The 46,941-nt window shown below is 40.9% G+C and carries 37 protein-coding genes; 16 read left to right on the forward strand and 21 right to left on the reverse strand.

Annotation, left to right across the window (positions count from 1 at the left end):
* A partial coding sequence (leuS, locus tag G4P69_RS23825; RefSeq protein ID WP_208351640.1) for a leucine--tRNA ligase occupies positions 1–1,721 on the forward strand: 1,721 nt, incomplete at its 5' end.
* Between the two features lie 8 nt (positions 1,722–1,729).
* Here the strand turns inward: leuS and G4P69_RS23830 are convergent.
* Positions 1,730–2,161: a response regulator gene (locus G4P69_RS23830; RefSeq protein WP_243903036.1), complete on the reverse strand. Its 432-nt coding sequence runs from the start codon at positions 2,159–2,161 to the stop codon at positions 1,730–1,732.
* A gap of 640 nt (positions 2,162–2,801) precedes the next feature.
* Positions 2,802–2,927 carry a hypothetical protein gene (locus tag G4P69_RS40020; protein WP_279606312.1) on the reverse strand — a complete coding sequence of 42 codons (126 nt, stop codon included), beginning with the start codon at positions 2,925–2,927 and terminating at the stop codon, positions 2,802–2,804.
* Here G4P69_RS40020 and G4P69_RS23835 point away from each other — a divergent pair.
* From G4P69_RS23835 to G4P69_RS23845, 3 genes are all read left to right on the forward strand, one after another.
* A complete protein-coding gene (locus G4P69_RS23835; protein ID WP_208351641.1) occupies positions 2,917–3,690 on the forward strand; it encodes a metallophosphoesterase in 774 nt (257 codons plus the stop codon). The two genes, G4P69_RS40020 and G4P69_RS23835, sit on opposite strands and share 11 nt — an antisense overlap.
* Positions 3,691–4,497: 807 nt before the next feature.
* Positions 4,498–5,118 (forward strand): ISAs1 family transposase, encoded by a 621-nt coding sequence (locus tag G4P69_RS23840; protein WP_208351702.1) that lies wholly within the window; start codon positions 4,498–4,500, stop codon positions 5,116–5,118.
* Between the two features lie 466 nt (positions 5,119–5,584).
* Positions 5,585–6,751 carry an FtsW/RodA/SpoVE family cell cycle protein gene (locus G4P69_RS23845; protein ID WP_208351643.1) on the forward strand — a complete coding sequence of 389 codons (1,167 nt, stop codon included), beginning with the start codon at positions 5,585–5,587 and terminating at the stop codon, positions 6,749–6,751.
* Between the two features lie 90 nt (positions 6,752–6,841).
* Here the strand turns inward: G4P69_RS23845 and mutL are convergent, their stop codons facing one another.
* The 4 genes from mutL to G4P69_RS23865 form a co-directional block, all read right to left on the reverse strand.
* Entirely contained in the window at positions 6,842–8,524 is a 1,683-nt protein-coding gene (mutL, locus tag G4P69_RS23850; RefSeq protein WP_208351646.1) for a DNA mismatch repair endonuclease MutL, read from the reverse strand.
* A 293-nt stretch (positions 8,525–8,817) separates the two neighbouring features.
* Positions 8,818–9,939 (reverse strand): acyltransferase family protein, encoded by a 1,122-nt coding sequence (locus tag G4P69_RS23855; protein WP_208351649.1) that lies wholly within the window; start codon positions 9,937–9,939, stop codon positions 8,818–8,820.
* Between the two features lie 353 nt (positions 9,940–10,292).
* Positions 10,293–11,336: an adenosine deaminase gene (locus G4P69_RS23860; RefSeq protein WP_208351650.1), complete on the reverse strand. Its 1,044-nt coding sequence runs from the start codon at positions 11,334–11,336 to the stop codon at positions 10,293–10,295.
* A 603-nt stretch (positions 11,337–11,939) separates the two neighbouring features.
* Positions 11,940–12,440, reverse strand: a complete 501-nt coding sequence (locus tag G4P69_RS23865) for a hypothetical protein (protein WP_208351653.1) — start codon at positions 12,438–12,440, stop codon at positions 11,940–11,942.
* Positions 12,441–12,664: 224 nt separating this feature from the next.
* Here G4P69_RS23865 and G4P69_RS23870 point away from each other — a divergent pair, with 224 nt between their 5' ends.
* The 6 genes from G4P69_RS23870 (at position 12,665) to G4P69_RS23895 (ending at position 18,156) form a co-directional block, all read left to right on the forward strand.
* Entirely contained in the window at positions 12,665–14,008 is a 1,344-nt protein-coding gene (locus tag G4P69_RS23870; protein ID WP_208351655.1) for an adenylosuccinate synthase, read from the forward strand.
* A 96-nt stretch (positions 14,009–14,104) separates the two neighbouring features.
* The gene (locus G4P69_RS23875) at positions 14,105–14,698 is read left to right on the forward strand and encodes a 50S ribosomal protein L25/general stress protein Ctc (RefSeq protein WP_208351657.1); all 594 of its coding nucleotides are present in this window, start codon (positions 14,105–14,107) and stop codon (positions 14,696–14,698) included.
* 81 nt (positions 14,699–14,779) lie between these two features.
* On the forward strand, positions 14,780–16,324 hold the full coding sequence (locus tag G4P69_RS23880) for a bifunctional aminoglycoside phosphotransferase/ATP-binding protein (protein ID WP_208351660.1): 1,545 nt from the start codon (positions 14,780–14,782) through the stop codon (positions 16,322–16,324).
* A 6-nt stretch (positions 16,325–16,330) separates the two neighbouring features.
* Positions 16,331–16,852 carry a hypothetical protein gene (locus G4P69_RS23885; protein ID WP_208351663.1) on the forward strand — a complete coding sequence of 174 codons (522 nt, stop codon included), beginning with the start codon at positions 16,331–16,333 and terminating at the stop codon, positions 16,850–16,852.
* A 196-nt stretch (positions 16,853–17,048) separates the two neighbouring features.
* Positions 17,049–17,840 carry a YdcF family protein gene (locus tag G4P69_RS23890; RefSeq protein ID WP_208351665.1) on the forward strand — a complete coding sequence of 264 codons (792 nt, stop codon included), beginning with the start codon at positions 17,049–17,051 and terminating at the stop codon, positions 17,838–17,840.
* A 91-nt stretch (positions 17,841–17,931) separates the two neighbouring features.
* The gene (locus G4P69_RS23895) at positions 17,932–18,156 is read left to right on the forward strand and encodes a hypothetical protein (RefSeq protein WP_208351667.1); all 225 of its coding nucleotides are present in this window, start codon (positions 17,932–17,934) and stop codon (positions 18,154–18,156) included.
* A gap of 30 nt (positions 18,157–18,186) precedes the next feature.
* Here the strand turns inward: G4P69_RS23895 and G4P69_RS23900 are convergent, their stop codons facing one another.
* The 9 genes from G4P69_RS23900 to G4P69_RS23940 all read right to left on the reverse strand — a co-directional run bounded on the left by G4P69_RS23900 (position 18,187) and on the right by G4P69_RS23940 (position 27,326).
* On the reverse strand, positions 18,187–18,459 hold the full coding sequence (locus tag G4P69_RS23900; RefSeq protein WP_208351669.1) for a ferredoxin-thioredoxin reductase variable chain: 273 nt from the start codon (positions 18,457–18,459) through the stop codon (positions 18,187–18,189).
* Positions 18,460–18,736: 277 nt separating this feature from the next.
* Positions 18,737–19,414, reverse strand: coding sequence for a DUF1361 domain-containing protein (locus G4P69_RS23905; protein WP_208351670.1), 678 nt, complete (start codon positions 19,412–19,414; stop codon positions 18,737–18,739).
* A 332-nt stretch (positions 19,415–19,746) separates the two neighbouring features.
* A complete protein-coding gene (locus G4P69_RS23910) occupies positions 19,747–20,214 on the reverse strand; it encodes a hypothetical protein (RefSeq protein ID WP_208351671.1) in 468 nt (155 codons plus the stop codon).
* Positions 20,215–20,237: 23 nt separating this feature from the next.
* Positions 20,238–21,320, reverse strand: a complete 1,083-nt coding sequence (locus tag G4P69_RS23915; RefSeq protein WP_208351672.1) for a serine/threonine-protein kinase — start codon at positions 21,318–21,320, stop codon at positions 20,238–20,240.
* A gap of 200 nt (positions 21,321–21,520) precedes the next feature.
* A complete protein-coding gene (locus tag G4P69_RS23920; RefSeq protein WP_208351673.1) occupies positions 21,521–23,752 on the reverse strand; it encodes a glycoside hydrolase in 2,232 nt (743 codons plus the stop codon).
* 74 nt (positions 23,753–23,826) lie between these two features.
* Complete coding sequence (locus G4P69_RS23925) at positions 23,827–24,057, reverse strand: NifU family protein (protein WP_208351674.1); 231 nt, start codon at positions 24,055–24,057, stop codon at positions 23,827–23,829.
* A 125-nt stretch (positions 24,058–24,182) separates the two neighbouring features.
* Entirely contained in the window at positions 24,183–24,833 is a 651-nt protein-coding gene (locus G4P69_RS23930; RefSeq protein WP_208351676.1) for a DUF3386 domain-containing protein, read from the reverse strand.
* A gap of 331 nt (positions 24,834–25,164) precedes the next feature.
* Positions 25,165–26,910: an ATP-binding protein gene (locus G4P69_RS23935; RefSeq protein ID WP_208351679.1), complete on the reverse strand. Its 1,746-nt coding sequence runs from the start codon at positions 26,908–26,910 to the stop codon at positions 25,165–25,167.
* 185 nt (positions 26,911–27,095) lie between these two features.
* Positions 27,096–27,326: a hypothetical protein gene (locus G4P69_RS23940; protein ID WP_208351705.1), complete on the reverse strand. Its 231-nt coding sequence runs from the start codon at positions 27,324–27,326 to the stop codon at positions 27,096–27,098.
* Positions 27,327–27,710: 384 nt separating this feature from the next.
* Between G4P69_RS23940 and lepA the strand changes: the two genes are divergently transcribed.
* Positions 27,711–29,522 carry a translation elongation factor 4 gene (lepA, locus tag G4P69_RS23945; protein WP_208351686.1) on the forward strand — a complete coding sequence of 604 codons (1,812 nt, stop codon included), beginning with the start codon at positions 27,711–27,713 and terminating at the stop codon, positions 29,520–29,522.
* 172 nt (positions 29,523–29,694) lie between these two features.
* Positions 29,695–35,139 carry a trifunctional serine/threonine-protein kinase/ATP-binding protein/sensor histidine kinase gene (locus G4P69_RS23950; RefSeq protein WP_208351694.1) on the forward strand — a complete coding sequence of 1,815 codons (5,445 nt, stop codon included), beginning with the start codon at positions 29,695–29,697 and terminating at the stop codon, positions 35,137–35,139.
* 13 nt (positions 35,140–35,152) lie between these two features.
* Here G4P69_RS23950 and G4P69_RS23955 read toward each other — a convergent pair whose 3' ends face one another.
* The 5 genes from G4P69_RS23955 to G4P69_RS23975 all read right to left on the reverse strand — a co-directional run bounded on the left by G4P69_RS23955 (position 35,153) and on the right by G4P69_RS23975 (position 39,511).
* Complete coding sequence (locus G4P69_RS23955; protein ID WP_208343867.1) at positions 35,153–36,406, reverse strand: APC family permease; 1,254 nt, start codon at positions 36,404–36,406, stop codon at positions 35,153–35,155.
* Between the two features lie 180 nt (positions 36,407–36,586).
* Entirely contained in the window at positions 36,587–37,549 is a 963-nt protein-coding gene (locus G4P69_RS23960) for a Rieske 2Fe-2S domain-containing protein (RefSeq protein ID WP_208343866.1), read from the reverse strand.
* A complete protein-coding gene (locus tag G4P69_RS23965; RefSeq protein WP_208343865.1) occupies positions 37,546–38,130 on the reverse strand; it encodes a TetR/AcrR family transcriptional regulator in 585 nt (194 codons plus the stop codon). The genes G4P69_RS23960 and G4P69_RS23965 overlap by 4 nt, the downstream gene beginning before the upstream one ends.
* 78 nt (positions 38,131–38,208) lie before the next feature.
* Entirely contained in the window at positions 38,209–38,625 is a 417-nt protein-coding gene (locus tag G4P69_RS23970) for a hypothetical protein (RefSeq protein WP_208343864.1), read from the reverse strand.
* Positions 38,626–38,659: 34 nt separating this feature from the next.
* Entirely contained in the window at positions 38,660–39,511 is an 852-nt protein-coding gene (locus tag G4P69_RS23975) for an FAD-binding domain-containing protein (RefSeq protein ID WP_208343863.1), read from the reverse strand.
* A gap of 286 nt (positions 39,512–39,797) precedes the next feature.
* On the opposite strand from G4P69_RS23975, the gene G4P69_RS23980 reads away from it, so the two are divergent.
* Together G4P69_RS23980 and G4P69_RS23985 are read left to right on the forward strand one after the other, a co-directional pair.
* Positions 39,798–41,822 carry a pectinesterase family protein gene (locus G4P69_RS23980; protein WP_208343862.1) on the forward strand — a complete coding sequence of 675 codons (2,025 nt, stop codon included), beginning with the start codon at positions 39,798–39,800 and terminating at the stop codon, positions 41,820–41,822.
* 86 nt (positions 41,823–41,908) lie between these two features.
* Positions 41,909–43,060 carry an IscS subfamily cysteine desulfurase gene (locus tag G4P69_RS23985; protein ID WP_208343861.1) on the forward strand — a complete coding sequence of 384 codons (1,152 nt, stop codon included), beginning with the start codon at positions 41,909–41,911 and terminating at the stop codon, positions 43,058–43,060.
* A 113-nt stretch (positions 43,061–43,173) separates the two neighbouring features.
* Here G4P69_RS23985 and G4P69_RS23990 read toward each other — a convergent pair whose 3' ends face one another.
* Complete coding sequence (locus G4P69_RS23990) at positions 43,174–44,460, reverse strand: S41 family peptidase (protein WP_208343860.1); 1,287 nt, start codon at positions 44,458–44,460, stop codon at positions 43,174–43,176.
* Between the two features lie 210 nt (positions 44,461–44,670).
* On the opposite strand from G4P69_RS23990, the gene G4P69_RS23995 reads away from it, so the two are divergent.
* Positions 44,671–45,717 carry a nitrilase-related carbon-nitrogen hydrolase gene (locus G4P69_RS23995; RefSeq protein ID WP_208343859.1) on the forward strand — a complete coding sequence of 349 codons (1,047 nt, stop codon included), beginning with the start codon at positions 44,671–44,673 and terminating at the stop codon, positions 45,715–45,717.
* A 66-nt stretch (positions 45,718–45,783) separates the two neighbouring features.
* Positions 45,784–46,941: aldehyde dehydrogenase family protein (locus tag G4P69_RS24000; protein ID WP_208351696.1), on the forward strand; the 1,158-nt coding region annotated here is incomplete at its 3' end.

Here is a 46,941-nt window from a genome sequence, read left to right on the forward strand (position 1 = left end):
TTCAAGAAATATCTAACCAAAGTGAGTTAGAACGGACTGCTGAAGACAAACCCAAGCGAGGTATCCCCACGGGTGGTAAAGCAATTAACCCGTTTACAGGGGAAGAAATTCCTATTTGGATTGCTGATTATGTGCTGTATGAGTACGGTACGGGCGCAGTTATGGGTGTACCAGCACACGATGCACGAGATTTTAAGTTTGCTAAAGAACAAAATTTGCCGATCAAAGTGGTGATTGTACCACCTGGAACTGTAGAGCCGTTTGATGAAACTTCTCTAAAACAGGCATACACAGAACCAGGGATTATCGTTAATTCTGGTTCTTTTAATGGCATCAATTCTAGTGAAGGAAAGCAAGCCATTGTAGAATATGCCGAAAAAGGAGGTTTTGGCAAAGCACGGGTACAGTATCGCTTGCGGGATTGGTTAATTTCGCGGCAAAGGTACTGGGGTGCACCTATACCAATGATTCATTGTCCTAGTTGTGGTACAGTGCCAGTTCCTGAAAAAGATTTACCTGTATTATTGCCAGAAGATGTCGAATTTACAGGACGTGGCGGCTCTCCTTTGGCGAAGTTAGAAAGTTGGGTAAATGTACCTTGCCCAACTTGTGGGAAACCAGCATCGCGAGAAACGGACACGATGGATACATTTATTGATTCGTCGTGGTATTTTTTAAGGTTTACTGATGCTAAGAATGAACAGCAGGTTTTTGACTCTGCGAAAACAAATGATTGGATGGCAGTGGATCAGTATGTTGGTGGTATTGAACATGCCATTTTGCACTTGTTGTATTCGCGGTTTTTCACAAAAGTACTACGAGACAGGAATTTATTAGACTTTGATGAACCATTCCAGCGTTTGTTAACTCAGGGTATGGTGCAGGGGATAACTTATTTGAACCCTAATAAATCTGGTAAAGACAAATGGATTCCTTCCTATCTGGTTAAAGATACAAGTGATCCACGAGATCCCCAGACAGGCGAACCATTACAACGCCTATACGCCACCATGTCTAAATCTAAAGGCAACGGTGTTGCACCTGAAGAAGTGATTAGCAAATATGGTGTAGACACCGCTCGGATGTTTATCCTGTTTAAAGCGCCACCAGAAAAAGATCTGGAATGGGATGAAGCTGATGTAGAAGGGCAATACCGCTTTTTAAATCGGGTTTGGCGATTGGTGAGTGATTATAAACAGGTGGAGAATAAAGCCTCTACAAAGGATTTAACCAAACCAGAGAAAGATCTACGTCGCGCAATTCACACTGCTATTAAAGAAGTCACAGAAGATGTAGAGGGTGAATATCAGTTCAACACAGCCGTGTCAGAGTTGATGAAGTTAAGCAACGCTCTTACTGATGCTAACTGCAAAGATTCACCTATTTATGCAGAAGGGATTCAAAATTTAGTTGTGTTGCTAGCACCATTTGCACCTCATATAGCTGAGGAACTTTGGCATTTCTTGGGTAACACTAGCTCAGTTCACACTCAAAAATGGCCTAGCTTCGATGAATCTGCCCTAGAAGCTGATGAAATCACATTGGTTGTTCAGATTAATGGTAAAAAGCGTGGTGATCTTCAGGTTCCAGCACAGGCTGATAAAGCAGAATTGGAGAAGTATGCTCGTGAGTCAGAAGTTGCTAAGCGAAATTTAGAAGGTAAGGAGATTAAAAAGGTAATTGTCGTGCCCGGAAAGTTGGTGAACTTTGTTGTTGGGTAATCGAGGTGTTATTTTACTAACTGAGCAACAGTCATTACCAAATCAGTTAAGTCAAACGGCTTATGAAGCAGGATTTCAAATCCTGCTTTAATAGCTTGAGCAGATTCAGTCTCAAATCCTGAAGCAGTTAATGCAATAGCTGGTGTTTCTCCTTTGTCAGATTTAAGATTTCTGATTTCGCGAATCAGCCAATACCCATCTTTCTCCGGCATAGCAATATCTATGATGAGAATATCGGGCTTCGACTGTAGCAATTTTTTCAAAGCTTCACCTGCTGACGTAACTGTCACCACCTCAGCACCATAATCAGAAAGCAAAAACTCTAGTAAATATAGAGTATCTGGATCATCATCAACTGCAAGTACACGTATACCCTTGAGCGTTGATGAGCGCCGACTTAAAAAGCCGCCTGCCATTCCTAGAAAGTAAGTTGGCATCATTTAGATGAGCAATTTTTGCATAAAAATATTGAACCCAGTCCCCATATAAAATACTAAAGAGTATATATTTATAATACATATTAGGTGAACCGTTAAGTCAAAGCAATATAGAAGGGAGATAAACTAGGGCATTGGTAACTTTTTCCCATGCCCTATGTGTTGCGAACTGCAAACAAGAACGCTTCAAACCGCAAACAAGCGAATTTTGAAACCACATTAATTGCAAATAAGAGGGGTCTCAAAACCACATTCACTGCAAATGAAACCACATTATTTGCAACCAGACCAAATTAACTGCAACCAAACCACATTATTTGCAAATAGGCTATAACGCTGACCAGTCATAGCTTACAGCATTTAAATAGCTAAAACCGTCCAAAAAATAAGTTCCTTTAGACTGGACACATATGAACGAATGTCCTGGTTTAAATTGAACGCTATCCGTTCAATTTAATTATGAATTAGGTTTTTTGTGAGTAAGTCCGAAAAACGTGTTTCTCTGTCGCAGTAAAGAATCTTAAGTTTTAAATTAGGGTGAAAGTAATATTACTAAATTTGGACAGCACTGGCTGAACCCTGATATAATATCAGTCCATTTGGAAGATACCCAACGTAGAGGAAACAACATGCTTAAAAAATTTTAAGGTTCTGGAAAAGCTGGGTAAGCTCGTTGGCTATGATGGCGTGGTGCTATGCTTTGCGCCTGCTGCATTGCTGCTGACCAAAGACGTGAATGCTGTGCCAGTGTGGACGATATGAAAATCATTTGCTACAGCGACCTGCATCTGGAGTTCGGCTCGGGTTTCAGGCCGCCGGTCAATACAGATGCTGACCTGATGATCCTGGCGGGTGATATCATCACCTGCAAGAATTACATGCCGCTCAGCCGCTTTTTACAGGAATGGCGGAAGCCAGTGCTGTATGTGATGGGCAACCATGAATATTATACAAGTCGCCCGATGGCGGAAGAGAATGCCAACTTCAGGCACTGGCTAGAAGAACATCATCCAAATGTTACGCTGCTGCTGGACGAAAGTGTGACCGTTGATGGCGTGCATTTCTTCGGCGGAACCATGTGGACGGATTTTGACGGCAGCAATCCGCTAGCCATGCTTACCGCGCAGCAGCAGATAAATGATTACCGGATGATCACTCTTTCTGATAACCATCCACTAACCCCTACCCAGACTGTCGTCCTGCACCAGGTTTATTGGGAAAAGCTGATAGCTTGGTTCGAGAACGACGAGAGTGGCACCCGCGTGGTGATCAGCCACCATGCCCCCGTCATCAATCCGCATACCCGCCATAGGAACAGCCCGTTGCAGCCAGCGTTCAATTCTTTGGACATGGTGGAAATTATTGAGCGCTATCAGCCAGCACTATGGGTGTACGGCCATACGCATGAATGCGATGATCAGGTGATTGGTACTACACGCGTTATCTCGAATCAGTCGGGCTATCCTCTTCGGGGAGGAGGATATGAATGCAAAGAGTTTGATCCCAAAGGTTGCACATTGAATTTGGAATAACCTCAGGGTCTTCGCCAACTCAGGGCTGCCAGTTTTCCAAAGTTTCCTTGTGACTTCTGCAAGTTCTTATTTCTTCAACCTTGTCTTTTCTTCTAATCCTAAAGTATTGATTGAGATGCTGAAGGCGAGTTAGGCGGGTTAGGTTTTAGTGTGATTTGAACTATATTTTGACCAAACGGTTGCAAAATACTTCACTCTGCACTAGGACAAAATATACTTCAAAGGTATAAATGGAGTTCAAAAATCTCAAAACTTAGTTCTAGGAAGTAACGTGGTGTCACTGGAATGATAACTTGGCAGGAAAGGTCAGTTTATGGTTCCAATCACAAACGGACACGTTATGGTTCTAAGTTTGAAACCCTGATTGGGAAAGGATTTCAAAAACAGTACTTTTTTCGCTGACGTTTTTATTAGGTTTAGAGACTACAAAATTTAAGGACTCTTGGACAGCCTGATGCTTCCATTTTTGCTCAAAGGACAAGTTATCCTTCCCATATCAGGAATCTTTAACAATTGCCTCACGTAAGAATCAGGGTTTCAGGCTCTAAAATACTTGGTTATGCTTTCAGCCCCTGAAAACTTTTGGGTATAGTGACAATACTTGGTTATGCTTTCAGCCCCTGAAAACTTTTGGGTATAGTGACACGAGCATCTGGCGCTGGATGGCAAGACGCTGCGTGGCAGTCATGGGAATACCATCAACGAGCAGGTACATTTACTCAGTCTGTTTTGCCAGAGGAGCGGGATCGTGGTGCGTGACACACCGATGGAGCGCGGCGAAAATGAGATCACGGCGGCGCTTCCTCTATTGGGGGACATGAATCTGGCTGGGAAGGTGGTTACCGGCGACGCAATCTTCGCGCAAAAAAAGTCTGTGCGCTCATCAGGGAACGGGGCGGAAATTATGTCTTCACCGTCAAGGACAACCAGCGCAAGCTGAAACGGGAGACAGACAGGTGTCTGGACCTCTTGGCCGATACGCAGCGGTATCAGCAGCACCAGACCACCGACACCGGACATGGACGGGTCGAAACCCGCTATATCCGCATGGTTCCATCTCCCGACAAGCTCAAAAAGGCATGGCCAGGACTACAGGCCATCGGCACCGTGCAGCGCACCAGACAAAACCGCAAAACCGGCAACACATCCGTCCACACCGTTCATTTCATTACCAGCCTCAACCACCCCGCCCCTGATATCCTCGCCTTGAACAGAGGACATTGGGGAATAGAGAACAAGCTTCATCGGCATAAAGACACACTCCTCGATGAAGATCGATCCACCATTCGCAAACAGGCTGCTCCCCACAACATGGCCGTCATCAGGGCTTCTTCGGTGGCTTTCCTCAGATCGAACAATACACCTCTCACCCACGCCTCTCAAAACTTCGCCAGAAACCCTTCCGCTCTATTCAGCTTGATATTCTGACTTTTAAATCGCCCTGCAAAAAACCTAATTCATAATTAAATTGAACGGATAGCGTTCAATTTAAACCAGGACATTCGTTCATATGTGTCCAGTCTAAAGGAACTTATTTTTTGGACGGTTTTAGCTATTTAAATGCTGTAAGCTATGACTGGTCAGCGTTATAGCCTATTTGCAAATAATGTGGTTTGGTTGCAGTTAATTTGGTCTGGTTGCAAATAATGTGGTTTCATTTGCAGTGAATGTGGTTTTGAGACCCCTCTTATTTGCAATTAATGTGGTTTCAAAATTCGCTTGTTTGCGGTTTGAAGCGTTCTTGTTTGCAGTTCGCAACACCTATGCGTCATGCCGAAAAACTCCACCCTCTGTATTAGCTTGAGATCTCTGTGCAAAAGTTGTCTTTCCAATTTAAAATCAACAGGAGTTGGGTTAGTCTCCGACAAAACCAAATTTAGAATTTGAAATTCTTGTGAATTTACGACGCCTGATTCCATTGTTTGATAACTCCGTGTCCACTTGGGCATTAGAGGCACGGTTATTACGCTGGTTAACACTACTTTGGTTATTTATGGGCTTGGTGATGCTATTTTCAGCATCCTATCCCGCTGCTGACACTCGTTTCAATGATGGGCTTTACTACTTTAAACGTCAGCTGATTTGGGTTTTAGTTGCCTTAATAATATTTAACATTATCGTTTATTTGCCTCTACGTAGGATTTTGGGGCTATCTCATTGGTTCGTGATCTTTTTCTTGGGTTTAATTTTTGTCACCCTGATTCCAGGTGTGGGAACCCACACTAATGGAGCAACTCGTTGGATACCCCTTGGTCCAGTTCCAATTCAACCATCTGAATTGATTAAACCATTTTTAGTGTTGCAAAGTGCGCGAGTTTTCGGCCATTGGGAACGAATTAGTTGGGGAATTCGTTTTAGCTGGCTGGCTGTTTTTGGTATTATAATTCTGGGGATTTTAGCTCAGCCTAATTTGAGTACGACTGCACTTTGCGGTATGACTATTTGGCTAATTGCTTTAGCATCCGGACTGCCTTACAAGTATCTGGGAGGGACAGCGATTGGCGGAGTTCTATTAGCGGTACTCAGTATTAGTGTAAAAGAGTATCAGCGTAAACGGGTGATGTCGTTCCTAAACCCGTGGGCTGATGCCCAGGGAAATGGATACCAGTTAGTGCAAAGTTTGCTAGCAGTTGGTTCTGGTAGATTTTGGGGTGCTGGTTTTGGACTTTCTCAGCAAAAGCAGTTTTATTTACCAATTCAAGATACAGATTTTATTTTTGCTGTATTCGCTGAAGAATTCGGCTTTATTGGCAGTGTAGTATTACTACTGATGCTGTCTTTATACGCAACTTTGGGATTAATAGTGGCTGTTAGGAGTAAGCAAGCAGTACCTAGATTAGTAGCAATTGGCGTGACGACGTTAATAGTAGGACAATCATTGCTGCATATCGGTGTTGCTAGTGGGGCTTTACCTACTACAGGGTTACCTTTGCCAATGTTTAGCTATGGTGGCAATTCAATGATTGCTAGTTTAATGTTAGCCGGTTTATTAATTCGAGTTGCACGCGAAAGTAGTGAGGCTGAAGTGGTTCCGTTGCGAGGACAAGGAAGAAGAAATTAGGGATTGGGGATTGGGGATTGGGTACTGAAGGTTAGACTACCTACTTCTGTGCTCCCCCTGCTCAAGAGCTCCTCTGCTCCCTGTTACCTCTTATATCCCATGACTTTTACCAACAACCCAATTACGTCGGAAAAAGCGGGCTAAAGCTGGCTCCTCTAAAGATAAATAAATCGGGCGTCCATGAGGACAAGTGCGGGGATTACGAGTAATCTTCCATTGATCTAATAATGCTTGCATCTCTTGGAGACTGAGAGTTGTGCCATTGCGAATAGCACTGCGACAAGCAACAGCAACTTGAGCCGCTTGTAAGTCTCCTCCCAAACTAAGTTCTAAAATTGCATCAGCACAGTCGTCGCGAGAAAGCAAAATTGCAGGTACGCTACGGATAGCCCAAAGTTGTTCACCAAAGGGTTCTATATCTAAACCAAGACGTTGCAGTTGCGACACTTGAGCAGGAGATAATTGATAAAGAATAACCGGGGGTTCTTTGGGGACAATTTGCCAATTGTCGCTCAATTGCTCATACAAAACTCGCTCATGAGCAATGTGCTGTTCTATTAACCACATTCCTCCTGGATATTCAGCAATAATATAGGTTTTATTCACTTGACCAACAGCCCTCAGTTGTAGAGAGGTGGGATTAGTCTCTACAGGGGTTTGGTTTTCTTCGGTGTTAATGGAACGATTTAAATTGTAGCTACCTTTTTCTTCGGCAGCTTTTAGTAATTTGCTAACTCGCGTTGTGTGGACATTTTCTTTGAGGGTTTCACTACTATGCCGAAGTGCTTTGTCAATTGCGATCGCAATATGCTCTTGCCAATAACTGATTTCGTTGAGGTAAATTTCTGCTTTTGCTGGGTGGCGGTTCCAGTTAATTTGATCGGGAGGAATAAACATGTGTAAGAAACACACCGGATAGCGATCGCGCGGTAACGTTTTGTGAAATGCGCTCAGAATTGTTTGCTCTAGTTCCGGACACTTTACCATTCTTCCATTTACAGCTACCCGCACCCAGTCTGGACGATGACGATGACAGCGATCAGGTAATCCTAGCACTAATGAAATTAATGCCTCTTTGTTTTGAGGAATTTCTACTTGAAACTCTCGTAAATCACTTGGTTCTACTTGCTGTATGAATTGGGGCAATAGCTGTTTAAGGGTAGTCACAGGACTTATACTGAACCATGGACGGTCATCTTGCGAAACTTGCCAAGTTACATGAGGATGACATAACGCAATTTGTTGAATCGTTGCTTGCACACTCTTCATTTGCTGTGGTAGTTTTGGCAAGCCTCGACGACGCGCCTTACAATTTCCGAATAAATTTGCTACTGTAACGACAGTACCAGGCGCGATCGCCGCCGCCTTAACTTGAACAGGTTCTCCTCCAGAACCATAAATTATCTGCCAGCCTATCTCACCAGTTGATGGACGACTTAAAATTTCCACTTCAGCTAGATTTGTTAGACTGTGCAAAGCCTCGCCCCGAAAACCTAAACTAGTGATTTTCCATAAATCTGCACAGCTACGAATTTTACTAGTACTATGGGCTGTTGCTGCGCGCTGCAAATCATCCAAGCTCATACCACAGCCATTATCTACTACGCGGACTCGCCACTCTTCTGGCCATACAGAAATTACAATTCTTGTTGCACCTGCGTCTAGGGAATTTTCTACTAATTCCCGCACTACGGAAGCCAAAGAGTCAATCACCTCCCCAGCCGTGATTAAGTGTACAACTTCTGTTGATAGAGTTTTAATAGTAGAAACCATATTTTATAGCGTAGCTTACTAAGGGTATCGAGTTATTAGAGCCTGTGGTCTAAGGGTGTAGAGAAACCCAAAATCATGGAAGGTTCCCATGAGAACCTGAACAAGTTTTTCCATAGATAAATTCTCAGTATTTAAACTATCTGGATAGCTCGCATTCAGTGTAAATATATACTCTAAATTGTTTATTTATCCCCATTATGGCTATATACCCTTTTTTACGAGAGATTAATCGCCCTTGTCATAGAATAACAGAACTAATAGCTATAGCTTTGCCAGTTTTTATAAAATAACCCTCAATTGTTGTCAGAAAATTGTACGTTTCTATGAGAGGACGCAAAGTAGTTTAAAAGCACTTTCCTTTGCACAAAGTCATAAGTTATTTGAATCCAATAACCAATTAAGAAAATTAATGGGATACTAACTGTGGATAAAATGATAAATCTCTGTGATTCTAATAATTTCTGAGAAATTATCCAATTCCAAGCAGAACCTTTAGTAAGTACTGTCAAAATAGGACGGTGAAATAAATATGCTGAATATGAGGCTAGACTCATTCCATGTAAAATGGGAGTAAATTGCTGAAAACTCCGAAAGCGATTTTCAATAATTATTAGGAAATTTAAGGCAACAAAAAAGAAGCTAATTTCACTTAGCGTTAGTACAGAAAAATATATATAATATGGTAGTTTAAAAAACAAAGAACTATTAACGATAATAAAAAATAAACCTATTTCAAGAATTGCCAATATAAAGACGATTGATGATAAATACCTTTTTATTTTTCGTTTATAAACATCCAAAGCCATCTTCATTCCCAGGAAAAACTGAATAGTAAAACTTATAAAAGAATCCCTTACATAAAAACCATTATGGTCTAGCATTATCGCTAAGCCATATAGAAATAGAGACGTAGCACCCAAAAGAAATAATCCTCTTTTCTGAGATATTATTTTATAAGCTAAAGGAAAAACTAAGTAGTATTGTACAATTAAACCAATAAACCATAAGCTTCCTGGATTATGAGAATACTCTTTAAAGAATGTGTGAACAACAAAAAGATGCGCTAAGAAGTTTTGTGGCTCAATTACATTGACAATTAATAAGTAAGTTAATAAAGCTAAATAATAAAGTGGAAGTATTCTCAAAAAGCGCTTGTAGAAAAAAGGTAACACTTGTAAATCAGTTGTGTTGCTCACTAACCTGCTATAAGTCAAACCGAAACCTGACAAAATGATGAAACCAGAAACTCCTATACCTCCTAATGTAGGCCAAAAAAACTGCCAAACTTGACCACGATATGTCATTCCCCAGTACTCAGATAGGTGACAGAATACTACGCAAAGTATCATGAGAATTTTTAATCGATCAATATATTGTAAACGAATAGATTTTTCTTGAGAAGCGTTGCGACTCATTCTATAGGATTCCTACGTGATTTGTGTTTCGGCTTGGTCGACTTCTATATTTGATATACAAATTTCCAGCCAGTTGTTGGCTTGTCTGGATTTTTTTATCTTCTGTCGATAAACAGCAATCGTACTTAATCTGCGAAACTAGTTGTGAGGGCAGGCAATAGGCAATAAATGATTAAGAAATACGATACCAGTACCTAGGTCTATGGTCAAGCTGTTAGCCGTATTTTAAATACGCAGTCAAATATTTAAGTAGCAATCGTTACATTTATGGTGGATCGCTGGCACGAATTTTTCATAAAAATAGAGACGCGAAATCCCGCGTCTCTGGAGCGTAGCGATATCGCACCAGGTTGTTAATCCTTCATCGCCAACACCTTAGGCTGTTGAGGATACAGTAACCCATTTAACAGTGAAGCTGGACGTTTACCGTATGGCCAAGCAAAAGCATGACTAAATGCTGCATCTTGGCAAGCTTGTAACTGGTCAAAGTTGATAATATCGTAAGTTAAGAGGTTCTCGTATTCAAAGGGGAGGCGTACATTGTGTAACCCCGCATTATCGGTACAAATAGCAATATCTACCCCTGCATCAAAACAGCGATCGAACACTAATTTGAGTTGACGTATATCTTGCAAGGTACCAGTTTTTAGGTAAGTTGTGGGGCAAACCTCTAAACATTGACGACGCTTAGCCACGTCTTTAAGTAACTCTGGATATAGCAGAGGAATTTGAATGCCATGACCAATCCTCATCAAGTATGGTAGGAGTTGAGGATAACAGCCAGCAGTGGTTTCGTAAAGATGCGCAGTGGTTTTAATGTCACGCGATCGCGCATAATCATAAAGTTCAATCCACTCATCCATCCGCTCAGCGAAGCGACTATCCCCTCCAGCCACGTCTATCGCACAAACATACTGCTTATTTTGCACAGCTAAATCAACAATCGCCTTGTTTACCTCATAAGGTAGGCGGGTGTGCATACAGAGAATTTGGCTAGTGATGATTGGGTATTCTGGTAGTTTGCTTGCTCTACCCACAACCTCTACAATCTCTGCCATCTTGTCAATTCTTTCTGATTGACTTAGATGCTCTGGTGTCCGTAAATATGGAGTATACCGCAGCTCAAGGTAAGCTAAATTTTCAAAAATGTAAGCACCTCTAAGAAGACGATAGACAAAGTACGGCAAAGTCTCTACAGTTTGTACACTTTCTACGAGGGTGTGTAACTCCAGGTACTCGTCTAGCGTGTTGCGTGGGCGTGTGTAAAATTCTTCAAATTCTTGATACTTAGCAAAGCGAGAAATAGCATCTGAGGAGTGGCGCTCAAAATATCTCCATAAAACGCGGGGTACAACAGAACCGCCGAGATGTCTATGTAATTCAGCGTATAAAGCCATAGTGGTCTTTTGACAATAAATTTTAAATATTATTAACAATAACAAATAAAAAAAACAACCTAAAGCCAGCAAAATTTCATGAACAACTTTTGAAGGTGATGTTCATCTTGACAGAAATCCTTTACTATAAACGGTTTGGGTAATTGTAAATTTACAATGTCCTACTTGATGTCTCGATAGGTTTTGATTCACTTGATGCGTGTCATCAGTATTTTAAATCACGCTAATGAATGAATTTTTATGACTAAATAGCAGTAATAATTTCAGCATTACGGAGATCAAATAATCTCAGCCAGATTACAGGGAGCAGCCAACAAAGTCTATGAGATACATCTATTATTCGTAAGCACTTAGCTGCTTATATTAAGTCTTTTATACATGTGCAGAAAACTTAATATAAATTAATAATTACGCTCTGAGCCAATACTGCGTAGGTTTTTCCCGAAAATTTGCCCTGAACTAAAGTTCGGGCTAATAGCGCTCATTGAGCTAAAAGCTCACTGGGTAATCTTTTAACCCATTAAAATGGGTTTAAGCTTTGAGCCGGGAAATAAATTTCCCGGCTCTTAACTACAAACCTCTGGAAGATCATCTCTTCTTGTGCTAAGACACAGTAAAGGAAGCAGTTCCTTTTAGGTTAACTGTGCTATAGGTTTTTTCTGCTCCTCGTCCTGGCCCTGCAATAGTAGTAAGAGTTGTGGTTTTTATACCAGGAACTGTGATACGAATCTTTTCAGATGTAGTGCTTAAGTTGACTGATGGAAGAACTAAAGTAAATGTCACTGTACGTAAATCAGGCACTGTTTCTAAAGTGACTGTAATTAACTGACCAATCTCAGTATCCTGAATACGAATTTGCTGACCAGAGAAGTTGAGATTGAAATTATTGTCACGGTAGCTTAACAAGGGGACTCCTGAGAAGCTTGTTTCAGAATAACTAACTACGATAGAACCACCACTTAGTTCAAAAGTATTGGCTTTAGTAAAATTTAGAGATTGTGCTTGTTGTACTGGAGTTTGTGCTAAGGGAAGAGCCACGACGGGTGCATTCCAACAGAACAATACGGTTAAGACAACGCTAAGAATCAGTGATAAACGACGCATACTGTTACTAAATTAAACGGGTCTTCACATTAATAGTTATTAGTGAATCCACATATGCACTCGTTGCAGATTAGCGTTGATATTTTTGGCCTTATCGAGTATCGTCACTTCTTCAAGTGAGGAATTATACAGCAGCAAAGATGAGGACTTAAATTTTGTTGACAAAATCTCCGTAGATGTTTATCATAGTCGTTTGTGAAAACATTACTTTATAATATAAGCGCTTGGCTAACGTCATTGTAATAGGTGCCCAGTGGGGCGATGAAGGAAAAGGAAAAATAACAGACTTGCTCAGCCGCTCTGCAGATGTTGTCGTACGTTACCAAGGCGGTGTGAATGCTGGTCATACGATTGTAGTAAAAGGTCAGACTTTTAAACTTCACTTGATTCCCTCGGGTATTTTGTACCCAAATACCGAGTGTATTATTGGTTGTGGAACAGTGATAGACCCAGAGGTTTTGCTCAAAGAACTTGAACAAATAAAAGAACTGGGTGTTTCCACGAATAATCTACTAATCTCTGAAACTGCTCATGTCACGATGCCTTACCATCGATTGATTGACCAGGCAACAGAGGAGCGTAGGGGAAGCCATAAAATTGGTACGACAGGTAGAGGTATTGGTCCCACCTATGCAGATAAATCAGAGCGAACTGGCATCAGGATGTTAGACTTGATGGACAAGGACGGGCTAACTGAGCAGCTAGAGTGGATCATTAATTATAAAAATGTCATTCTAGAAAAACTTTATAATATACCACCTTTAAACCCGCAAGAAGTTATTGAGAAGTACTTGGAGTACGCAGAACGTTTGCGTCCTTACGTGGTGGATACCTCAGTAAAAATATATGATGCGGTTCGCCGTCGGCGTAATATTCTGTTTGAAGGAGCGCAAGGAACTCTCCTGGATCTAGATCACGGGACTTATCCCTATGTCACATCCTCTAATCCCGTAGCAGGGGGAGCTTGTGTTGGTACAGGTTTAGGCCCGACAATAGTTGATCGGGTTATTGGGGTATCAAAAGCCTACACTACTCGGGTAGGGGAAGGCCCATTTCCTACTGAAATCTGTGGGGAGTTGGGCGACTTGTTGTGCGATCGCGGCGCAGAATTTGGCACAACAACCGGACGTAGGCGTCGTTGCGGCTGGTTTGATGCAGTCATCGGTCGCTATGCAGTTCGGATTAACGGGATGGATTGTCTGGCGATTACCAAACTAGATGTTCTCGACGAACTAGAGGAAATCAAAGTTTGTGTGGCTTATGAGATAGATGGGGAACCTTGCGATCACTTTCCCCGCAGTTCTCGTCGATTCGCTCGTTGTAAACCAATATACAAAACTCTCCCAGGATGGGGTGTCTCAACCAGTCATTGCCGTTCTCTAGAAGATTTGCCTCGGCAAGCACTAGATTATCTCAAATTTTTGGCAGAATTGATGGAAGTGCCGATCGCGATCGTTTCTTTAGGAGCTAGCCGCGATCAAACCATCATTGTAGAGGACCCAATTCATGGTCCCAAACGCGCATTATTGCATGTAGATGGTACATCTACATCGTTACTAAGTGCGTAAAGTTGAGTTAGTAGTTAGTAGATAGTGGTTAGTAGCTAACATAACCCCTAATCCCTAACCCCTAACACCTAACACCTAACCCCCTAATATCTAATTATGGATCTCACAATCGAATGTCAAAAGCGGCCAGAAGGCAGTAAGCCGAATGCTTTGCGCCGTTCTGGAAAAATTCCAGCGAATTTATACGGTCATAAAGGTACTGAGTCAATCGCTCTTACCCTCGATACCAAAGTTGTAGAACAACTGTTGAAAAAAGGTTCTGTTAACAACACCTTAATTGATCTCAAAATCACTGATATTCCTTGGAGTGGAAAAACTCTGCTCCGGGAAGTTCAGATTCACCCAGCAAAGCGCACACCTTACCACCTCAGCTTTTTTGCAGTTGCAGGACATGGTGATACCGATGTAGAAGTTTCCCTACATTTTGTAGGAGAAGCAGTCGGTGTGAAGCAAGAAGGCGGAGTGTTAGACACACCAATAACCCAATTGCAGATCCGTTGTGCACCGGAAAATATTCCAGAAGCAATTGAAGTGAATGTCTCTGAACTGCACGTAGGAGATAGTTTGCATACAGATGAGCTGAGCTTGCCCGAAGGTGTAAAAATTATAGCTGAAACAGGACAAGTAGTTGTTTCAGTTTTGCCACCACAAACAAGTGCTGATACAGGATCAGTATCAGAGGGAACTTAAATTCTGTTATAGTTTCCGTTGTAACCAGGGGGTACACCTCTGGTTTTTTTATGTTGAACCATCAAAATGCTAAGGATTGTTATGACTGAAGTTTCTGTTCCAACTTTGATTCAGAAAATGCTCCAGCCTGGGTTTTATCCCCATCCTGTGAAGGAGCCGATTCAATTGATTCAGACACATATTTCTTATGTGCTTTTGACTGGGGATTTTGCCTATAAGCTAAAGAAGCCAATGAATTTTGGCTTTTTAGACTTCTCAACTTTAGAAAAGCGAAAGCATTTTTGTGAGGAAGAGTTACGTTTAAATAAACGCGGAGCACCAGAACTTTATTTGGAAGTACTACCTGTGACTCTGGAGGAGGAAAAGTACTCTTTAGGAGGAACAGGAGAACCTGTAGAATATGCACTAAAAATGCACGCTTTTCCTCAAGAGGGTTTGTTTAGCAATCTATTTGAGCAGGGTAAATTGAATGAGGGACACTTAGAACAATTGGGGCAAGTGGTGGCTCAGTACCATCGTAAAACTGAGACGAATGATTATATTAAAACTTTCGGGGAAGTACCACAAGTTCGAGCTGCCATTGACGAGAATTATGAGCAAACGATGAAGTATATTGGTGGTCCCCAAACACAAAAACAGTTTGAGGAAACGAAAGAATATACTGACCGCTTTTTTGCAGAACGTCCAGAATTATTTAAAAGCAGAGTTGAAAATAATTTTATTCGAGAATGCCACGGCGATTTACACATGAGAAATATTTGCCTGTGGCATGACAAAATTACGTTGTTTGACTGCATTGAGTTTAATGAGCCATTTCGCTTTGTAGATGTGATGTACGATGTGGCATTTACTGTGATGGATTTGGAAGCTAGGCACAGTAGAGAGTTAGGTAATGCATTCTTGAATACCTATGTTGAGCAAACAGGGGATTGGGAAGGTTTGCAGGTGTTACCTTTATATTTAAGCCGTCAGGCTTATGTAAGAGCTAAGGTAGGCTCGTTTGTTTTAGATGATCCTGGTATTTCTCAAGCAGAGAAGGAAGAGGCACTAAAAACGGCGGCTAATTACTATAAGCAGGCTTGGGATTATACAAAGCCTAAGCAAGGAAAATTAATTTTGATGTCAGGCTTGTCTGGTTCTGGTAAAAGTACAACGGCACGCTACTTAGCTCGTAAACTGGGAGCAATTCACGTTCGTTCTGATGCAGTGCGGAAACATTTAGGAGGAATCCCCCTAAGTGAACGTGGCGGAGATGATTTGTATACCCCAGAAATGACTAAGAAAACTTACGGGCGGCTCTTAGATTTAGGAGTTATGCTCGCAAGTCAAGGTTTTCCAGTGATTTTAGATGCTAAGTACGACCAACACCAGTTACGGGAAGAGGCGATCGCTCAAGCTCAAAAACACCAAATTCCTCTTCAGATTATCTACTGCAAAGCACCAGTGGAAGTTTTGCGTTCTCGCTTGGAAAATCGCACCGGTGATATTGCTGATGCTACTGCCAATTTATTGACATCACAGATCGAAAAAGCTGAAGCGTTCAGTGAACAAGAAAAACCATTAGTTAAAATTTTGGACACAACTGAACCTATAGAGGCACAATTAAAAGAAGTTATTTGCCAATAGTTCATTATGGCAGGACCACAAAAAGGCTTCGGTAATCCGCTATCTTATTTGTCAGGGAGATTCCTGACACAGCTGTTATTTGGGTTATTTTTATCACTTGTACTCAACACAACACTACACAACGTAGCTCTAAGCATCTTCCTGGGTGTATTGGGTGGTGTAGCCGTCGGTTGGTTCACAGCTGCCACAACAACTGGTCCCCAAACCCAACCTGTGGGTACCTCTGAAGGTATTGATGCTGGACTAAAATACTGGCTATTTTTCTTGCTTGGCTTCTTCTGGTTACGGTACGCACCAGCTATGAGTATTTTCCTCGGTGCAATAGCAGGTTTAAGTGCAGGTTGGATGATTGCTTGGTGGAAAACTAGGGAGGAAACTAAAACTCAACTACCAGATGAAGCCTCTCAAGAAGAGGAAGCTGAACTCTCAAATGAGTCGGTTAGGAATAAATCCCGCAAAAGACGAACAACCAAACGGTATCGTCGTACTTCAAGAATACCTGACTTAACTAGGTTTTGGAGAAGGTGAGAGGGATTGGGGCATGGGGCAATGGGCATGGGGCATAGGCATTGGGTAGAGGAAAAGAATTATATCAGTAAGTCTTTAGCGAGAAAGAGTAAATACTTTTTGGGTAAACAGTTTTTCCTCCCCTGCTCCTATGCCCCATGCCCTATGCCCTATGCCCCACGCCCCATGCCCCATGCCCCATGCCCCATGCCCTAATATGTTTTTATTTCTATCTAAACTGCTACCGTTGTTTTTTTACCCCTTGGGAATCATCAGTATATGTTTACTGGTGTCCCTGGTTATGGTGTGGAAACGACCACGGACTGCTGCGCTTGCAATCACGTTGGCGCTCATTGTTTTACTATTCTCTAGTAATGCCTGGGTTGCCCGTTTGATGGTGCGATCGCTAGAATGGCAAAATCTTCCACTTAAAGAGATCCCAACTGCGGAAGCTATCGTCGTTTTAGGTGGTGCAACCAAGCCAGCTTTGCCACCACGACCAACTGTAGATTTAAATGAGCATGGCGATCGCGTTATTTACGCTGCTCAACTCTACCGCCAAAAAAAAGCTCCTGTAATTATTCTTAGCGGTGGTCGTATTGATTGGGCTGGTGAAGGACCATCCGAATCGGCGGATATGGCAACAATTCTCACTTCTATTGGCATTCCATCTGAGGCAATTATCGAGGAGCCCAATTCTCTAAATACTTATCAAAATGCAGTGAATGTCAAAAAAATTCTTGATTCTCGTGGTATTCACCATATATTATTGGTAACTTCAGCGATTCATATGCCGAGATCTCTCCTGATTTTCAAGCGTCAGGGCATTGATGCAATTCCTACACCTACTGACTTTATTGTCAGTCAGGCTGACATAAGAGAACTTAGCGCTACTCCCAAAGGAGCCATTCTGAATTTATTACCCGATACAGGAAATATAAACGATTTTACTGGTGCTTTAAAAGAATATATTGGTATTTTTATATACCGACTAAGAGGTTGGGCGTAAATAAAGGCGTAAATAAAATAGTGACGAGTTACAAATCATGAACTATTGCGCGCGTAATAATAGATCATAACTCCTCACTTGAACTATTCTCATGTCCAGAAATTTACCCCATATCATTCCTTCTTCTCAACCTCCATCTGAGGAGACTTTTGCTGTTTATCAAACAACTCACCAATTTTATCAAGAAATTCGGGTGCGCGATGAATTCAAGCAGTATTGTGAGTGGTACCATACAACAGCCCAAAGCAATCGTCAAGATCTAGAAAGAATGCGCGGCGAATTAAATATTTTCGCATGGTTTCGCCGCAGATCTTGACTAATTCTCCGGCGTAAACGCACAGAGATTTTAGATAACTTCTAACTCACTCTCACGCAAATGAGCTTTAAATTTTTTACTGAACTGAACATAAATCGGCAGGTTAGCGCTGACGGGTTTACCTTGCCATTCATTGACAATAGCTACCACTTCGCCTTCTGAGTCTTTAAGGTCGAAAGCCTTACCTCGATTTTCAGGATGATGATATACTATTACGGACTCTTTTACACGCACACGCTCACCAATTTTCATACCAATTTTTACACCTAGCTTTTGCTTTTCCACAAGTGTTTCCACTGCCATCCCTCGCTGAACCCTTTGATCAAAAAATAGACTTAAAATCGCCTAGTACTTTGGCGAGAGGTCTAATCATCTTATCTTCACTCTAGAGTGATGCATAGGTCAACTGGCTCTTGGATTAATCCTCAAAATAAGCTAAAATGCTTAGTCACTTGCAGCATAAGCAGATCTATAACAATCTAAAGGATGGAGTTCGATAAACTTGAACTCTAACCCTTTGACTCTAATTCAATTGAAGCTGTTAAAATGGCTGATAAATGTAAAATTTTCAATCTACTTATCATCCAGCTTTAGGGTTATTGGATTTTATCCGTCGTAACTTAACAGCTAACCTATTATCTCCTCGGGATAAAAAACCCAAGGTCACTCGTTTCATAATCCAGTACAAGCAAGTTAGTATGACAAAGGTGACAGCAATAATTGCTAAAGGCAGTTTGGCTAAAATGTCGTCTGCACCCTTAATAAGCACAGCATCTGGTTGAGTCACAAAATCCCAACTGTTTAAACGCAAGAATCGTCCCCAATAAATTCCAACAGCACAAAGCGCGTGGGTAACCACTTCCATCCATAAAATCCATTTACTCTTGCCTACACGGTGTAAGTAGTAACCCCAGTTGATAAGAGATATTACGTATGCCTCAAACCCTGCTAGAATAACTAATAAATATGTTGGAATTAATATGAGGGTAATGATCCACACCGATGGAATTGTGCGGATATCTTGTATTAGATGAATGACATCAGTCAGCAAATAAGGGGCGTTTGGGAGAAAAGCGTAGAACACCAAAAATCCTATCCACCAAAGCAAAGGCAAAGAGCGTCTGCTACCAGTACGAAACAGCCAGATACTCAAAACCAAAGGAATGAAAGCCAGAAATAAATTCCAACTCATCCATCTTGCATTTATTTGCAACACATGAATAACTTTGTTAATTAATGTAATTGCTTGTACATTCATAGTGCCTTTCTCATAAATATGAATGGTTTTGAGGTTACTGTATGGTTATATGCTATCTGAATTGACAAAAAAAATTAAGTAGTCATTTTAACTAGTCCGAACTTGCTCATTGACCCAGCTAACTAACCCACTAGCACCGCTGCGCGAAAGTCAAAAGTCAAAAGTCAAAAGTCAAAAGTGTTATAAATCAAGCCTTTTGGCTGTTTGAAATGGTTGGTTTATTTAGGCGGTGCTGTACTAGTATAGCTGGAAGATTTAATGGCGTCTCTACTTCAGGATTAGGTGTGGGAGTGTGGGATCCACGAAAAATCGATCTTAATACCCCCATCTCGTCAATTCGGTTTGCTACAGTATTTGTTCATCTGGGTTGCTATAGCATCTGACTGTTTGCCAGTGATCGAGGCTTTTGTCAGGGCTGTCTCAATGTCTCCTCTTGCTTTTTGAACGATTGCACTACCCCTTGGCGCTGTCTTTTCTGAGTTAAAAGCCTTTGCTGCGGTGGCAAATGATTTACTGAAAGTCTCAAATACATTGACAAACTGGATTTGAAACTCTTTTAATTTAGAATCTTGTAGTTTTAGCTCCTTAATTTCTTTAGCAATAGTTTCCAAGTCCTGAGCCAATTTTAAGCTGGTTGTTACCTGCTTCGCTTTATTGTCACCAATTAAATCAGATCCTTTGTTAACTACCTTGATTAGGCGCTCACACTGAGAACTTTTACTGTTATTACAAGCAGTAACTAAAAAAGTGAGACTTAAGCCAACGCAAGCGATAATAATGTTTTTACGCACTACAGACATTACGCCCTACTACAAATGAAACCTCACACTGAAAAATACTTGAGCCGATTTTGAGAATTTCTGGCTTTTAATTTTGCCTTCCATTCTCGAATGGCGTTTGCTGTTCTTGCTACCGGTGGCTGGTATTTTTGAAAAATCTGTTCCTCCACCATTGTAGTATCGTCTTTCAACGGTTGGGTAGTTAAACAGCTCATCAAACTAGGCAAAGATGACTCCATCTTTAAAGCCCAAATCACATCATCAACTGAGTGAAAGCGCTCTTGGATAGAAATCTTCAGCATTTTACCTAAAATCCCAGCAAAATTCTCACTGATTCTTACTTCTTTTTGCCAAAAAATTTCACCCGTTGTCGAGTCGTAGTCAAGTTCTAAGGGTGTTTTTCCAGTCAATAAATAAAGACAAGTTACCCCAACTGCATAAATATCACTAGCATATACAGCATGTAAAGAAAACTGCTCAGGTGGAGCGAATCCCACTGTTCCAATAAAATTGGTACTGGAGATTTGATCTATAGGACTTTGACTGGCGTGGATCAGTTGTTCTTTTACTGCTCCAAAATCTATCAGCACTAGCCGTCCGTCATCTGAACACCGTATCAAGTTCTGGGGTTTAATATCCCGATGAATCACATGATTTTTATGAATATACCGTAATATTCCCAGTACTTCCTGCAAAAACTGTTTAACTGCGGCTTCATTCTTAATACCACTGAGCTTGATTTCCTGTGCTAAAGTATAACCGCGCACATATTCTTGGACCAAGTAAAATTCTCCATTCCCTTTAAAGTAGTTTAACAGCATGGGAATTTGAGAATGGCTACCCAGTTGACCCAAGATTTTTGCTTCTTTTTCAAAGCGATCGCACGCGAGTGCCCAGCTTTTGGAATTAGTTGTTTTAGGACAAAGCTGTTTAATGACACACAAAGGACTTCCTGGTAACACTGCATCTTTAGCTAAAAATGTGACCCCAAAACCACCTCTACCCAAAATTTGTAGGATTTTGTAACGCTCACGAAATAGGAAATTGGAGCCACATAAGCGACCAAGCTTAGTCTGTTGTAAAATTTCCTGATGCCCCTGTGGTATTTTCGTAGAAAACTGATTCATGTGTGAAGATTGTTGGTTACTATAAAACGGAAGTATTATCGTGTTCCCAATTTAACTTCAGATCTTATTGGCTGGCTGTAGTATTACTTAAAAAATAAAAGTATTATTTTAAACATAAAATACAATAGGGGCGTAGGAAGGGTATTCCTTTCGCCCCAATACTTTGCTATAAATGGTCGAAATTATAGCCCAGGCATTGATTAAGGTACTTGAATTGGAATCAAAGCATTTTCTGGAAGATAATTAGAGTACTCTCTTTCATCTGAAAGAACCAAAAGCAACCGCACAGGAAAATCTGGCGGAACTTGTAAATCTGCCCAAGGCACTGCTAACTCTAAGCACTTATTTAAAGCTACTTGAGCACGACTGACGCGCGGTAGCCATTGATAATCCTCTCCTGCTTCTCGAAAATGAATTGATTGTGTCAGTAGATTAATTTCTAAATGATGGTGAAACAGGTAATTAACTGGTGCTTTGTCCGGGACTTTTTCCAAGGGAATAGGACTATTGTGCATTGTTTTATCAGGATAAAACCACAGCAGATTTAACTCCGCCGGTAAATCTCGTCCTGGTTTTGCACCAGTTAACAAGTCTAAGCGTACGTAGAAATTTAGGTGATCAACGCCATACCAAAGCCTTTGGATAACGCTACTGTTGTGCATTGTTCCTCGTGATCCACCTATTTCTATCCGTCCAGCTTTATCCCAGTCTTGCTCATCACCTAGACCATCTATTGTAGGATGAATAAAGCTTTGTGGTCGTTGATCTACTTGTGCTTGGTGAACTTCTACCGGTTGCAGAAGATAGGGGGGTACAGGTTCATTTAAGGCTTTGTAAACACCATATAAATGTTCTCGGAATAACTGGTCAAAAATTGCATCTTGATTCGACGAATGTCCTTCGCCGAACCACCAGAACCAATCAGAACCTTCTGCTGCGTATAAAGCTTCCCATGCTTCTGGATTGTTTTCTTCTGTTGCTTCTGGATGATTTGCAAGGGTAATCCGTGCTTGTGTCAAATAGTCCCAAGCACGATTTTTAGCAGGATCTCCAATCCAGGTTGTGAAGCTACCATCTACCCAAGAGCCGCTGTGCAATTGTGTTCCTGGAAGAGTTGCTGTGGGAGGAAATTTTTCAAGAAATTCAGAGACAGTTACAAGTTTCAGGTGAGGTTCGTCACTTAAGCTTTGATACAACGCCTCTAAGAAGGGTTTACCATCTTGTTGGTAAAATTCCCAGCAATTCTCACCATCCAAAGCAATAGTCACTAGCCAGGGTTGTTCAGGTTGATGCTCTTTTTGCATTCGAGCGATCGCTTGAAGGTGTCCGACTAAGTCTGCTGCTGCTTGTTTCGGCTGCATAGAACCATAGGTAAAGCCGATTAAATCGGATAGCCTATGGTCACGAAATACAATAGCTAAATCACCTACTGGGGTTTGCAAGCGATAGGGGCGGTATAGTAAATACGGTTCTTCGACATTTCCTGCTCCATCGCGCTGAAAGAAGTGCTTAAGAGTCCACCCTAGCACTGCTTCATCGGAGCAAATCCATTGAAACCCCTGTTTAATAATATACGGTAATATCTCTGGACTAACTGATTGTTCTGAAGGCCACAAACCTCGGGGCGCCTGACCAAATCTATCTTTATACAATTCCCAAGATTTTTCTAAATGTCGGGGAATATCTTCTGCCCACTGAAATCGAGCTTGAGGCAGAGTCATATTTGGTACCGCTACTCTACCAGAATTAGTATCAGCCAGCAGGGGTAATATAGGGTGCGTGTAGGGTGTGGTTGTCACCTCTATTTGCCCTGCTTGTTGCATTTTCCGATGTTGTGGTATTATTCTTCTAAGAATATCTCTTTGTTTGGAGTAAATTCGCTGGCGATCGCTCAAGGTAAAATTTTGACCTTGTTTTAGCCAAGCTGCAATTTCTGGGTCATCCCAAAACAACGGATCTATCCAAGCCAGATTGTGCCAGGCTAATAGATCACTATAATCGTTCTGTTGCCAATTTTCTAAACACCAGCCTTGCCCGTGTTCATGTCGCTGCTGATACAGCTGAGCATAGCGCGGATGGGGATCAATAAGAGTGTGGTGATTAGCGTCAAAAAAGTGTTGGATTATAAATTCCCGTTGTGCAAGAGTTAGTTGCTCTGTAGGTGTTAAACTAACTTCCAAATAAGGATCAAAAGCCGTACCAGCAATATAATCTTCTAGCTGTAATATCAGTGATGGAACTAGATTTACAGTTTGGTGTAGCTTAGGATAACGCTCTAGGAGCAGTACCAGATCCAAATAATCCTTTGTACCGTGTAACCGTACCCAAGGCAAACGATATTGCTCAGTCGCAGAAGAAATATCCTTCCGAGGAGACTTGTACAAAGGCTGGTGCTGATGCCATACAAAAGCGACGTAAAGGGGATGAGGCATAAGTATATAGTCAGAAGTGTAAATAGTTAGTAGCTAGCTATATTTTCCACTAACCACTAACTATTCCCTATTCTTTATATAACTTGCTCAACTTCGGCAATTTCTGGAATCATTTCTTTTAATCGACGTTCAATACCCATTCTCAAAGTCATTGTCGAGCTGGGACAAGAACCACAGGCACCTTCTAGTCTCAATTTCACAATTGGACCATCAAGTTCTACAAGTTGCACATTACCACCATCAGACATGAGATAAGGGCGCATTTCATCTAAAACTGTTTCGACGTTGATAGCTGTAAGTTCCATGCCGTTTAATTTCCTCTTAAGGATTACCGAAAAGTGTTATTTTTTAGCTTTGATAAAACGATCCTAGATCTAATTGCAGCAGTATGGAGTTATGTGTTAACTGAATCTAGACGCCGCCAAAAAGTTTAGACCGATGCTGGTTCTAGTAACTTGATGTTAGAGTAACTAAATTCAGTCGTCGTGCGATTGCCTTCTTTGTACTCTTGCACAATCTGCTTTGTCATGATGTAGTAGCCGCCGATTTCCTCGTAAGTATCATCAAATTTAAGTACACTTGTGACTTCATTTGTGCTTGAGTTACGAAAGACTGCGTCATAGCGGCTAGCAACATAGCCTGAGCCTGTGTCGACGGTTTCATAAGTATCAATAACAAAAGCCATGCGTCCCATCACACGACTGACTTGGCAAATCTCCTTACCCCTAATTTTATAATTAGAACCCATAGAGTCACCCTTTACTAGGATTTCCGTAGCCCCATTAGAGTCTTGTTGCCCTAGGCTAAACTCGCTTTTCCCATGAGACTGCTCAAAAGGATTCCGCTTACGATGGGTAACTATATCACGTAATTGGGTATAGATACCTTCTTGGACTTGTTCATCTGCAACACCCGCAACTTTTACGCTTAAGTCGTGGTTAATCCGAATTTGACCTGTGTAAACTTTATCTTCCTGCACCAGTTGCACATCAGCACTGTAGCCAGGAAAGTTTTCATCCCAAGTGTAACGACTTTCATAAGCGATTTGGAATAGTTCGCGGGCTGTTGTTGGATGTGTCATCTAAAGATCTCCGAATAGTACTCAAAGTACTTAGGCGCATCAGCTAGGGCTTTTTGGTTTGGAACCTAAGTTCCTTACCTGAAGCCACCAGATAGAATCTGGCGGTGCTGACAGTACCACGTTTAACATTTATCAGTTATCAGTTATCAGTTATCAGTAAGAGCGCTCCGGTATTTATCCTGGGGTTAGAGTCCCCCACTTCGCTCCAAGCGGCAGGTTTCAGCGGGGGTCAAATCCCCGACTGAAACTGTGATAACTGTTCACTGTTCACTGAATTTAATTCACTTTCTTAAGTGTAATCTAATTCCCAATTTTAGATGGCGATCCCTTCTTACTCGCTTTCCGAGGCTGAAACCATCACTGGTTGCTGATACAAAGGTACTGTAAATGTAACGGTTGAACCAAGCCCTTCGCCCAAGCTATAAAAATTCACCTCTCCACCCATCGCCTCTATGAGTTTCTGGGATATTGCCAACCCTAAGCCGGTTCCACCATATTGTCGAGTGCGGGAGCTATCGACTTGAGAGAATAATTGAAACAGTTTATCTTGTTTGTCGAGAGAAACACCAATACCTGTGTCTGCTACACGGACTTTCACCATACCAGGAAACTGTTGGTCTTGGAATATTACCTTTTTACGGACTACGTCGGCACTAATTGTTATACCACCTTCATGAGTAAATTTGATGGCGTTCCCAACTAGATTTAACATGACTTGTTTAAGACGTTGATAATCCCCGTGGACAGTAATTTCATCACAGGTGTCTGGCATTTGCATCCGCAGGCTAAGATTTCTCGCTTCTGCTTGAGGACGCATAAAGCTGTCTACATCACTGAATAGCTCGTTGAGTTTAACAAATCTCAACTCCAATTCCATTTTTCCAGCTTCAATTTTAGCGATGTCTAGGATATCATTGATAATATCAAGCAGATAGATGGATGATTTATGAGCTTCTTGAAGAAATTGGTTTTGTTCTTCAGGATCGTCTGCCATACCCTCCAAAATCAGCTTTAAAAAGCCGATAATGCCGTTGAGTGGTGTTCGCAGCTCATGAGTTACGTTGGCGAGAAATTCTCTGATGCGGCGAGTTGCTTCTTCCGCTTGTTGGCTTGCTGCTTCCAGTTCTTTGTATAAAGTAGCGTGGGCGATCGCAGTTCCGAGTTGATCTGCTACATCTTTTGCAATTTCCAGTTCATCTGCTGTCACCCCGTAGCATTTCTCTGATAAAGTGACAGCAATTAACCCATTTGGTTGGTCTTGATGGCAAGTAGCAACCACCAACATTTTTTGCTGACCGAATTCAGGGTGCTGAGGATTTTCTACTAAAATCGGTTCAAGGGTTGTTAACGCTCTAGCAAAACTAGGTTCAGAATCTATTTCTATTTCTAAGCCAAGAATCGATTTCACTTCTGGGTGGTGATACTCTGCTATCACCTGTACTTTAGAGCTTAAGGATTGGTATGGGCAGATAATACAGCGCTCTACATCTAGGAGTACTTTTCCCAAATTGTCGACTGTTTGCTGCCAAATTATGTCTAAATCTAAGGTACGCCGGATATTTCGAGTGATTTGGTTAACCTGTTTTCGGTGTCGCTGCGATCGTAACGCTAAGTTTATTTGTGTAGGCGTTTTTGTGACAACATTCACTTCTACATTGCTAGCCTGACATTGCAGTAATCGCCCCATTACCAGAACTGTTGTGGCAACGTTTCCCAATGATGGCATGATAGGAGTGATCGTCAACTCAAATTCATACAACTTGTCTTCAAGGCTAAACCAATGCTGATATCGTTGAGGAACCAGAGTTGTCAAAACTTGCTGTAACCGTTCCAAATAAAGATCCTTCTCTACAGGAGAGAAAATTGGATATTCATTCAGGTTCTCAACTATCTGCTCAGGATTTAACCCAAGACTCTGACTCTTCTGCCAATAAAAAGCAAAATAACGCCCTGTAGCATCTTGCGTGTAAACCAACTCGGCTCCTAAGCTTGCCAATAAATCGTGCGTTGTTCTGGTAATAGGATCCTGATTTTTTGACACTATGTTTGGCTGTTGAGAATAAGCGATTATACTCATAAATTGAGTTGGTTGTACAGAGCGTGGCCCACGAAGCTTTTGCAAATCGTTGCCAAAAGTTTGGCATAAATTTTTCGAGCTTGGGCAAAGTTCAAGGATAGTTTTCAGTTTTTTGGGAATCAAGTTGCTGAAAATTTACAATTCTACACTTTTTTATCCCCCAACTTATTTCTAAGTTTCATGGTTCAATCGTTCCATTCACCACGAGATGGTAAGGGTTTGCGTGTAGGCGTACGGGTTAATTCATCATCTCTTGGCGTTTCACCCCTTAGCCACTGCCGGATTGCCACTTCAATGACTTTACTTGGGTCATTGGTTAAATGCTGAATTTGCTCTACTAGCTCAGAATCTAGACGAATAGCAATCTCTACCTTATCAGCTAGTCTTTGTTGAGCATCGGTAGCTTCCTGTTTCATACGATGATATACTCTGAATTTGTTTTTAATACGGTCGATCAGGGAAATTGCAGATCGCAGTCGCCCATCCAGGTCTGTAGTTTGCACTTCTTGATGTTTATTGTAAGCTCCTATGTGACTAATACTAAAAGTTAGTGATAAACCTTTTATATTTTGTTGGAAATGGGGCATGGGGCATGGGGCACGGGGCATGGGGCATTGGGGTTAATATATAATTTCGTCTTGCTGTAATTTCTTCTCCTGTACTCCCTTGCTCCTCTGCTCCCATGCGCCATGCCCCATGCCCTATTCCCAAAAAGGCTGCGTCTTTGCGAAGAAAGCATTAAAATATTTTAAGTATATTGCTCTTTTAACCTTGGTTGCTGCTAAAGCTTAAAGAATTATATGACTGACGTTCCCGCAGCTCGGATTCGCAATTTTTGTATTATTGCTCATATAGATCATGGCAAATCAACGCTTGCAGATCGCTTGTTGCAAGTCACAGGGACGGTGGAAGACCGTCAAATGAAGGAACAGTTTCTAGATAACATGGATCTAGAACGGGAGCGGGGTATAACTATCAAGCTACAAGCCGCCCGAATGAATTACAAAGGAAAGGATGGCTCACAGTACGTTCTGAATTTAATTGATACGCCAGGACATGTGGATTTTTCCTATGAAGTGTCGCGCAGTCTTGCTGCTTGCGAGGGTGCACTATTGGTAGTAGATGCTTCGCAGGGTGTAGAAGCACAAACTCTGGCAAATGTGTACTTAGCCTTAGAGCATAATTTGGAAATTATCCCGGTTTTAAATAAAATTGATTTACCAGGAGCAGAACCAAATAGGGTCATTAGCGAAATTGAAGAAATTATCGGTTTGGATTGCAGTGGTGCAATTCTTGCTTCTGCTAAGGAAGGAATTGGTATTGATGAGATTTTAGAAGCAATTGTGGAACGTGTACCACCACCACGCAATACCGTTGCTGAACCTTTAAGGGCATTGATTTTTGATAGCTATTACGACAGCTATCGAGGAGTGATTGTGTATTTCCGGGTAATGGATGGCACTTTGAAGAAGGGCGATCGCGTTTATCTTATGGTATCTGGTAAGGAATACGAAATCGATGAGCTAGGGGTACTGTCTCCAACCCAAAAGCAAGTCGAAGAACTCCATGCTGGAGAAGTGGGTTATTTAGCAGCAGCAATTAAGGCTGTAGCTGATGCGCGAGTGGGAGATACTATTACCCTTAGTGCCGCTAAAGCCGCTGAACCTTTACCCGGTTATACAGAAGCTAACCCAATGGTATTCTGTGGGATGTTCCCTATCGATGCTGACCAATTTGAAGATTTAAGGGAAGCTTTACAAAAGCTGAAACTAAACGACGCAGCATTGCATTACGAACCAGAAACTTCTAGCGCGATGGGGTTTGGCTTCCGGTGTGGCTTCTTAGGCTTGCTACACATGGAAATTGTGCAAGAACGTCTAGAGAGAGAGTACGACTTAGATTTAATTATCACAGCCCCCTCAGTGGTTTATAGGGTGACAACCAACAAGGGAGAAGTTCTAGACATCGATAACCCAAGTCACTTACCATCTCCTAACGAACGGGAAAAAATAGAAGAACCCTACGTTCAGGTAGATATGATTACGCCGGAAACTTACGTCGGTACGTTGATGGAGTTGGCGCAAAATCGACGCGGCGTGTTTAAAGATATGAAATATCTGACACTAGGACGCACAACTTTGACTTATGAGTTACCCCTGGCTGAAGTTGTTACGGACTTTTTTGATCAGATGAAGTCGCGATCGCGCGGTTACGCCAGCATGGAATATCACTTGATAGGCTACCGAGAAAATCCCCTTGTCAAACTGGATATTATGATTAACGGTGATCCAGTGGATTCCTTGGCGATGATTGTCCATCGAGACAAAGCCTACAACGTTGGGCGATCAATGGCAGAAAAACTTAAAGAACTCATTCCACGACACCAATTTAAAGTGCCGATTCAAGCTGCTATTGGTAGCAAAGTTATTGCTAGTGAGCACATTCCTGCACTGCGGAAAGATGTACTAGCCAAGTGCTACGGTGGTGATATCAGCAGGAAGAAGAAACTTTTGCAGAAGCAGGCGAAAGGGAAAAAGCGGATGAAATCTGTAGGTACTGTTGACGTACCGCAGGAAGCTTTTATGGCGGTACTACGTTTGGATCAAGAATAACCATGTTCCCCTTTCTTGTGGATAGGAAGGGGAACATGTCCTAAATTGTGGAAGTTACCTAAATCAACTGCGCAATGTAAATTTCAGGTATGAATATTTAATTACCGTTCGTAAACATCTAGTTGACGGGAATACTAGGTTGTGAGAATAGAAATAAACTCGTGGTTGAAGTATGTGTATAGTCACTGGAACTTATACCCCCACCATTCCTGGATATCAAATTTGCTCTCAAGTGTATGACGGTTCTAGAACAAAAGTATATCGAGCTATCCGCGATTTAGATCAGTTGCCAGTAATTATCAAATTATTAGCATCTGAATTTCCTAGTTTTCAGGAATTAGTAGAATTTCGTAACCAATACACCATTAGCCAATTTCTCAATATTCCTGGTGTTGTTCAACCGTTATCATTAGAGAACTATGGAAATAGCTATATTTTAGTAATGCCAGATAAAGAAGGCATTTCTTTACGAGAATATATCCAGTCTGTTCATTTATCTCTAGAAGAATTTTTAGAAATTGCAATTCAATTAACTGATATTGTCAATAATTTACACGAAAAACTTGTCATTCATAAAGATATTAAACCAGGGAATATTATCATTAATGCAGAAACAAAGCAAGTTTATTTGATCGACTTTAGTATTTCTTCGCTTTTACCTAAAGAAAAATCAGAAATAAAAAGCCCAAACCTTTTAGAAGGGACACTAGCTTATATTGCCCCAGAGCAGACTGGTAGAATGAACCGAGGTATAGACTACCGTAGCGATTTTTATAGTCTGGGGATAACATTTTATGAATTATTGACAAGAGAGTTGCCATTCATTTGTGATGATCCAATGACGTTATTGCATTGTCATCTTACTCAACATCCAAAAGAAATCAAAAGTGAAAAAATTCCCCAGGTAGTATCAGATATTATCAAAAAATTGTTGGCAAAAAACGCTGAAGATAGGTATCAAAGTGCCCTGGGATTAAAACACGATTTAAAAAAATGTTTAGAACACATTAAGGATACAGGGAAAATTATCCATTTTGAGATAGCCCAGCAGGATATTCCAAATTGTTTCCTGATTCCAGAAAAGCTTTATGGAAGAGAATTAGAAGTTGCTACGTTGTTAGAAGCTTTTGACCGTATTGTTCATGGTACATCAGAAATAATGCTGGTGGCAGGGTTTTCGGGCATTGGAAAAACATCTGTAATTAATGAAGTTCACAAGCCAGTAACTTGTCAACAAGGGTATTTTATTAAAGGTAAGTTTGATCAATTAAACCGTAATATTCCGTTATCAGCTTTTGTACAAGCATTACGGGATTTAATGAGGCAATTATTGTCAGAGTCAGATGTACGATTGGCTCAGTGGCGAGAACAGATTCTCTCGGTTGTGGGAAATAATGGTCAAATTTTAATTGAAGTAATTCCTGAACTAGAACAAATAATTGGTCAACAGCCTCCTGCACCTGAGTTATCCGCGATCGCCGCACAAAATCGCTTCAATTTATTATTAAAAAATTTTATTGCTGTTTTTACAACAAAAGCACATCCTTTGGTGATATTTTTGGATGACTTACAGTGGTCAGATCCAGCTTCCCTAGAGTTAATCCAACTATTGATGTCTTCTCAAGATTATTTATTATTATTGGGAGCTTATCGAGACAATGAAATTACACCTACTCACCCATTGACGCTAACACTGGACGAATTAAAGAAATCTCAGAAAACTATCAATACAATTACCCTTAAACCGCTAGACTGTAATAATACCAATCAGTTAATTGCTGATACGCTACATTGTAGCTCTCAATTAGCCCAACCTCTGACAGAGTTAGTTTTTCGCAAAACTCAAGGCAATCCCTTTTTTATTATTCAATTTCTCAAAGCATTGTATGAAGACGACCAAATTACCTTTTCCCAGGAGGGGTATTGGGAATGCAATATTGCTCAAATCAATACACTGTCTCTGAGCAATGATGTTGTAGAGTTTATCGCGCACCAGTTGCAGAAATTGCCTAAAGATACCCAAGATATCCTCATCTTAGCTGCTTGTATCGGCAACCACTTTGATTTGAATACTTTAGCAACTGTTTGTGAATACTCTCGAGCAAAGACAGCAGCAACTTTGTGGAAGGCTTTGCAAGAAGGACTAATTTTACCTCAGGGTCAGGAGTATAAATTTTACTTAAGTGATGAAATAACAAAACCATACAATAATAATATAGAGAATGTCAGCTATCGATTTGTGCATGATCGTGTTCAACAAGCTGCCTACTCTTTAATTCCTGCTGATTACAAGCAGCAGACTCATCTCAAAATTGGTGAATTACTACTGAGCCATACTGCCAAAGAAGAACTGGAAGAAAGAATTTTTGATATTGTCAACCAGTTAAACTACGGAATTGAGCTAATTACCGAACCCAACAAACGCCAACAACTAGCCCAATTAAATTTATTGGCAGGTAAGCGAGCAAAACTAGCTACAGCCTATGAATCTGCCTATACTTATTTTGACCAAGGAATTCATCTGTTGGCTTCAGATTGTTGGCAAATACAATACTCCCTCGCTGTAGATTTATACGTGAGTGCAGCAGAGTCAGCTTGTCTAAAAACTGATTTTGAAACAATGAAAGCTTTGTGTGACTATATTCTGACAGTTGTCACACAAATCCAGGATAAGACTAGGGTTTACGAACTTCTAATTTCGTACTATCACATTCAATCTCAGTTCCGCGAAGCTGTAGCGCTAGCGGTGGAAACCTTAAGTCATCTAGGTGAAACATTTCCAAGTAATCCTACTACTCAAGATTTTCTCTTTGCGCTAGAAACGACTAATAAGTTGATTGAGGAAGTAGGTTTTGAAAATCTCACTCAACTTCCACCCATGCAGAATGACAAGAAATTGGCGGCGATGAAAATTCTGCGGTGTTCTTGCTTTCCTGCTTATTTTGCTGTGCCAGAAATGTTGGGCTTGCTGGTGTGTCGACTTGTAGATGTAACACTCAAATATGGTCTTTCTCCTGTAACACCCTTTGCCTTTGGAATTTTTAGTGTGTTAATTAACGCAGTTGTAGAGGATATTGAAACAGGTGAAAAGTTTGGAGAGTTAGCTATATTACTAGAACAACAGCAGCTTCACTTAGAATACCGAGCAGCAACATATAATCTCGTCTACGGTTTATCACGCCACTTTTACAAACCTGTACGAGATAATATTAAACCTTTAATTTCAGCTTACCAAAGCTTGATCCAAAGTGGAGACGCTGAAAGTTGTGCGTATTGTCTAATTAATGCCTACTTTTGTTCTATTCTATCAGGACAAAATCTTAAGGAAATTCAAACTGATTATGAGAAATACGTTGAGCCGATGATCGCTTTGAAACAGGAACAAGTGATTCATCAATTGCACATCTGGATGCAGGTGATTCATAACCTAACCGAATCAGGAACAAATCCGGCTCTTCTACAAGGAAAATACTTTGATATTGCAGTTAAATTACCCGAACTATATCAAACGAGAAATTTTAACACTATCAACTATGCTCATACAGCTCAAGTAATTCTAGCTTATTTTTTGGGTAACTATGAAATTGCGCTTTCTCATGCCTCAACTACAAAACCACTTTTAGGATCTAGCACAGGCAAATTTTTCGTTTCGGCACATAATTTTTATTATTCATTGTCTTTGGCAGCTTTATATTCTCAGTGTTCTCAAGAACTCCAAAGCGAATATTTGGAAAAAATGCACAGTAACCAACACAAAATGAAACATTGGACAAATTTTTGTCCTGAAAACTTTTTGCATCGGTTTTTATTAGTGGAGGCTGAAATTTGTCGGTTAAAACATGACTTTGCTACTGCTATTGATCTATATGATCGTGCTATAGCTACTGCAAGGGACAATAATTATCTTCAAGAAGAAGCACTCGCAAACGAACTCGCTGCTAAATTTTACCTTAATTGGGATAAACCAAAGTTTGCCGCAGGTTATATACAGTCAGCTTATTATTGCTATGCCCGTTGGGGTGCTAAAGCCAAAACTGATCAACTAGAAAAGAGTTACCCAGATTTATTACAGCCAATTCTACAGCCAGTTATTCAGAACTGGAGCCCACTAGAAACTTTGGCAACTCTTGCTTCTTCTAATATCTCATTTCCTACCTCTACAAAAGCATCTTATATTATTAGTAATAGTTTTAATAAAAGTCTAGATTTTGCCGCTCTAATCAAAGCGTCACAAACTATTTCCAGTACTATTCATCTTGACCAATTACTCCAACAACTGACTGAAATTATTCTGCAAAACTCTGGTGCAGATCTTTGTATCTTAATTTTACCTAACAGTAACGGTAACTGGTATCTACAAGCTATTGCCACAGCAGAAACAAGTCAACTTTACTCACAAGCTTTAGATGAAAATATCAATGTTCCACTGAAGTTGATTCAGTATGTCAAAAACACCCAAGAAGTAGTCGTAATTGATCGTCTTAAAACCGATCTGCCTGTTATTGATCAATATTTCATCAAGCATACACCTCAAAGTGTTTTATGCCTGCCGCTTCTCCATCAAGGTAACCTAATTGGTATTGTGTATTTGGAAAATCGCTCTACCAGTGCTGTATTTAGTCAGGAGGGAATTCTCATTCTTAACTTCCTTTCTACCCAAGCCGCTATTTCTTTAGAAAATGCTCGGCTATATCACCAAGTCGCTCAATATTCTCAAAATTTAGAAGCAGAAGTAGAGCAAAAAACTCATGCACTTAACCAAAAAGCCCAAGATTTAGAACAAACACTGCAATATCTACAAAGAACTCAGGCACAATTAATTCATACTGAAAAAATGTCATCTCTTGGTCAACTTGTGGCAGGAGTTGCTCACGAAATTAATAATCCTATTAGTTTTATAAGAGGTAATCTTAGTCATCTAGATGATTACATTGCTGATTTGATAAATTTATTACGACTTTATCAAGAAGAATCTCCTCAACCTAGCTCTAAAATTCAGGCAAAAATTAAAGAAATTGAACTTGATTTTATCTGTGACGATGTGATTAATATTTTACAATCAATGAAAAGCGGTAGCGATCGTATCAGCCAAATTGTTTTGAATTTACGCAACTTTTCTCGCTTAGATGAAGCACCTATTAAAGCTGTAGATTTACATACTGGCATCGATAGTACACTCTCGATTTTGCAAAACCGCTTACAAGCAAGTGAAAGTGAACCTGAGATTAATGTTATTAAACAATACGGTAATCTTCCTACTATTACCTGCTATCCTGCACAAATTAATCAAGTATTTTTGCATATCCTCAACAACGCCATTGATGCGATTAGAGAAAATAGTAAATATATCGATCAGCCAGAAATACGAATTCGTACTGAAGTAATTGAACATCAACAAATACACATTATAATTTCTAACACCAATAGCTTTATTCCGCATGATATTCAAAAGCGGATATTTGAACCCTTTTTTACAACTAAACCTGTAGGTAGAGGTACTGGTTTAGGATTGTTCATCAGTTACTCTATTATTAAAAACCATGGTGGTAATATCACTGTAAATTCCCAACCTGAAAAAGAGACAGAATTTATCATTTCAATCCCGATTAAAAATTAAAAGTTTTTCAGTGTTAGGTATTACATCGTTTCTTTGACAGATAGTATATGATTTCAATGCCAATTGCGACTCCTAGCATGAATATGAAAACCCAGACAGTTTGTGGATCTGTTTGTACAGCAAAGTAAATTAATATTCCTAGTGCCACCAAACATATTCCAGCACCTAGCAGTGAAACCCACTGTTTACTTTTCGTATAAAGATGCAGACGAGCATTAGCTAAATTAACCGCAGCAAATATCAAAAGAAACCCAGCACTACCCATTGTTGAGATCCGATTAACATCAAAGAAATTGGCGATAAACAGAGTAATACCACTAGTAAGAAATAATCCATTGATTTTATTGCCAGAATTAAACCCCCTAGATTTAGCAATAATAGAGCTAAAACGAGCTGAGCCGTACAGTGTTGCGTTACTAGCCGAGATAGTTGATAGCAGAGCTGCAATAGTAACTAAAAATGAACCGAATCGCCCCATAATTGGTTTGGCAACCTCAGCCAAAGCATACTCTTTTGCTGCTAAAATTTGCTCTATTGGTTCTGCGCCTAATGTAACCAGTGCTATTAAAATGTAAAGTAAAATAACGAACCCGATTACAGAGTAATAAATTCTTGGCAAAGTCTGGTTTGGATTGACAATATCCTCTGCTGTATTGGCGATTAACTCAAAACCTTCATACGATAAGAAAATCACCATTGCTCCAATGAAAATTGATGGTACTGATGAAACAGAAACCGTTTGTACATGGGAAATATCGATGTGATTGATCCCCATAGTAATGAACAGTATCAAAATTCCCAGTTTGAAACCGACAATCCAGATTTGGGATTTCCCAATATATTTGACAGCTAGTAGATTTAGTCCAGTTGTCCCTAAAATTGCCAAGTTAATCAGTAAGTGCTTCCAAATAGGTTTAGTAGATTCTGCAAATAGGTTAACTCCATAACTAGCAAAAGCTTGCAAGTAAAAAGAAAGCATGACTACATAGCTGAACCATAGTAGAAGATTCAGCGTCCCACTAAATAGTCCTTGACTAAAAGCCTGGTTTAAAAAAGTTACTGTCCCGCCCCGACATGGATGAGCAACTGAAAGTTTTGCATAAGCATAAGTAGTTATTAAAGCTATTGTTCCTGCTATAACAAATGCTAGTGGTGCACCTGCATCAGCTATTTGAATTGCAACTCCCAATGCTGGGAAAAGTCCACCGACAATACCTCCTACACCCAGCGCCCAAACAGACCAAAAACCTAGTTTTTTGCTTGACACCTGTGACCTCAAGAGGATTAGATAAATAAAACTTAACAAAAAATAGATTTACTTTTAAAATGAGGGCGTAAAAAAAATATAAAAGCTTGAGAAGGCTTTCATTAAAAAAGTGTAAATTTCCTCAGCGTTCCGGGTTTCACAAAATCCGAATTAAGAACTCTGGGTAGTCATACTAGCATCTTACTCAAAAGACCAATTTAGATAAAGTTCGCGTACCCAATTCCAAGGTTCTTCATTCTCCAATCTAATCTTAGGTTGAAATCTAGGGTAAAGATTTTCGACCACAGCAGCATCTTGTTTTATAATCTCATTGGCAGCACTTAACAATAGTGGATTAATTATCCAGTTGAGAACACCTAAAGACCGTTCTGCAAAAACGAGCATAAACGTTCGAGTTGTTGTTTCTGTCTCTGGATAAATGACAAAAACATCACATACTGTTCCCAAAGGACTTTCTGAATAAAAGGCTACTAATGATGGAAAATAATTTTTGCTCATTGCCTTAACCCTTTTTGGATAAGTGAGCAGTAGCGGATTTTTTATATACTCTGCTAGAGTGTTGTCCTCTCGAATTTGTGATAGATCAACTACAGATGAGTATCCATCGTCACGAAATTTATCGATCTTGATATCCTTAAATTTAAATAAATCTCGGTGCGTTGCTTTTGCGTGATTGTAATCATGGTTGATTTCTAATGCATACAAAAAAGGTGCTTTAATACTGATATCTCCAGCTACACCAACAAATCTATACTGATTTAAAACCTCTTCTAAAATCGTAGGAATGGGAATTTTAGCTTCTTTATTGGCATATGTCCAAATAAAATCACCTTGCAAAAATAGCTCCAGCGGTTTAGCAAGTGGCTTGGAGATTTTTTCGTTTGCCACAATGGTTCTTCCTTGCGAATCAAACTCTAATGCATGATAGGGACAAGCAATGGTATTGCTGTTGGGACAAATCCAACCATTAGAAAGCTTTGCTCCCAGATGTGGGCAGATATTTTCTAATGCTGAGATTTCCCCTTTTTCATTTTTCCACAGTACATAATCTTCTCCACAAATTGTAAATAGTTTAGGTTTATTAACACTTAGCATTGATTTGTGAGCAATTAACCAAGGCGCACCAGGTAAATTCCAACTCATATTTTTCTCTTTTGCTCTAATGCATCAATTAAGGTATTCACCATCCAGTCGAAACTCTGATTAATTGACTCTGGGAAGATAAACAAACCTGCTCTTTCCGCCAGCACAAAACCATGCAAGAGACTATTAAACATCCGTGCTGCATGAATCATTTCATCTTGATTTAATCCAAAGGGTGTTAGAACTCTGGAATAGAAGGCTAAAAGTTCTTCAATGATGGGAGCGAAGTCTGGATCTTCTAACTCAAGTGAATAATTTGTCACAATTGCATACAGTGCTGGATTTTCACTAGCACAGCGATAGTAAGTATGAGCAGCATTTTGTAACAATACTCTTCTATCCTGAATGTCTACAGCCTGTTTGATGTAGGTATCCAGAAATCTTCGCCACCCTTCTAATACAACAAGGCGTTTTAACTCGTCATTTCCCGCAACGTGATTGTACAACGACGGGGGTCGAATACCGAGTTCCCTTGCAACTCTGTTGACCCCTAATGCGGATTCACCCTCTTTTTCTAAGCAGGCGATCGCCGCCTCCACAATCTCTTTTCGTGTCAGCGTTTGTCCTTTGGGACGCCCCATAATTCAGACTTTACAAAAACTAATACTATTAGTTTAAACTAATGATATTAGTTTTGTCTATAGGAGACGTGGGGAGTGTCAATCAAACACATACTTTTGAGCTACTTTCCAATAACGGGAAAAGCGCTTGAGATCTATATAGCCGTCGTACTCAAAAAATGGCTTCACTTCCAGAATTTCGATTGGCAAAGAACCTTGAATTTCATCACAGATTGTGGTAAACCGAGGACTAGGGCTGTTTACTGTAACGACTTTGTTTGCATGATTGTCTCTCGCAAAAGCTAAAACTTCTTGTGCTACATTGCCACGGTGAATAACAACTGGTAGTTCTAGCAAGCATTCGTAGATAAAAGTGAGGCGCTTAAGACTCAGTTGCCATTCCTCTATTAAAGCATCGTCCCAAACCCAGATAGCAGGCGCATCCGGGTATTTTTGTAATGCAGGGTTCTTGGGACTGAGACAATCACCATGTACCCAAATAATTGGTTTAGTCACAAGATTATCCGTTTTGGGTTATTGCTCACTAATTTTAACGGCGTTTTTTTCCGCGTTGAAAAGTTTGGCTGTTTGGTTGCTTGATAAATTCCCCTTTAGGAAACAGTTTTACTTCTAGTTCTTCATAACTACCCTCAAAATCACAATGACCATAGAGAGGACACTGGTGACAGTAAACGCCTTCAGTATACCGTTCTAAGTTTTCACGATTGAAAAAATAGGGTTTTTGACTAAAGGTGCTGGCTACCCACTGCCATGACATATTATTGCTAGCTGGATCACCATCTAATAAATGTTCAAGAAACCATCTTGCTCCTGTTTGCCAACGAATACGACGCCAATGAATAATGTAAGCTGCTAGCCACATACGGGCGTGATTATGCAGATAGCCAGTTTCTCGCAAATCACGGCTGAAGCTATCTATGCAGACTCTATCTGTCGTGGATTGTCTAATGTCATCTGGGAAATTAGGTGAGTAGTCTCTAGGGGTATAGCCTGTTTTGTATTCCTCCTGATCTTTCCAAATTGCATCTCCTAGCTTGACATACAATCTTTGCCAGTAGTCACGCCAGCCTAATTCGTTAATGAGTTTAGTAGCTTCGTCTTGATTTTGTACATGTTCAAGAACGTAATCCCTGATTTCCCGTAAGCTAAGGACTCCGTAGCGAATATAGGGAGAAAGTTTTGTTACAGCCCCACTAAAAAAGTTACGTGTTTTTCCGTATTTTGCTGGGTCTACTTTTTGTAGGGCGTTCTCTGCAGCTTTCCGTCCACCGACAGTCTCGCTAATGTGGTCATCCGGTTCGGCTGCGTTTGGGAATTGCTGGCGGAGGTAAGCTACCAAATCTTCTCGGTTGGAAAAGTCGCGTCGCAAATCGTTTGTCATGTAGGCTTTATATAGAAGCTGCCAGTATTATCGCTGATGAATGGATGAGATCGCCTCTCTCCTAGGATGCACTGGTATACTCTACGAGGCACTACGCACTGTTTATAAGGTAGCAAACTATAATATTTTCTACAAAACTTGGCATAATTATCCGACTCATTGAGTAAGCTGATGTAACTCTCTTGTATGAGGCGGAAACCTACATTCGCCGTGAGATTTTATATCCTCCAGTAGAGGATTTCCCCTATCAGGTTATGATAGCAGCATATACACTGTTGCAAAACCGATGAGTCTGTGCGCAAATCCTCACTGCCAGAAACCTCAGAATCCAGATAATCTCCTATTTTGCCAACACTGTGGTTCAGAGTTGCTACTGCAAGGAAGGTATCGGATAGTAAAACAGCTTGGGAAGGGCGGCTTTGGTAAGACTTATGAAGTTAGCGAAGCGCGAAGCAACATACCCAAAGTTCTCAAAGTGCTAGTCAACACTGAAACTAAGGCAGTAGAGTTATTCAAGCAAGAAGCTGATGTTCTGAAACTGTTGGATCATCCTGGTATTCCTAAAGTCGAATCAGACGGCTATTTTGAGTATCTGCCAAGAAACTGGTCTGATCCTTTGCACTGTCTGGTGATGGAGAAAATAGAAGGACTAGATTTACAGGAGTACTTGACACAGCGAGGTAATCGACCAATTGAGCAAAAATTAGCACTTCAATGGTTGACAGATATAGTTAATATCTTGCAACAAGTACATCAACATAACTTTTTCCATCGGGATCTCAAACCGTCCAATATTATGTTGAGGGCAGATGGACGCTTAGCGCTGATTGATTTTGGCACAGCACGAGAAATTACATCCACTTATATGGCAAAGCAGCCTATTGCCCAAGTTACAGGCGTTAATTCCCCAGGCTATACTCCGCCAGAACAAATTAATTATCAAGCTGTCCTACAATCTGATTTTTTTGCGTTGGGACGCACTTTTGTTTTTCTGCTAACGGGTAAGCAGCCAACTGATCTAGACATCTATGATTTTCAAAATGATACGTTGAACTGGCGTAGTTATGCTCCTCAGATCGCACCACAACTGGCAGATTTTATAGACCAGATGATGGCGCGTTTACCCAACCAACGTCCAGCAGATACTCAAGTTATCTTACAAAGACTAGCAGATATTCAGCAGGTTTTGTATCCTCCTCATGTAAGTCAACCGCCCAAAAACCCTCCTTTACAAGTGCAACTACCAGTTAACCCGACTACGGGATGGACACGACGACGATTTACCAAATGGCTTGGTTTTGGTGTTCTTGGACTAGCTGGGGCTGGCTTAATGTATATCTTGTTTCCCAAGAACAGATCAACCTTAACTGTTTCTCGATTCGGAAATGGTGATTACAAAACTATCAGTGAAGGGATCAGCAACGCTGCTCCTGGTACACGTATTTTAGTCCAGCCAGGTCTTTATCAGGAAAGCATCGTCATCAACAAGCCGTTAAAAATTATAGGTGATGGATCTAAGGCCGATATTATCATTGAGAGTACAGACTCAAATTGCATTTTGATGCAAACTAACTACGCTGAAGTTAGTGGGTTGACATTGCGCGGTCAGGCTGGATTGAAAAATAAACAATACTTTGCTGTACATATTCCTCAAGGAGACTTATTACTAACAGACTGTGATATCACTTCTGACTCACTGGCTTGTGTCGGGATTCACGGTTCTACAGCTAAGCCGGTTATAAGAAATTGCCAAATTCATAACGGTAAGGCGGATGGCATTTTTGTCTACGACAATGGACAAGGGACAGTAGAAGATTGCGAGATTTTTGCTAATGCACTATCAGGACTGGAAATTAAAGAGGGCGCTAACCCTGTCATCCGAAGATGTAAAATCCATGACGCTCAGCAGGATGGCATTTTGGTTCACAAGAATGCACAAGGTACCGTGGAAGACTGTGAGATTTCCCACAATGCGCTAGGAGGAGTGGAAATCAGGGAGAATGCCAACCCCGTCATCCGAAGGTGTAAAATCCATGACGGTAAAACAGGTGGTATCTATGTCCACAAAAATGGACAAGGAACAGTCGAAGATTGCGAGATTTCAAGCAATGCTTACTCAGGCGTAGAAATCAAAGACGGTGGTAACCCCGTCATCCGACGAAGCAAAATTAATGGGAATACATACAATGGTGTGTATGCACACGATAAAGCTAACGGAACTATTGAAAACTGCGATGTGACAGGCAATTTTCGTGGTGCTTTTAATATTGATAGCACTTCTCAAGTGCAGCTTAATGGAAACACTCAATAAGCATTTATTTTCAACAAGCAAATGCGATCGCCTAGCTGTACAATGAATAACACACTTTGTATTCTCGTTCGCTCTCGCCTCCCAACATGTCTCAACGCCCTATATATCTTGATTATCAGGCTACTACACCCGTAGATCAACGTGTTGTCACAGCAATGCTACCCTACTTCACTGAACACTTTGGCAATCCTGCCAGCACTAGTCATGTCTATGGTTGGGAAGCGGAAGCTGCTGTTAAACAAGCACGGGAAATAATAGCAAAAGCAATCAATGCCACACCAGAAGAAATTGTTTTTACCAGTGGTGCGACAGAGGCTAATAACTTAGCAATTAAAGGGGTAGCGGAAGCTTATTACCAAAAAGGACGCCATATTATTACTGTAGCTACGGAACATGGTGCAGTCCTAGATCCTTGCAGATATTTACAATCTCTCGGCTTTGAAGTCACATTCTTTCCAGTCCAAAAGGATGGACTCATTGATTTAAGCAAGTTAGAAACAGCGTTGCGTGCTGACACGATACTGGTTTCGGTAATGGCTGCTAATAACGAAATTGGTGTATTGCAACCAATAGCGGAAATTGGAAAGATGTGTCGTAGTGCCGATGTCCTTTTTCACACTGACGCAGCACAAGCAATTGGTAAAATTCCCCTTGATGTGCAGTCAATGAACATTGACATGATGTCGTTAACAGCACATAAAATATATGGTCCTAAAGGGATTGGTGCGCTTTACGTTCGCCGCCGTGATCCAAGAGTAAAATTGGCTCCTCAGCAGCATGGTGGTGGACATGAACGAGGAATGCGTTCTGGTACCTTATATACACCGCAAATTGTAGGATTTGGGAAGGCTGTCGAATTGGGTTTACAAGAACAAGTCATACAAACCCTACGCTTAAATCAGTTAAGAGAGAGATTGTGGGAACAACTCCAGGTGCTAGAGGGTGTTCATCTCAACGGACACCCAACCCAAAGATTACCTGGAAATTTAAATATCAGTGTTGAAAACGTGGATGGAAACGCACTACTGTTAGGCTTGCAAACTGTGATGGCTGTGTCTTCAGGATCTGCTTGTTCCTCAGCGACGACGAAACCATCCCATGTTCTTACAGCATTGGGGCACTCACCAGAACTAGCTTATGCATCAGTCCGCTTCGGAATAGGACGTTTCAACACTGTTGAGGAGATTGATAAAGCAGCCGAACATGCGATCGCCACAATTAAAAGCTTACGTCGGTAATGGGGAATGGGGAATGGGGCATGGGGCACGGGGCATGGGGGCATTGGGCATTAAGGATTAGTTATCTCTCACGCCCCTGCTCCCCTGCTAAGAGATCCCTGCTCCTGTGCTCCCTATTCTCTCTTAAGTCTTGCTACTAAAGTATCAATAGCTTTTTGTTTTTGCGGATCTGCGCCTTGGGCATATTCAAGTTGAAATGGAACGATGATATCTGGGGTGACGCCATTGCCCTCTAATCTTTCTTTTTCATTAACAAACACATTTGCAACGGCTAAATAAAGCAAGCTACCGTCCTGCATTATAAAAGGACTACCAGCAAGCACTGCTCCCGTTGTTTTTGCACCAATTAAAGGTCCAATTTTATGCTGCTGAAAACCGAAAGCTAGAATTTCTTTACTACTTCTGCTTCCCTGATTCACCACCATAGCTACTGGCTTTTTCCATTGAGGAATATATGTGTATTTTTTGCCATTGCGGGAAATACTGGTAATGCTTGGACCTTCTTGAGCAGTAAATATATTTAGATAATCAATATCTCCTCCACCCCATCCGTCTCTAAGATCCAAAATTAATGCATCTGCCTGTTTAAGACGACCATAGAGTAATTCATTTTGAAGCTGCTGGTGTTCTGGATCTGCTGCATTTGACCAGATATGAATGTAACCTATTTTTTTATTTTCCTGTTGGATGACTTGCACACTGGCTTTTTGAGCGTCCAAGAACATTGTTGTTCCGTCAAAAATCTTTGGCGCGATCGCAATTTGTTTACGACTATTGGGATCGGCGGAACGCTGAATTGATAGTTGAACTTTTTGCCCTGCTTTACCGGTAAAAGACTGTATTGGTTGATATGGGTGATTATCTACACTGAGAATTTGATCACCAACTTTCAACCCGGCTTCTGCTGCTGGGCTACCATCAATAATAGCACTAATAAAAGTCTTACCATTAATATCTTTAGTGACAGCGCCGATACCGCTATACTCTACTTTCCCATTGGGGAGAAATTTTTTTAACTGCTTTTGTAAATCGTTGTTGTTCGTTAGAAAAACTCCCAAAAGCTGATAGTATGCAGGCTCATCTCTGGTATAAAAGTGAGTGTGAGAACTGTGCAATTCTGAGAGCATCTGATTAATAACAACAGCGACTTCTTGGCTCGACTTAGTTCTCACCGCTTGCTGCTTATACTTTTCCCGTATTGCTTTCCAATCGACTCCATTAAAGTTTGTATCGTAAAAATTATCATTAACTGTTTGCCAAGCTTGTTCAAAGACTTTAGTCTCAGGTGTTGCTAGTATCTTGGGCAGTGGTGAAACTAACCACAGGAGGAGCAAAACAGAGAAACTTGTCAGCAGGGTTGTAGCTAACCTCCTTAGCCGAAGAAATATTAGTTTTTTCATCTGGCTCCTTTGTACTCTTTTGGGTAGACGCTTATTAGCTTGTCATCAAAGAATGACGATGAAAGTTTTTTGCTAATAGTTCCGCTTCATAGGCATTATGTGTCGTACCAGTGTTGAAGGTAACTCAGATAACCAGTCATGAGTACAGATGTTTGGTACTCAATTAACCATATAGACTAGTTACAGCGCTCTGTGTAGGTAAAAAACACTATGGCAATTAACACAGATAATATTGAATCATATAGGGCACTAGCACTCCAAGTGACTTGCCACGCCGTCAACAGAGCAACTGACCGCCAAGAAGCCCATTCTTGGATGCAAAACTCTATCAATCGTTTGGCGCAACAGATTGCTGCTAGCGTTGCTTTTATTGGTTTTGACTGCCGTTTAATCGTCTTACCTGAATATTTTCTTACAGGCTTTCCTATGGGAGAGTCATTAGCTGTTTGGGCAGAAAAAGCTTGTTTGGAAATGGCGGGTGCTGAATATGATGCTATTGGTAAAATTGCGCAAAAACACGGCATTTTTATTGCAGGTAACGCCTACGAACTCGATCCCAATTTTCCAGGATTGTACTTTCAGACTTGCTTTGTGATTGACCCGTCAGGCTCTGTGGTATTACGGTATAGGCGATTGAATTCTATGTTTGCTCCGACACCACACGACGTCTGGGATAAATATTTGGATTGCTATGGATTGGACGGGGTATTTCCAGTTGCGAAGACTGCGATTGGTAATTTGGCAGCGATCGCATCTGAAGAAATTTTGTACCCAGAGGTGACGCGGTGTCTAGCGATGCGCGGGGCAGAGATTTTTCTCCATTCAACTTCAGAAGTTTATGGATTCTCGTGTTCGCCTAAAGAAGCAGCAAAAATCTCTCGCGCTGTGGAAAATCTTGCATACGTTATCTCAGCAAATTCCGCAGGTATAGCTAACAGCCCTATCCCCGAAGCTTCTGTTGATGGTGGTTCTAAAATTATTGATTATCAAGGAACAATTTTAGCGCAAACAGCGACAGGGGAGAGTATGGCTGCTTTTGCAGAGATTGATTTAGCTGCTTTACGTCGCTACCGTCGCAGACCAGGGTTAAATAATTTACTAAGCCGACAGCGCTTTGAAATTTACGCTGAGAGTTACCGTCAGTCAAATTTTTATCCTGTTAACACAATGCTAGATAAACAAGAAGTAGAGCGTAAACATTTCTTGCAAACTCAGCAAGAAACGATTGAGCGTTTAGCTAGACTAGGGGTAATCTGAAAAAAAATTTCATTAAAGGGGAGTAGCTACTAACAACACCCTACTTTTAAAAAAATTCCTTAACAAATGTCCAAACCTATAGAAGTTCGTAATCCTCGCACCGGCAAATATGACTACGTAATTATCCCACCGCCTTCAAAGCTATTGGTACAGCTATGTAACCGTTTACGTAGATCTCAAGTTAATTGGCAGAAAATCGGACTAAAAAATAGAATTGAAGCTTTGCAGCAGTGGAAAAAAGCCTTATTGTCAGGACTTGATAAACTAACAGAAGCTTTAGTCAATGATACAGGAAGACTCTCAATTTCAACACTCGAAATAGACTCATTCATCTCCTCTATTGATCGATGGTGTACCTTAGCACCAAATTTGCTACAAGAAACGATACAAGATACAACAATTTCTTTTATCGAACTGCAACAAAGTGCGGTTCCGTACCCTTTAGTCGGAGTTATCAGTCCGTGGAACTTTCCGCTTTTGCTCTCAACAATTGATGCAATCCCAGCATTATTAGCAGGTTGTGCTGTCATTGTAAAACCAAGCGAGATTGCGCCCCGCTTCACAGCGCCTCTGTTGACAGCAATCAATTCTGTTCCCATGTTGCGCGACGTACTAACTTTTATTGAGGGAGACGGCGAGACAGGTTCTGAACTGATTGAAAATGTAGATTTAATTTGCTTTACAGGAAGTGTTGCTACAGGACGAAAAGTCGCAGAAAAAGCAGCTAGGCTTTTCATTCCGGCGTTTTTGGAATTAGGAGGCAAAGATCCCGCGATCGTTCTGCGGTCGGCTAATTTAGACCTAGCGACAGATGCAATTTTGTGGGGTTCGGTTGTCAATACTGGACAGTCATGCCTCTCTATTGAGCGCATTTACGTTGCTGAATCTATATTTGAACAATTTGTTGAACAGCTAGTGGCAAAAGCGCAACGCCTACAATTAGCTTATCCAACACTTGAAAGTGGAGAAATTGGCCCAATCATTGCAGAAAAACAAGCCGCAGTGATCAGTACCCATCTGTTGGACGCAGTTTCTAACGGCGCGGTTGTTCACTGTGGCGGAAAAATTGAGGATGATGGTGGTGCTTGGTGGTGTCGTCCTACGGTTCTCACCTCTGTTAACCATTCTATGAAGGTGATGACTGAAGAGACTTTTGGCCCAATTATGCCTGTGATGCCTTTTTCTACCGCTGAAGAAGCGATTAACTTAGCAAATGATTCAATT

The sequence above is a fragment of the Aetokthonos hydrillicola CCALA 1050 genome (assembly GCF_017591665.1).
Lineage (GTDB): Bacteria > Cyanobacteriota > Cyanobacteriia > Cyanobacteriales > Nostocaceae > Aetokthonos > Aetokthonos hydrillicola.

What these genes read in the sequence shown, in the direction of transcription:
- G4P69_RS23830 (WP_243903036.1), bottom strand. Translation starts at nt 2,161, where the DNA reads ATGATGCCAACTTACTTTCTAGGAATGGCAGGCGGCTTTTTAAGTCGG.
- G4P69_RS23835 (WP_208351641.1), top strand. Translation starts at nt 2,917, where the DNA reads ATGAAAATCATTTGCTACAGCGACCTGCATCTGGAGTTCGGCTCGGGT.
- G4P69_RS40020 (WP_279606312.1), bottom strand. Translation starts at nt 2,927, where the DNA reads ATGATTTTCATATCGTCCACACTGGCACAGCATTCACGTCTTTGGTCA.
- mutL (WP_208351646.1), bottom strand. Translation starts at nt 8,524, where the DNA reads ATGGTTTCTACTATTAAAACTCTATCAACAGAAGTTGTACACTTAATC.
- G4P69_RS23855 (WP_208351649.1), bottom strand. Translation starts at nt 9,939, where the DNA reads ATGAGTCGCAACGCTTCTCAAGAAAAATCTATTCGTTTACAATATATT.
- G4P69_RS23860 (WP_208351650.1), bottom strand. Translation starts at nt 11,336, where the DNA reads ATGGCTTTATACGCTGAATTACATAGACATCTCGGCGGTTCTGTTGTA.
- G4P69_RS23865 (WP_208351653.1), bottom strand. Translation starts at nt 12,440, where the DNA reads ATGCGTCGTTTATCACTGATTCTTAGCGTTGTCTTAACCGTATTGTTC.
- G4P69_RS23875 (WP_208351657.1), top strand. Translation starts at nt 14,105, where the DNA reads ATGGATCTCACAATCGAATGTCAAAAGCGGCCAGAAGGCAGTAAGCCG.
- G4P69_RS23880 (WP_208351660.1), top strand. Translation starts at nt 14,780, where the DNA reads ATGACTGAAGTTTCTGTTCCAACTTTGATTCAGAAAATGCTCCAGCCT.
- G4P69_RS23885 (WP_208351663.1), top strand. Translation starts at nt 16,331, where the DNA reads ATGGCAGGACCACAAAAAGGCTTCGGTAATCCGCTATCTTATTTGTCA.
- G4P69_RS23890 (WP_208351665.1), top strand. Translation starts at nt 17,049, where the DNA reads ATGTTTTTATTTCTATCTAAACTGCTACCGTTGTTTTTTTACCCCTTG.
- G4P69_RS23895 (WP_208351667.1), top strand. Translation starts at nt 17,932, where the DNA reads ATGTCCAGAAATTTACCCCATATCATTCCTTCTTCTCAACCTCCATCT.
- G4P69_RS23900 (WP_208351669.1), bottom strand. Translation starts at nt 18,459, where the DNA reads ATGGCAGTGGAAACACTTGTGGAAAAGCAAAAGCTAGGTGTAAAAATT.
- G4P69_RS23905 (WP_208351670.1), bottom strand. Translation starts at nt 19,414, where the DNA reads ATGAATGTACAAGCAATTACATTAATTAACAAAGTTATTCATGTGTTG.
- G4P69_RS23910 (WP_208351671.1), bottom strand. Translation starts at nt 20,214, where the DNA reads ATGTCTGTAGTGCGTAAAAACATTATTATCGCTTGCGTTGGCTTAAGT.
- G4P69_RS23915 (WP_208351672.1), bottom strand. Translation starts at nt 21,320, where the DNA reads ATGAATCAGTTTTCTACGAAAATACCACAGGGGCATCAGGAAATTTTA.
- G4P69_RS23920 (WP_208351673.1), bottom strand. Translation starts at nt 23,752, where the DNA reads ATGCCTCATCCCCTTTACGTCGCTTTTGTATGGCATCAGCACCAGCCT.
- G4P69_RS23925 (WP_208351674.1), bottom strand. Translation starts at nt 24,057, where the DNA reads ATGGAACTTACAGCTATCAACGTCGAAACAGTTTTAGATGAAATGCGC.
- G4P69_RS23930 (WP_208351676.1), bottom strand. Translation starts at nt 24,833, where the DNA reads ATGACACATCCAACAACAGCCCGCGAACTATTCCAAATCGCTTATGAA.
- G4P69_RS23935 (WP_208351679.1), bottom strand. Translation starts at nt 26,910, where the DNA reads ATGAGTATAATCGCTTATTCTCAACAGCCAAACATAGTGTCAAAAAAT.
- G4P69_RS23940 (WP_208351705.1), bottom strand. Translation starts at nt 27,326, where the DNA reads ATGAAACAGGAAGCTACCGATGCTCAACAAAGACTAGCTGATAAGGTA.
- lepA (WP_208351686.1), top strand. Translation starts at nt 27,711, where the DNA reads ATGACTGACGTTCCCGCAGCTCGGATTCGCAATTTTTGTATTATTGCT.
- G4P69_RS23950 (WP_208351694.1), top strand. Translation starts at nt 29,695, where the DNA reads ATGTGTATAGTCACTGGAACTTATACCCCCACCATTCCTGGATATCAA.
- G4P69_RS23960 (WP_208343866.1), bottom strand. Translation starts at nt 37,549, where the DNA reads ATGAGTTGGAATTTACCTGGTGCGCCTTGGTTAATTGCTCACAAATCA.
- G4P69_RS23965 (WP_208343865.1), bottom strand. Translation starts at nt 38,130, where the DNA reads ATGGGGCGTCCCAAAGGACAAACGCTGACACGAAAAGAGATTGTGGAG.
- G4P69_RS23975 (WP_208343863.1), bottom strand. Translation starts at nt 39,511, where the DNA reads ATGACAAACGATTTGCGACGCGACTTTTCCAACCGAGAAGATTTGGTA.
- G4P69_RS23980 (WP_208343862.1), top strand. Translation starts at nt 39,798, where the DNA reads ATGAGTCTGTGCGCAAATCCTCACTGCCAGAAACCTCAGAATCCAGAT.
- G4P69_RS23985 (WP_208343861.1), top strand. Translation starts at nt 41,909, where the DNA reads ATGTCTCAACGCCCTATATATCTTGATTATCAGGCTACTACACCCGTA.
- G4P69_RS23990 (WP_208343860.1), bottom strand. Translation starts at nt 44,460, where the DNA reads ATGAAAAAACTAATATTTCTTCGGCTAAGGAGGTTAGCTACAACCCTG.
- G4P69_RS23995 (WP_208343859.1), top strand. Translation starts at nt 44,671, where the DNA reads ATGGCAATTAACACAGATAATATTGAATCATATAGGGCACTAGCACTC.